Here is a 56362-nt window from a genome sequence, read left to right on the forward strand (position 1 = left end):
CCCGCAGGCATGTCGCCTGCGGGCCGTCCGTCGTCGTGCGCCTACGGGTCAGTCGTTCCCATTGAGGATGGAGAGCAGACGCAGCATCTCCAGGTAGATCCACACCAGGGTCAGCGTCAGGCCGAAGGCCGCCAGCCAGGACTCCTCGCGCGGCGCGCCGAAGGCGATGCCGTCCTCGACCTGCTTGAAGTCGAGGGCCAGGAAGCACGCGCCGAGGATGATGCCGACGACGCCGAAGAGGATGCCGAGGCCGCCGCTGCGGAAGCCCAGGCCGTCACCGCCGCCGAACACACTGAACAGCAGGTTGACCACCAGCAGGAGCACGAAGCCCATGGCCGCGGCCATCACGAAGCCGTAGAAACGGCGGGTGACACGGATCCAGCGCATCTTGTAGGCGATCAGGACGCCGGCGAAGACACACATGGTGCCGATCACCGCCTGGATCACCGTGCCGGGGCTGATGTAGGTGCTGACCGTGCTGGAGATCACTCCGAGGAAGACACCCTCGAAGGCCGCGTAGGCCAGGATCAGCGCCGGGGACGCCTTGCGCTTGAAGGACTGGATCATCGCGAAGACGAACGCCACGAGGGCGGCGCCGATCGCGATGCCGTACGACTTGCCGAGATTGGCCTCGTCGACGGGCAGCAGGGCCCAGGAGAGCGCGGCGGTGAGCACGACGGTGCCCAGCGTCATCGCGGTACGCGTGACGACGTCGTCGATCGTCATCACGCCGGTGCTCGGCGGCGCCTGAGGCGTGCCGTACTGGGTGTCCTGCTGGGCGTAGGGGTTCGTGGCGTACGGGTTGGCTGCCGTGCCCTGCGCGTACGGGTTGGCACCCGCTGCGGGGACCCCGGCCTGCGGCGCCGCGTTGAAGCCCGCGTAACCGTTGTCGCGGCTGAAGCCCCGTCGCGAGAAGACCGGGTTGCTGCTCCTCATCTCACTCCTCCATGGCCACCCTGCGTGGCCTTGCCACAAGAGTAATGGGTAGGCAAAACAAAGGCCCTAGTGCCAGAGGAGGATCTTTGAGGGGAGTTTGGGAGTGGAGTATCGGGCGGCCGCCAGGGTCCCGCCGGCGATGCCGTGGTGCCCGGAGCCGGACTCGAACCGGCACGCCCCCGAGGAGGCAGCGAGGTTTAAGCTCGCCGTGTCTGCATTCCACCACCCGGGCGTGGGCGCGCGGCTCCGCGTTGGCACAAGACCCTATCCGGGGGTGTCCCTCGAACAGCGGAACATCCGCTCGATGTTGTCTTATTTTACTGATCGTTTGAGGGTCCGTCAGACACCACGCACCGCATCAGCACCCGCCCGGACCGGGCAAGGGGCACGAAGCCCGGCAAACGGGAATGACGGAAACTCGCCGCACCCGCACGGCCCACGCGCCACGGGTCCGCGCCACCGTTCGCCAGACCCCGCCACCTCACCCCCGAACAGTGCCCTCCATGCACCGCGGAACCGGCGGCCGCCCCTGCACCTCGGGGTCCCCCGGCTCCGCCCCCCCGACGAGGGACACCGAGCTCCCGCCCGGCATCAGGGTGACGCGGACGCCGTCCGTCCCGGCCCCGGGCCCAACCGGTCGGGGAAGATCAAAGGGTCGCGGAACAGGGGCCGCGCGGTCACGGTGGCGCGGCGCCCCACCCCCGGACCGTCACCCTGGGTGACCGGCGCATCGGCGGCCGGGCCCGTTCCGAGGACCCGCGGGTGCGTCCGGCGCGCGCGGTCCACCGGCCCTCCCCGCCATGAGGGCGACCCCGGTCAGGGTCCGTCTCCTACCTCAGGAGTACGCCACCGGACGGCGGGTGCGACTCAAGAGGGCCCCGGGAACGGGCATGGGGACTGACGACCTGGCCCGATCCGACAGCGAGGATGAGGAGGTCCCCACGAACAGTCGTCCGAACATGGAGTACCCCTGTGACCACCACCAGCGTTCACCGCACCACCGCGGTCGCCGCCCGCGCCACGGAGCTGTCGAAGGTCTACGGGGTGGGTGAGACCCAGGTGGTCGCCCTGGACCGGGTGACCGTGGACTTCCCACAGGGCGAGTTCACGGCGATCATGGGCCCCTCGGGTTCGGGCAAGTCCACGCTGATGCACTGCGTGGCCGGCCTCGACAGCTTCAGCAGCGGCTCGGTGCGCATCGGAGAGACCGAGCTCGGCACCCTGAAGGACAAGCAGCTCACCCAGCTGCGCCGGGACAAGATCGGCTTCATCTTCCAGGCGTTCAACCTGCTTCCCACGCTGACCGCGCTGGAGAACATCACCCTGCCGATGGACATCGCGGGCCGTAAGCCCGACGCGGCCTGGCTGCAGAAGGTCATCGACATGGTGGGCCTCTCCGACCGGCTGAAGCACCGCCCCGCCGAGCTCTCCGGCGGTCAGCAGCAGCGCGTCGCGGTCGCCCGCGCCCTGGCCTCCCAGCCGGAGATCATCTTCGGCGACGAGCCGACCGGCAACCTCGACTCCCGCTCCGGCGCCGAGGTGCTCGGTTTCCTGCGCAACTCGGTGCGCGAACTCGGCCAGACCGTCGTGATGGTGACCCACGACCCGGTCGCCGCCTCCTACGCGGACCGGGTGGTGTTCCTCGCGGACGGCGCCGTCGTCGACCAGATGCTGAACCCCACCGCCGACGGTGTCCTCGACCGGATGAAGGCGTTCGACGCGAAGGGCCGGACCAGCTGAGGCCGGCGGCCTCCGCGTCCCGGCTGCCGCTCCCCCGCACCGACCCCCTTCCAGCACCCATCCCAGGACACCCAGACATGTTCCGTACCGCCCTGCGCAATGTGCTCGCGCACAAGGCCAGGCTGCTGATGACCGTGCTCGCCGTCATGCTCGGCGTAGCGTTCGTCTCCGGCACCCTCGTCTTCACCGACACCCTCGGCAACGCCTTCCGCAACCAGTCGGCCAAGAGCTACGACGACGTCGCCGTAGCGGTCTCCACCTACGCCGACGGACGCGATGACGACGCCCCCGGCATCGACGACGCCACCCTGGAGAAGATCCGGGCGCTGGACGGCGTCGCCTCGGCCACCGGGCGGGTCTCCGGCTTCGCCGGTGTCGCCGACCCGGACGGCAAGCTCATCGGCAACGGCTGGTCCAACACCGGCGCCAACTTCTCCCCCGCAGAGAACGGCAAGGACGGCACGTACACGTTCACCGACGGCGCGGGCCCGGTTGAGAACGGCCAGATCGCACTCGACGAGGAGACCGCGCGCAAGGGCGAGTACCGCGTCGGCGACCCCGTGCGGGTCGCCACGAACGGACCGGTGAAGAAGTTCACCCTCTCCGGTGTCTTCACCACCGAGGACGGTGCCGTCAACGCGGGCGGCAGCCTCGTGCTGTTCGACACGGCGACGGCCCAGACGCTCTACCTCAAGCCCGGCGTCTTCAAGGACGCCACCGTGACCGCCGCCGCCGGCAGCTCGGACAAGGCGGTCCTGGACGCGATCGAGCCGCTGCTCCCCAAGGACGCGACCGCGCAGACCGGCAAGGCCCTCGCCGACGAGCAGGCGGCGCAGATCGAGGAGGGGCTCGCCGGCCTCAACGCCATGCTGCTGGCCTTCGCGGGCATCGCACTGTTCGTCGGCGTCTTCCTCATCGCCAACACCTTCACCATGCTGGTCGCCCAGCGGACCCGTGAACTCGCCCTGATGCGTGCCATCGGCGCCTCCCGCCGTCAGATCAAGCGCTCGGTGCTGATCGAGGCGGCCGTCGTCGGCACCCTCGCCTCCGTCATCGGATTCGTCCTCGGCATCGGGCTCGCCACCGGACTGCGCTCCGCGACGAGCCTCATCGGCGGCAAGATCCCGGCCGGTCCGCTCATCATCTCGCCCGTCGCGGTCGGTGCCGCCTTCGGCGTCGGCATCCTGATCACCGTGCTGGCGGCCTGGCTGCCCGCCCGCCGGGCCGCGAAGATCGCCCCCGTCGCGGCGATGAGCAGTGTGCACGCCGTCGCCACCACGAAGTCGCTGATCGTACGGAATTCGATCGGTGCGTTCATCGCCCTGATCGGTGCGGCCGGGATCGTCGGCGGCGCCGCAACCGGCGGCGAGGACGGCCGCTATCTCGTCGCGGCCGGTGCCTTCCTGGCCCTCATCGGCATCATCGTGCTGATCCCGCTCCTCTCGCGCCCGGCCGTCGCCGCCGTACGGCCGCTGCTGGAGAAGCTGTTCGGCGTGTCCGGGAAGCTCGCCTCGCAGAACGCGGTCCGCAACCCGCGCCGTACCGGGGCCACCGCCTCCGCGCTGGCCATCGGCCTGACCCTGGTCACCGGCATCTCGGTGCTCGGCGTCACGCTCGGCCAGGCGATCGACAAGATGACGACGGACAACATCAGGGCCGACTACATGGTCTCGATGGCCAGTGGTGGCTCGCTCGACGAGTCGGCGCTGACCGCCCTGTCGAAGGCGGACGGCGTCACCGCCCTCTCGCCGCAGCAGTCGGTGCACTTCCGGGTCGGCGGGGAGTTCCACTCGGCCTCGGGCGTCACCCCGGGAGACGTGGAGAAGGTCTTCTCGCTGAAGACGGTGTCCGGTTCGCTGAGCTCGCTGAAGGACGGTGAGGTCGCGGTCGGGTCCAAGACCGCGAAGTCGAACGGGTGGAAGACCGGCGACACCCTGCCGGTGACCTTCGACGACGAGAAGAAGGCCAAGGTCAGGATCGGCGCCCTCTACGAGGAGAACGAGTTCCTCTCGCCCTTCGTGGTCCCGAAGGCGTTCGCCGACGAGCACGGCTCCGCCTCCCGCCCCGACATCCGCGAGATCTGGATCAAGACGGACGGCGGCGCGAGCAAGGCCAACGAGCAGGCCGTCGTCAACGCGCTCGGCGACAACCCGGCGATGAGCGTCATGGACCGGCAGGACATCCGTGACACCTTCGGCGGCTTCGTGAACACCGCGCTGAACATCATGTACGGGCTGCTCGCCATGGCACTCCTGATCGCGGTCCTGGGGGTCGTCAACACCCTCGCGATGTCGGTCTTCGAGCGGCAGCAGGAGATCGGGATGCTCCGCGCCATCGGCCTCGACCGGGGACGCGTGAAGCGGATGATCCGCCTGGAGGCCGTCGTCATCTCGGTCTTCGGCGCGGTGATCGGCGTCGGGCTCGGCGTCTTCCTCGGCTGGGCGATCGGCCGGACCCTGGCCGAGGACATCCCGGGCTACGCCCTGGTCGTCCCGTGGGACCGCATCGCGCTCTTCCTGGTGCTCGCCGGTCTCGTGGGTGTGCTGGCCTCCCTCTGGCCGGCCCGCAGCGGCGCGAAGCTCAACATGCTGACGGCGATCAAGACGGAGTAGGTGGGACGTGAGGAGGGCCGGTACCCGCAACTGCGGATACCGGCCCTCCTCACGTTCCGGGGTCAGGCGTTGGCGGACGCCGTCCAGTCGCGGGCCCGCAGCGGCATGGCGGCCCCGCCGCCCTCCCGCGGACGCACCGCGAGGATCTGGTTGACGCCGATCTTGTTGCGCTCGAAGGACAGTGCGGATGCGGCCATGTAGAGCCGCCACACCCTCGCCCGTCCGGGTGAGGTGGCCCGGACGGCCTCCTTCCAGTGCTTCTCCAGATTGGCCACCCACTCACGCAGGGTCAGTGCGTAGTGCTCACGGATCGCCTCGACGTCGCGGGCCTCGAAGCCGGCCTGCTCCAGGGTGTCGACCGTGCGGCCCACCGGGGCGAGTTCGCCGTCGGGGAAGACGTAGGCGTCGATGAACTCGTCGATTTGGTAAGCCGATTCGTCCTTCTCCGGGCGGCGGGCGATCTGGTGGTTCAGCAGTCGGCCGCCGGGCTTGAGAAGTGCGTAGAGGTCGTCGGCGTACTCCCGGAACCGGACCGAACCCACGTGCTCGGCCATGCCGATCGAGGAGATGGCGTCGTACGGACCGTCCCTGACGTCCCGGTAGTCCTGGACCCGGATCTCGATCAGGTCGGCGAGACCCTCCTCCGCGATGCGCTTGCGGGCGAAGGCGGCCTGTTCGGTGGAGAGCGTCACGCCGGTGACCCGGGCGCCGTACTCGCGTGCGGCGTGGATGGCCATCGATCCCCAGCCGCAGCCGACGTCGAGGAGCCGGTCGCCCTCCTTCAGGGCCAGCTTGCGGCAGACGAGGTCGAGCTTGTCGCGCTGGGCCTCCTCCAGCGAGGCGCCGTCCCGCCAGTAGGCGCAGGAGTACACCATGGAGGGGCCGAGGACCATCGCGTAGAAGTCGTTGCCCACGTCGTAGTGGTGGCTGATGGCCTCCTTGTCGCGACGCCTGGTGTGCAGCGCGCCGGCGCGGCGGCGGACCTCCTCTGCCGGCGGGGGCGGCGGCGGCCAGGGGCCGGCCAGTTGGACGAGGCCGCGCGCGAAGGCCCGCACCCTGGCGTCCCGGACGGGGTGGACACTGTCCTTCGCGTCCGCGCCGCGCTCCCAGAGCAGAGAGGCCACGGCGCCCAGGACGGCGTACAGGTCACCGTCGACGTCGATCTCACCGGCCACCCAGGCGCGGGCCAGGCCCAGTTCGCCGGGCTTCCAGAGCAGCCTGCGCAGGGCGCGGCGGTGGCGCAGGACGAGCACGGGCGCACCCGGGGGCCCGGATTCGCTGCCGTCCCAGGCCCTGATCCGGACCGGCAGGGGTTCTCCCAGCAACTCTTCGGCGAGAGCGGTCAGCCGCGGCGCGGCATCGGCCATGGCGCACACCTCCGTGGTGGTGTTTCCGAATGTGCCTAAATTCGCATATACGCACCCGAACCGGGCCGCGACACCTCGGGGCCGCGGCGAGGTACACCGGCGTCAACGCCGAGCGGCCCTCACGCCATCCCTGCCCGGGGCAACGAAACGGCAAAATACCTGCACTTACCATCTACTTCGCGGTGCCCCGGCACGCCGAAGGGGCCGTCCGCACCACGGATGGCGGACGGCCCCTTCGGTTTCGTACAGGCGTCAGGAGGCCTTGGCCTTCTCACCCTCCGACTTGCTCTTGTCGCCGTCGGCCTTGGCGGCGACGGGCGCGGGGCTCGGCTTGGCGGCCTCGTAGAACTCCTCGCGGGGAGTCTCCATGGCTCCGAGCGAGACGACCTCGCGCTTCAGGAACATCGCCAGCGTCCAGTCGGCGAAGATCCGGATCTTACGGTTCCAGGTCGGCATGGCCATGCCGTGGTAGCCGCGGTGCATGTACCAGGCGAGACGGCCCTTGACCTTGATCTTCACCTTGCCCATGACGATCATCGCGACGCCCTTGTGCAGGCCGAGCCCGGCGACCGCACCCTTGTTGGCGTGGCTGTACTCCTTCTGCGGGAAGCCCCGCATGCCGGAGATGACGTTGTCACCGAGGACCTTCGCCTGACGCAGCGCGTGCTGGGCGTTCGGCGGGCACCAGGCGTTCGGGTTGCCGGCGCGGCGGCCGACCATGTCCGGCACCTGGGCGTTGTCGCCCGCGGCCCAGATGTAGTCGGTGCCCTGCACCTGGAGCTTCTCGGAGGTGTCCACGTGACCACGCGGGCCGAGCGGCAGGCCGAAACGGGCCAGCGCCGGGTTCGGCTTCACGCCGGCCGTCCACACGATCGTGCTGGAGTCGACCTCCAGGCCGTTCTTCAGGACGACGTGGCCGTCGACGCAGGAGTCCATGGAGGTCGAGAGGTAGACCTCGACACCACGGCTCTCCAGGTGCTCCTTGCCGTATGCGCCCAGCTTCGGGCCGACCTCGGGAAGGATCTTGTCGGCGGCGTCGACCAGGATGAAGCGCATGTCCTCGCGCTTCACGCTGGAGTAGTACTTCGCAGCGTCCCGGGCCATGTCCTCGACCTCGCCGATGGTCTCCGCACCGGCGAAGCCACCGCCCACGAAGACGAAGGTCAGCGCCTTGCGGCGGACGTCCTCGTCGGTCGTCGAGTCGGCCTTGTCCAGCTGCTCGAGAACGTGGTTGCGCAGACCGATGGACTCCTCGATGCCCTTCATGCCGATGCCCTGCTCGGCGAGGCCGGGGATCGGGAAGGTACGGGAGACCGCGCCCATCGCGATGACCAGGTAGTCGAAGGGCAGCTCGTAGGCCTCGCCGACGAGCGGCGCGACCGTGGCGACCTTGCGGTCCTGATCGATGGTCGCGACTCGGCCGGTGAGGACCTCTGCCTTGGGCAGCACGCGTCGCAGCGGGACAACGACATGCCGAGGCGAGATGCTGCCGGCAGCAGCTTCGGGGAGGAAGGGCTGGTACGTCATGTACGAGCGAGGGTCGACGACCGTGACGGTCGCCTCTCCATACCGCATCTTCTTCAGAATGCGACGAGCTGCGTACAGGCCTACGTACCCACCGCCTACAACGAGGATCCTGGGACGCTCCGTGGTGCTCATGCCATCGAGTATCCACCCCCCTCGAAAGGCATGCTCGTGAGCCCCTTCACAAGGTATGCGCGCCCCTCTGCTACACTTCGCCGCCCACGTGACCCAGGTCATGGTCCACCAGGGGAACCAGCGGATACGGGCGAACGTTGTTCACCGCTTGTGAGCTGGCCCTTGAGCCACCGGGTGCGAGCGAACACCTGCCCCGGACACACCCCGGCCGCACCCCCGCGACACCCCCGCCCCGCACGCCGGTACCCCTCGGAGCGCCCCGTACGGCCCCCCGGACGAAGAACTTCGCCCAGTGGGGCCGAATTCCTTGTGAAGAAGTTCACGAACTTCGTCGTGGCGCTGCACGAAAGGCCTCTCCGGGCGGGTCCGAAGAGGCCTTCGACGACTCAAAGGTGCAGGCGGGAATGCGCATGAGCGACATCTCACCGCTCCCGCAGCGGCTCCGAGATCACGCCGCCGACCAGCCGATCCCGTCGAACATCGCCTCCGAAGCGCCACTCACCCCTGAAGCCGCACATGTGTACACAAACATGCGTACACTTTCTTCATGGCCGAGAGCACTGTGACCGTACGGGAAGCCCGCGCACACCTGGCGGACCACATCAATCGTGCCGAGGAGGGCACACCTACGGTGATCACCCGCAACGGCGAGCCTGTCGCGGCCGTGGTGCCGATCGCGGACTTCAACGCCCTGGAGGAAGCAGCCGACGTGTTGCTGGCCCGGGAGGCCGAAGCGGTCCTGGCTCAGGGCGGCCCGACGGTGTCCATGGCTGAGCTGCTGGCAGACCTGTTCACCGATCGCACTGACGACGCAGCGTGAAGTACGCGTTCCGGTTCACCACAGCGGCACAGCGGCAGCTTCGAGCCATCGACCGGCCGGCCGCCATGTGCATCCTGGCCGCGCTGACCGCACTCGGTGACGATCCATACCGCGAGGACGCCGACATCAAGAAACTCACCGGCCCGTCCGGCCTTTACCGGCTCCGGGTCGGCAGCTACCAGATCGCCTACCAGGTCGAAGACGGCGAGCTCATCATCCTCGTCGTCAAGATCGGCGACCGGCGCGACGTATACCGCAACATCTGAGAGCTGGCAGCCCGGAGCCCTGAGGCTCCGGGCTGCCTCACAGTTGGAGGGTCACGCGTCGTCGAGTGCGGCGTGCCACGCGATCCCGTCCAGGATGTCGTGTTCGCTGACGACGACCTCGGTGGCACCGCTGCGTTCCATCACCGCGAGCAGCGCGAGCGCGCCCGAGGCGATCACATCGACCCGGCCGGGGTGCATCGCGGGGATCGCCGCGCGCTCCTCGTGCGTCGAGGCCAGCAGCCGTGCCGTGATCTCCCGGACCTGTCCGGCGGAGATCCGGGAGTGGTGGATGGCCTCGGAGTCGTACTCCTCCAGACCGAGCGCGATCGCCGCGACCGTGGTCACCGTCCCGGCCAGGCCCACGAGCGTCGCGGCCGAGGCGATCGGCACCGTCTCCTCGACGAGGTCCAGGGCCGCGTCGAGGTCGGCGCGGATCGCGGCGACGCGGTCCGGCGTGGGAGGGTCCACTACGGCCCCGTCCACGACGAGATGACGCTCGGTCATACGCACGCAGCCGATGTCCACGGACCGGGCCGCGCGGACGGCGTCGTCACCGACGACGAACTCCGTGGAGCCGCCGCCGATGTCCACCACGAGGTACGGCTTCTCCAGGTGGTCGCTGCCCGTCAGTTCCTTCGTGGCGCCGTCGAAGGAGAGCTGCGCCTCCTGGTCACCGCTGATGACCTCGGGCTCGATGCCCAGGATGTCCAGGACGCCCCGGACGAACGTGTCGCTGTTCTCCGCGTCGCGGGACGCGGAAGTGGCGACGAACCGGATGCGCTCGGCACCCAGTTCCTTGATCACGGCCGCGTACTCACGGCACGCGTCGAAGGTGCGCTCCAGGGCTTCGGGGGCCAGCCGCCCGGTACGGTCGACACCCTGCCCGAGCCGGACGATCCGCATGCGGCGGTCGAGCTCGGTGAGCTGCCCGGCGGAAGGCTCCACATCGGCGACGAGCAGACGGATGGAGTTGGTACCGCAGTCGATGGCGGCAACGCGGATCATGGGGCTCCTGTGGTTGGACGGGTACCGCGCGGAATCAGGACGCGTCGGTGTCGCCGCACGGCGTGACGCAGGGGCCCTTCGCCCACCACTGCGGCAGCATCGCGATCGCCTCGTCGCCCAGCGGGTTGACCCCGGGGCCGGCCGCCAGCGAGTGGCCGACCAGGACGTGCAGGCACTTCACGCGGTCCGGCATGCCACCCGCGCTCGGGAAGCCCTCCAGGACCTCGATGGCGTCGCGCCGGGCGAGGTAGTCCTCGTGGGCCGCGCGGTAGGCGGCGGCCAGCTCGGGGTCCTCCGCCAGGCGCGCGGTCATCTCCTTCATGACCCCGTTGGCCTCCAGCGTGCCGATCGCGGAGGCCGCGCGCGGGCAGGACAGGTAGTACGTCGTCGGGAACGGCGTGCCGTCCTCCAGACGGGGCTGGGTCTCGACCACGTCCGGGTTGCCGCAGGGGCAGCGGTGCGCGATGGCGCGCAGACCGCGCGGCGGGCGGCCGAGCTGGAGCTCGAACGCGGCGACGTCCGCGGCGGTGGGCGTGGTGGATTCGGTCTGCGGAGGGGGCGTGTCCATGCCTGCCTTGAATGTCATCGGTCGGTCTGTATGTATCGGCGCGGGAGCGGGGCACGATGCGTGCGCCCGGACCAGGGCCGGTGCTGGGGCGGTGTCATTCGCGGTCGGCGCTGTCGACGCCGTCCCAGAGGTTGGAGTGCCAGGGCCGCCCGGTCGCCCCCGGATCGCCGCGGCGCTCCTCGGTCGCGTCGGGGTCGACCACCGTGAAGGCGGTCTCGCCCGGCACCACGTAATGGAGGTGCTCGCGGGCCAGACGGCGGATGTACGCGTCGTCCTTGAGCCGCGCCTTCTCGTCGCGCAGCTCCTCGGTCCGCTGGTGCGCCTCCCTCGACAGCCTCTCCTGATCGGCGATCTGGTCGCGCTGGGAGATGTACTGCCGCATGGGGTACGCCAGAGCAACCACCAGGGAGCAGACGATCAGCGCCAGGAACGCCGCCCGCCCGGTGAGCCTGGAGCGGCGGGCCTGGCGCCGGTTCTGGGACCGGTAGACGCGGGCTGCCGTCTGCTCACCGAGCAGTCGCAGCCTGGTCGCGGTGGAGAACCGGTCGCGGTCCTTCCCGCCCATGTCTCACGCCTCCCCGTTACGCACGTCCGTCCCCGCACACGGTACGGGACCGGATGCGGGGACGGACGGAGGCTGGTGCTCCGGACTCGGCCGTCAGCTCTCGAAGCGGAACCGCGGGAACGCCGAACGGCCCGCGTACACCGCGGCGTCGTCGAGGATCTCCTCGATGCGCAGCAGCTGGTTGTACTTGGCGACGCGGTCCGAGCGGGCCGGGGCGCCGGTCTTGATCTGACCGCAGTTCACCGCGACCGCGAGGTCGGCGATGGTGACGTCCTCGGTCTCACCGGAGCGGTGGGACATCATGCACTTGAAGCCGTTGCGCTGGGCGAGCTCCACGGCGTCCAGGGTCTCGGTCAGCGAACCGATCTGGTTGACCTTGACGAGCAGGGCGTTGGCCGAGCCCTCCTCGATGCCGCGGGCGAGGCGCTCCGGGTTGGTCACGAACAGGTCGTCGCCGACGATCTGCACCTTGGAGCCCAGCTTGTCGGTGATGACCTTCCAGCCGGCCCAGTCGTCCTCGTACAGCGGGTCCTCGATGGAGACCAGCGGGTACGCGGAGACGAGCTCCTCGTAGTACTCGGTCATCTCGGCGGCCGAACGGGACTTGCCCTCGAACTCGTAGACGCCGTCCTTGTAGAACTCGGACGCGGCGACGTCGAGGGCGAGCGCGATGTCGCGGCCCGGGACGTAACCGGCCTCCTTGACGGCCTCGAGGATGAGGTCGAGGGCGGCGCGGTTGGACTCGAGGTTGGGGGCGAAGCCGCCCTCGTCGCCGAGACCGGTGGAGAGACCCTTGGTCTTCAGGACCTTCTTCAGCGTGTGGTAGATCTCCGCGCCCCAGCGAAGGGCCTCGGAGAAGGACTCGGCGCCGATCGGCGCGATCATGAACTCCTGGATGTCCACGTTGGAGTCGGCGTGCGAGCCGCCGTTCAGGATGTTCATCATCGGAACGGGCAGCAGGTGCGCGTTCGGGCCGCCGAGGTAGCGGAACAGCGGGAGGTCGGAGGCCTCGGACGCGGCGTGCGCCACGGCCAGCGAGACACCGAGGATGGCGTTGGCGCCGAGGGAGGCCTTGTTCTCGGTGGCGTCCAGGTCGAACATCGCCTGGTCGATGAGGCGCTGCTCGGTGGCGTCGTAACCGACGAGCTCCGGGCCGATCTGCTCGATCACGGCGAGGACGGCCTTCTCGACGCCCTTGCCCTGGTAGCGGTTGGGGTCACCGTCACGAAGCTCAATGGCCTCGAACGCACCGGTGGAGGCGCCGGACGGAACAGCAGCACGTCCCGTGCTGCCGTCGTCGAGGCCGACCTCGACCTCGACCGTGGGGTTGCCCCGGGAGTCGAGGATTTCCCTGGCTACGACGACGTCGATGGACGGCACGAGGCATCTCCTTCTGGGATATGACGCTGGTTGTGCAGGGTCACTGTGGCCTTGCGCCACGAGCCTAACCGGCTCGGCCCGCTCCGTCGGCCGTCCGCCCGCCCCCTGGGACGAAAAAGGACCCAAGGGCCTGCATTACGGGCAAAACTCCAGATATTTACTGGCCAGTAACTACAACAGTTGAACGCAGACCCCCACAGCGGCCCGTCGTGGGGTCCCCCGAGGCAACCCCCCGAGGGGCGCACCGGGCACGACCCGGCCCGGCACGCAGGAGGTGGGCGTGCTGGGCCGGGCCGCCGGGGAGGGGGACACCGGACCGCCCGTGACTACTTCAGGTGAAGCTGCTGACCCGGGAAGATCAGGTCGGCGTCGTGGACGATGTCGTCGTTCAGCTTGAACAGCTTCTGCCAGCCGCCCTTGACCTTCTTCGCGTCGGCGATCTTGCTGAGGGTGTCGCCGGCCTTGACCTTGTACTCGCCGTCGCCCTTCTCGACCTTCTGACCGGTCGGGGTGGTGACGGTCTCCTTGGGAGCCGTGCGCTTCTCGCTGCGCGAGGCGGGCTGCTCGGCCTTGCGCTCCGGCTGCGCCTTCGTGTCGGCCTTCGGCGCGGAGCCGGTGTCCACACCCGGGTCCACACCGTCGTCGGTCAGGCCGCCGGCACCGGCGCAGGCCCAGGCGCCGGGGCCCTGCAGGTCGAGGAGCTTCTCGGCGACGGCTATCTGCTGGTCCTTGGTGGCCAGGTCGGCGCGGGCCGCGTACTGCGTACCGCCGGCGGCCGCCCAACTGGAGGCCGAGAACTGCAGGCCGCCGTAGTAGCCGTTGCCGGTGTTGATGGACCAGTTGCCACCGGACTCGCACTGGGCGACGGCGTCCCAGGTGGCGACGGAGGCAGCGGAAGCACCGGTCGCGCCCATCAGCGGGACGGCGATGGCCGCACCGGTGACGCCCGCCAGGGTGGCGATACGGACGGCCTTGGACGGGCGGCGGTGCTTGCCCTTGCTGGAAAGCAGCATGGTTCTCCTCACCGACGCCTACGAGGTGAGCTGTCGGGTTCGGGCCTGTGAGTTGCCCGGCCGACCGCACTCGCGGACGACTTCACCCCCAGCCGGTCCCTCAGCCGTCCTCCGACGGCCGGGTCACGGCACTTACCTGGGTCCCCCGCTCCTGCCTACGGCGCTTTACGCGTCGTTCCCCTCGACCGACGGCAGGATTCGGCGTGACGGTCGAAGGTGCCCGCGGTGCGAGCGGCTCCGACCGTAAACACACGCAACCCCTACATTCAAAAATGGGCATAACGGTCAATCAGCCCTTTAGCGATCGACCTACCGGTCCGTTTGCGCAGGTCGGAGCGGATATGGGCAGACCGGGCGTACATGACACGCCAGTTGAAGCAAAGAGACCCATGTCTCACTTGCGCATAAGTGGACATAGGCCTCTGAACTACCCCTGATTTCGGAGTGTTTTCGTGCTTTTGATCAGTTGGTGGCAGGAGCCTCCGCCTGGGTCCCGCTCGCGTCCGAAGCCAGGCCGAGACCGAGGTCCAGACTCTGGCCGGGAAGGATCAGGTCGGGGTCGGAGCCGAGCTCGTCCTTGTTGGCCTCATAGAGGGCGGGCCAGCCACCGGGGAGCTCCTCCGTATCGGCGATCGCCCAGAGGTTGTCACCCTCCTGGACGGTGTACGTCCCCTCGGCGCCCTGACGCGCCTCGGAGTCACCGCGCGAGGCATGCCTGCCCGACTCGCGGCCTTCGGTGGCCGCTGACGACGCGTCGGTCGCTTCGGGGGCGGGCGTGCCGCGGTGCTTCCCGGCCTTCGCCCCGTCACTCTTCGGGGCTCCAGAGGTCTCGGACGCCTCGGGGGACGGTGCGACGGAAGGCGCGGTGCCGGACTTGTCCACCTTGTTTCCCTTGTCCGCCTTGCTGCCGGACGCGCCCTTGCCGGCCTTGCCCTTCGCGCCCGCGTCGTCCTGCTCCTCGGACGAGGGGGTGCCGGAGGGTGTCGCGGCCTCCGTCGGCTCGGCGGACGGCCCGTCACCCGGATCGATACCCGGCAGTACCCCGTCGAGCGCCAGCCCGGAGATCACCGCGCAGCTGGGCCACGCCTGGGGGCCCTTGTCGTCCAGCACCTTCTCGGCGATGGCGATCTGCTGCGAGCGGCTCGCGAGGTCGGCGCGGGACGCGTACGCCGTGCCGCCGTAGGCCGACCATGTGGCCTCGGAGAACTGCAGGCCTCCGTAGTAGCCGTTGCCGAGGTCGGCGCTCCATATGCCACCGCTCTCGCACTCGGCGACGCGGTCCCACGTCGAGGCGTCTGCGGCCTGCGCGCCACCGGCGCCGAGCAGCGGGATGGCAATCGCCGACCCTGTGACGCCTGCGGCGACGACGATGGCGGGTGCCTGACGAGGGCGACGGTGTCTGCCGTTCGCGGAGCCCATGGGGTTGCCTTCCGTGTGACTGACATGTGACGGGTGAGTCGAACGGTGAACCTAGCCGTACTCGAACGTGTGTCACAAGTCGATGCAGCGGAGATCACGTGAAAGTCACAGAGTTGACAGAACGTCACCTTGCGCCGGTGTATGGCCGGGACCGAACTCCACGGGAAGCGTGCGCAGTCCACGCATGATGAGCCCTCCGCGCCACCGCAAATCGGCATGTTCGGCGGCAATCCGCAGGTCAGGGAGCCGTTTCAAAAGCGTCGCCAGGGCTACCTGACCCTCCAGGCGGGCCAGCGGCGCCCCCAGGCAGTAGTGGATTCCGTGACCGTAGCCCAGGTGCTGATTGTCACTCCGAGCGAGATCCAGGGTGTCCGCATCCTGGAATCGCTCGGGGTCCCGGTCAGCGGCGGCGAGCACCACGAGGACGGGATCGCCCGCCGCGACGACCTGCCCTCCCAGAGTCACGGGTTCGGTGGCGTAGCGCCATGTGGCGAGCTCCACCGGCCCGTCGTAGCGCAGCAGCTCCTCGACACCCGTGGCGAGCAGTTCGGTCTCCCCCGCCGCCAGCGAGCGCTCCAGACGCTCGTGCTGCGACGGGTTGCGCAGCAACGCGTAGACCCCGTTGCCGATCAGGTTGACGGTCGTCTCGAAGCCGGCGAACAGAAGGATGAAGGCCATCGCCGCGGCCTCGTTCTCGGTGAGGTGCTCACCGTGGTCACTGGCCTTGATCAGGCCGGAGATGAGATCGTCGCCGGGATTCTCCCTTTTGCGGTGGATGAGTTCGGCGAGATAGCCGCGCATCTTCTTCACCGACCTGGCCACTCCGCCCCGCGGGCCGCCGCCGTGCCGGATCATCATCCCCGCCCAGTCACGGAAGTCGTCCTGGTCCTCCCGGGGGACTCCCAGCAGGTCGCAGATCGCGTAGATGGGCAGCGGGAAGGCGAAGTCGTGGATGAGGTCCGCCTTCCCCTCCTCGATGAAGGAGTCGATGAGGCTGTCCGTCAGTTCCTGCACACGAGGCGCGAACTCGGCCACCCGGCGCGGGGTGAAAGCCTTGGACACGAGCCGGCGCAGCCGGGTGTGGTCCGGCGGATCGATGTTCAGCAGATGCGTCATCAGCTCCGCCTTGCGCTCACCCGGGATGCCCGTCTTCCCCTTGGCGTTCGCCGATCCGGCGTGGTGGGCCGGGTTCTTGGAGAGCCTGGTGTCGGCGAGAGCCTGCCTGGCATCCGCGTACCTGGTCACCAGCCAGGCCTCGACCCCGCTGGGCAGCGCTGTGCGGTGCACGGGGCTGTGCTCGCGCAGCCAGGCGTAGGCGGGGTACGGGTCGGTGGCGAACTCCCATGTGAAGAGCTCGGGTCCGGCCTCGGGGGCGACTTCGGAGGCGAAGGGCGTTCCGGGGGCGGGCGGCGTTCCGGGGCCGTCGTTCATTCCTGGACGCCGTCCGTCGCGCCGTCGAGCCCCTCGGCGGCCCTGATGGCGTCACGGTAGGCACGCGCGGCGGCGCGCAGGGCGGCCTCCGGGTCGACGCCGTCCTGTTCGGCCCGCACGGCGAGGGCGAGCAACTGGTAACCGATCCCGCCGCCCTCGGGGATCGCCACTCCGAGGCCCGCCGCACGGACCCTGCTGCCGAGTTTGGCGGCGAGCGCCAGGCCGGGCTGGCCGAGCGGCACTCCGTCGGTGACCGAGGCACGCTGCTTCTCGATCGCCTTCGTACGCAGCCAGTGCGCGTGGACGTCCTCCGGGGTCTCGGCGGTCTCGTCGCCGAACACGTGCGGATGGCGGTGGATCAGCTTCTCGACGATCGTCGCCGCGACGTCGTCGATGCCGAAGGGCTCCTCCGGGTCCTCCTCGGCGATGCGCGCGTGGAAGACGACCTGGAGCAGCACGTCGCCGAGCTCCTCGCGCAGTTCCTCGCGGTCGCCGTCCTCGATGGCCTCGACCAGCTCGTACGCCTCCTCGATGGCGTACTTCGCCAGGCCCGCGTGCGTCTTCTGCGAGGTCCACGGGCACTCGAGCCTGATCCGGTCCATGACCTGGACCAGATCCAGGAGCCGGGCGCCGGGCAGGTCGTACGAACCGGGCAGGAGCTCCAGGTCGGGCATCCGCACCCGGCCGGAACCGCCCAGCCGGGCGAGTCCGTCGGTCAGCGCCTGATCGCTCTCTCCGCCGACCATCACCACCACGGTCCGGCCGCCCGCGCAGTCGTCCACCAGCTCCTCGGCCGACGGCGAGGCGTGCTCGGCCGCGACCCCCGCCTCCCGCAGGTACGGCAGCTGCGGGTGGTCCCGCTCGGGGCACAGCACCTTGTCGGCCGCGCGCAGCGTCTGCCAGGCGGGCCAGGACAGCAGACCGGGGGCGACCCGGTGGCTGGCGGTGAGCAGGACGATACGGCCGGGGTCTTCAGCGTTCACCACCCGAACCTACCTCCCGGCGGGGGAGGACCTCCCGTCCGGATCAGGCGCGAGACCTGCCTGACCAGGACGAGCCATCCCAGGGGTCAGGCGCCTGTCTCCGGTTCCTGGCCCTGGAGGGTGGTGACCTGCTTGATCCACGCTGTCTTGTACGTGCTGAGCTGCACCTTCTTGTCGTCCCAGCTGCCGTAGCGCGGGTTGACGTCGATGTGCAGCGCCTTGGACGCCTCGGTGAGCGCCTTGCTCACGGCCTGCTGGCCGGCCGGAGTCCGCAGATCGGCGCCGAGCGCACGGGCCAGCTTCGGGAGCTGGACCTCCTTGCGCAGATCATCCTCGATCTGGCCGGGGGCGACCCAACGCTGCTCCAGCGACACCGTACGCAGGCCCTTGTCCCCGCCGTACTGCGCTGCGGCCTCCGCGTGGATCTGCTGGATCTCCTTGCGACTGACGGTCACGCCGGCGTCCTTCGCGGCCCGGTCCAGGACCCGCCCGAAGATGAGGCCGTGCAGCTTGGCCCGGTTCAGCTGCCCGGTCTTCTTGACCAGTTCCTCGGACTGCCCGGCACTCTGCTGCGCCGTACGTACGTCGGCCGCCTGTGCCTGGACGGTCGCCACGTCGATCCGGTCGCCGCCCACGACGGCCGCGGCACCCGGATGGGCCTCGCTGCCGCAGGCGGTCAGAAGCGGTCCCGCGAGGAGTGTTGCGGCGGAAAGGACGAGCGCGGTACGACGGCGGCGGTGCAAAGGAGCCTCCCGGGGAGAGTTTGTGCATCAGTGCACAAAGCCTTGCGGTGATCGATGTTAGGCAGTGGACGTGATTCGGGCCACTGCTTCGACCAACGATTTCCGGACCGGTCAGTGTGGGGTCGAGGGCGAAAACCCGTCCGGAGTGCCGCTTCGGACGGCCGTACGTCTCAGAACGACTCACGTACGTCCTGATGGTGGGTGAGTTGCCGGCGGAGCTCCGTGGGCAGCGGGTGGTGCGGGCCGTAGGCGCGCTCCGCGTCGTACAGGAGAGCCTGCAGCTGGGCGCAGCCCGCCGAGTGGTCCCCCACGCCGAGCAGCAGGTGCCCGATGCGCTGGCGGATGTCGAACGCACGCCCCGGACCGGTGGAGTTGGCGTAGCCGTTCTCGTAGTAGGGAAGGAGCGCCCTGTACTCGGCGAGCGCGGCGGCTGCCTCGCCCAGCTGTTCCAGGCACTGCGCCGCGTCGTAACGGAACTGCAGCGTCCCTGCGTCACCCGGCCCGGCCTCGGCCGTGCGGTCGTCGGCGAGGCGGCGCAGCTCGGGCAGGGCACGGCGGTACTGCCCGTCGTCCATCAGCGTGGCGGCGTACTGCTTGCGCAGGATCCTCACGACCGCGGAGTCCTCGCCGTGTTCCGCCGCGGCGGCGGGCAGGATACCGCCGAGGATGTCGACGGCCTGGGTGATCCTGCCCTCGCCGAGGAGCCGCTTCACGTCGTCGACCGCCTGCGCGACGTTCGGCCGTGACGGCGGTTCGAAGGACGCGGCGGGCGCCTGCTGCGCCGGTACGGGCGCGGGGGCAGGGGCGGCCGCCCGGTCGGGCCAGGGCGCGTGCGGGCGGAGGAACGGGCGGGTCGGGTCGAGCGGCCCGGAGGGCGAACCGCCGGCCGGAAGCAGCGGGCTCAGGGACTGGTACACCTCCTGCGCGGACGCGGGGCGATGCTGCGGGTCCTTGGAGAGCAGGCGCAGGACGAGGACTTCCAGCGCCTCGGGGACCTCGGGCCTGATGCGGCGGACCGGGAGCGGCGGCTCGTAGAGATGGCGGTGCAGCACCCCCAGGGCGGTGGAACCGGCGAACGGGACCTCCCCGCTGAGGAGTTCGTGCAGCAGGACCCCTAGGGCGTACAGGTCGGTGTACGGACCGACGGCGCCACCCATCGCCTGCTCGGGGGCCATGTAGGCCGGGGATCCGATCGGTGAACCCGTGTGCGTGAGGCGGGTGGTGTCGGTGTCCATGACGGAGGCGATGCCGAGGTCGAGCACCGTGAGGGTGCCGTCGGGCTTGATCATCGCGTTTCGCGGCTTCAGGTCGCGGTGCACGATCGGAACCGCGTGCACGGCCGAGAGCACCGCGCAGAGCTGCGCGGCCACCGCGACCGCCCATGGCCACGGATAGGGGTCGTGCTCGGCGAGATGGTCGGCGAGGTCGGCGCCCTCGACGTACTGCATGACGAGGTAGAGGTCATCGCCGTCACTCCCCGCGTCGTGGACGGTGACGAGGCCCGGGTGGTCGACCTGCGCGGTGACCCGGCACTCGCGGACGAACCTGCGGCGCAGGTCGTCGGCGGCCTCGCTGCCGGAGGGGCCTGCGACCCGGTCGGGGCGCAGCAGTTTCACCGCGACCCTTCGGTCGAGACGCCGGTCGTACGCCGTCCAGACCTGGCCCATGCCGCCCTGGCCGAGAATGTTCGCCAGCTCGTAACGGCCCGCGATGACACGGCCGTTCATCTGCCGTCACCCTCCTTGCGGAGGTAGTCGCTCAGCTCGTCGAGCTCGGCCCGCACCTGGTCCAGGCGCTGGAAGGAGGCGGGCGGCGGTGCGGGCCCGGACCGCCGTGCCGGAGTGGGCCGGGGTGTCGGGGCCGGCGTACGGACGGAGTCGGCCGGGGGCGGCGGGTAGCCGTACCCGGGGGCGGGCCTCGCGGGTGGGACGGCGGGGGCCTGCGGCGCACCATGAGCCGCGTACGGCGACGGGCCGGGGCTTGCGTGCTGGGGGCCGTAGTGCCGGATCTCCGCGTACAGGTAGTAGGTGATCGTGCCGATCACCGTGCAGAGCAGCCAGCCGAGGAACACGAGCGCCTGCACGTCCGTCAGCTCCTCCTCGTTGTCGGGCGTGGAGACGATGTACGCGAACATGCCCGCGTTGAGCGCGATGACCACCGCCATCAGCGTCCAGTCCAGCCCCTTGCGGGTGACGGTGGCCAGCCGCAGCAGCGATGCCCAGGACAGGAACCCGCAGCTCATGAGCGTGAGTGCCACGAAGAGCACGCGCAGCGCGGTCAGCGTCGCCGAGGACGGCCGCCGCTTCGGTAGCTGCGGCGGCGGATAGCCGTAGCCGTGCATGTGCTGCTCCCGGGAGGGTGTATGTCGGACGTTGCTGCGAGCGTATACACCGGCAGGGACAACGGCTCCCGGGTTGCGCACAACCGTTGTGCATCAGGTCACTTCGGGGCCACCGTGCCGTCCGTGAGCCCGTCGTACATCCCCTGCACCAGCTGCCCGCCGAGCCGGCCCGCCGTGCGCAGCGCGTCCTCCAAGGCGGCCAGGGCGCTGAACTGTTCGCCGTACCTGCGCTGTTCGTCCAGCGGAAGGCGCGGTACCTGGAGGCGGCGTGCGTCGAGACGCGTCGCCGTGGACGCGTAGCTGCTGGCCTGCCGGTTGTTGGCGGTCCCGCGCAGGAAGCCGGCGAGGAACCAGGGGTCCAGGGAGGCCGGATCGGGGCGCAGCAACTGGAGGTTACGGCCGAGCGCGGACCCCTCCGTGGCGTCGTCGACGACCCTGGCCACCGCGCCGCCACCGAGCACGGGCACCACCACGTCGCCCGCCTCCAGCAGCAGCGGCTCGTCCTGCGGAGAGCCGGCGGGGGCCGTGGGCGTCCCGCTGGGGGCCGTGCCGGCGAGGACGTCGTGCTCGGTGAGGACCGCCACCGGGCCGGTCGCCGCACCGGTGCCCGTACGCAGCTGCAGGGCGCCGGCGCGGGCCAGTTCACCGACCGTGGTGTGGGGCCGCCTGGCCGCCTCGCCAGGCGTTGCGGGGACCGGAGCGAGCCGGGAGACCAGCTTCAGGGTGTCCTGCAGCCGCTCCCGCACAGCCGCCAGCTCCGCCGCGCCACCGCCGGACGCCGCGGACGGGAGGTGACGGGCGGGGGTCAGGTCCACGTCGTCGTCGAGCAGTTCGATGACGGGGACGGCACGACTCACACCCGGGTGCTCCTCGAAGGGTTCCCGGCGGCCGACCGTGTCGAAGGATGTCCAGGCGTCGAGGATTGCGGCACGCAGTGCGGGCCAGTCGAGCCGGTCGCGGCCCGACGCTGCGCCCGCCGCCTCGGGGCCGGCGGTGTCCACGACCAGCAGTTCGGGCGTGGGCCGCGACTCGGCACCCGGCTTGCGGAGCACCCAGAGATGGAGGGGGATGCCGTACGGGGGCGCGGCGCCGGCCGGGAGGGCGATGACGGCGCGCAGGGCCCCGCGGCGCAGCAGATCGGCACGGATGCGGCGGCCCGAGCGGCGGGACGCCGAGGCCGGGGGCATCAGCAGCACTGCGGTGCCGCCCTCGCGAAGACGGGCGAGTGCGTGCTGGACCCAGGCGAGTTCCGACTCGGTGCGGGCCGGGAAGCCGTACTCCCACCGCGGGTCGTAGGCGAGCTCGTCATGGCCCCAGTTGCGCTCGTTGAACGGCGGGTGGCAGAGCACCGCGTCCACCGTCAGCTGAGCGAACGCGTCCGTGCGCAGGGTGTCGCCGGTCCGCACCTCGATGGCGGGCTCGTCGGCCCCGCTCGTCGACGCCTGCAGTGCGAGCCGGAGCGCGGTGAGCGCCGCGAGGTCGGCGTCCGCCTCCTGCGCGTACAGAGCGGTGGGCCTGCCGACCGCGCGCAGCAGGGCGCCGGTTCCGGCGGCGGGGTCGAGGACCGTGCGCGGAAGCCGCTTCCCTCCGTGCCCCCCGTGGGGCTTCGCCGCTTCGGCGAGGGAGGCCATCAGATCGGCGAGACCCGGAGGGGTGAGTGTGTACTGACGCGGGTTGGCGTCGAGCTGGCGGCCGAACAGGAAGTCGAAGGCCTGCCGGACGCCGGTCTCCGCGGCGAGCTCGGCGACGCCGCGCAGGAGCGGGACGGACGGCAGGAGCGCGGAAGCCGTGGGGGTGGGGACGACGCGTCCCGGCCCGAAGCGGTCGGCCAGCACCCGGTCCAGGGCGTCGGGGAGCACTCCCGCCATACGGGCGTCCGAGACCGCGGTGATCTCCAGCCATGCGGTGGGCCTGTCGCGGACCAGGATCAGGGCGCTGCCGGCGTGGACGAGAGCGGTGACGGCGCCGCCGGGATGCCCGGCCATCTGCTGCCAGACCCTTTCCCGCAGCGGGACCTGGGCGAGTTTGCCCTGGTCGCGTAGCCACTGCTCGACCTGATGAAGGGCGAACGAAGGGCTCGCCTCGGTGCCGCCGACGGGCTTGGGGAAGTCGTCGTGGCGGCGGCGCCAGTTGCTGACGGCGGCGCGGCCCACACCTGCGAGCCGGGCGATTCCGGCCGCGGTCACCTCTGTCGAGCTCTCCGGCACTGGCCTGTCTCCCGTTCCACGCACGTCGGTGTCGCCCGCTGTGTGGGTGAGCATACCGATCACGCCAACACCCCGGTTCACGCACGCGACTAAACAAAACAACGAAATGCATGTTGACCCGGTTCACAGGCTCTGCTCTTATTGACCCATCGCACAAGGGGGCGGCGCGTCTCGCTGCTCACATCCCCGTCGTTCGCCGAAGGGCACACCCATGTCGCAGTACACGCAGTCGCCTCAGCCTCAGCCTCAGCAGCCGTACGCCCCCACCCAGGTTCCCGGCACGCACCCCGCCCGCAACGGGCTCGGTGTCGCCGCCCTCGTCCTCGGCATCATCGGGACGGTCTCCGGTCTGGTGCCGCTGCTCTTCTGGCTGGCGGGCATCCTCGGAGTCATCGCCCTGATCCTGGGCCTGGCGGCACGGGGACGCGCCAAACGCGGGGAGGCGACCAACAAGGGCGTGGCGACGTTCGGCGCGGTGCTCGGCCTGGTCTCACTCATCCTGTCGGTGGTCGGAGCCGTCCTGACGTTCAAGGCCGTGGACGACGTGGTGAAGGACATCAACAAGGAGGTGTCGGGGAGTGCGGCCTCCGCGAAGCCGGGGGCGCCCGCGGGTGGCACGGAGAAGGACACCGCCGACGACAAGGCCGTGGGCCTGGACGAAGCGGACACGGCCGTGTACGACGACGGTCTGGAGGTCACGGTCGGACCCGCGAACGCCTACACACCGGACGAGTTCGCGGCCGGGCACACCAAGGGCAACAGCGCGTACAAGGTGACCGTCGTCATGGAGAACAAGAGCAAGGAGAAGCTCGACGCGAGCCTGGCCACCGTTGACGCCCGCGCCGGCAAAGACGGCGTGAACGCCGAGCAGATCTTCGACGGCAAGGTCGGTGAGGGCTTCAGCGGAACGGTCCTCCCGGGCAAGAAGATCACCGCACAGTTCGCCTTCGACGCGCCGGCGGACGCGAAGAACCTCACCGTCGAGGTCAGCCCGGGCCTCGAATGGGACGCGGACCAGTGGGACCTGAAGCTCTGACACCCCGCGCACCACGGACGCACGAAGCAGGCGGGCGCCCGGGACGCGGGCGCCTCCCCGGCGAGGACACGACGTCCCTTCCTCGCGGGCCCACGCGCTGTTCACGTCCGGTGGCGCACCCAGACGTTCGGTTCGACGTACACGGCGTAGCCGTGCCGGACCGAGCACAGCACCGGCACCAGGGCTCCCGGTACGTCCACGGGGCCCTCGGTGTCGAACGGCAGCCCCGTCCAGGCGCGCCACCGGTCGAGCGGGGCGCTCACGGTCATCGACGTCGGCGCCACCGAGTCGACGACCCCGCCCGCCCGCACATGGACCCGCAGCCAGGGATCCACCGGCAGGCCGTCCCCGTCGCGGGCCAGCCGGGCGTACTCCTCCATCGGCGTCGCCGGATCCGTGTGCTTCGCGCTCGGCCGCACGGGGGCCACGACCTCGCGGAAGCCGAGCCGCCGGGCGTTCTCCCGCATCGCGGCCAGCATCTGCCCGGACACGCCCCGGCCCTGCAGCCCCGAGGACACCGCCACCTCGATCGCGCTGACCGTGTCGGGCGTGCGTCCGTGCCGCAGGTCGGAGAACGCCCACAGCAGCACCTGGTCCCAGCCGCTCGCGGGCAGGGAGCCCCGCCCCGGGACGCCGAGAGCGAAGGGCACGCTGTAGGCCCGGGCGGCCACCGCCCCGTCCGGGCCGGTGGCGACCAGTACATACTCGGGGAACTCGGCGGCCAGGCGCGGGAAGTTCGCCCAGCCCACCAGGTCCTCCAGCACGAAGAGCGGCCAGGTGACGGGCATCTCGTCGATCGCGCCCGCCAGCTCGGGCCGCTCGGCGAGTGTGGTGATCGTCAGGTCCATACGCGTCACGGTAGGTGCGGGGCACCGGCCGGCCAAGCCAATTACCCGGCCCAGGACGCCGTCCGCCGGGCGGGAGCCGGCCCCCGCCGCCGAGGTCCCGGACCGGCTCATACGTAGGTGTTGACGATGAGCACCGCAGTCGGCGCGAGCGTCAGCAGCGCCCCGGCCGGCCAGTACACGCGCGGGTCGAGCGCCGCCCTCCGGCACACCGGACCGTTGGCGAGCCACCAGATGATCCCGAAGACCGCGACCACAGGTACGACGATCACCAGCCAGAGCAACATGCCGTCGTTCTCCGTGGGCTCGCGCCGGGTCCAACCAACCTCGGCGAGCGGCCCGTTCGACAGGAAGTACCACACCAGCCACACCGGGACGACTCCCGGCACCCCGAGCGCCAGATTGACCCCCGCGGCCGTCAGCCGCCATCTCCACATCCGCCCAGTATCCACACGGCGGCGTCCGGGCCCACCGTGCGCACCAGGCTCAACGCGCCGGTGCGTCCGTCGGGTTGCCGCCCGCGAGCAGCTTTTCCTGCGGGCAGGTCCTCAGCACGTCCGTCATGGCGTCCTGTTCTGCCTGCGTGACCCACAGCCCGTACTTCTTCTTCACCGAGACCTGCCCCGCGACGTACGCGCAGCGGTAGTCCTTGTTCGGAGGCAGCCAGGTCGCGGTGTCCCCGTCGCCCTTGCGGCGGTTGGTGGACGAGTCGGCCGCCACCAAATTGATCGGGTCGTTGGCGAACGCCCGCCGTTTGCCGTCGCTCCACTTCTGGGCGCCCTTCTGCCAGGCGTCGGACAGCGCGACGAGATGGTCTATGTCCACCTTGCTGCGGCCGCGCTGGAACGTGATGCGGGTCCCGGTGTACGGGTCCGGGTCCAGCACGCCGCTGAGTACCTTGCAGCCGTCGGAGTCCCTGGACACGTCGTCGAGCTGGTCGGCGAGGATGTCGTCGCGTGTCCCGCAGCCGTTGCGGTCGGTGTCGGCCCAGGCGGACCCGAACTCGTCGCGGTCGTAACCGGTCTTCGGTGCCCGGCCCTTGACCGTGAGGCCTTCGGCCGCCTGCAGCGCGCTGCCGCCGGGGGCCGGCGCCGCTTCGGACCGTGCGGGGTCGGGCAGGTCTTCGAGGGAGTCGCACCCGGTCAGGATCAGAGAACCCGTCAGGGCCACGGTTACGAGGGCGAGGAGGCGGTTGCGGGGGCTCACTGCGTCATATGGCTTCACAGCGAACCAGGTTAGGCGCCGGGCGGGCATCGCGGCACGGGGCGGGTGGGGGTAGGGGAGTGCCCTGCTTCGGAGGCCCCGGCCGTGGGACGGCCGGCGGACTCACACCTTTCCGATCCCGAGCGTCGTCTCGGACGGCAGCAGTCCCGAGCCGAGCACCCCGACCCATAGCGGCCCCAGCAGCTCCACGAGCCGCTCCCGCTCCTCGGCTTCGAGCGCTTCCCAGGGCTGCGCCGCACTCTCGTCCGTACGGCGCTCGACCTCGGCACGCAGCGCGCGACCTTCGACCGTCGCCGCGCCGTCCGCGTCCAGCAGTCCCCGCGCGGACAGACGCCCGCGGGCCGACTCCCACTCCTCGGCGCTCCACCCCCGGCTCGCGAACACCTCGGGACGGGCGGCGCCGACGGCCGCGAAGGAGACCAGCGACTCCACCGGATCGAGCCCCGCCAGGACGAGCGCCGCCACATGCCCGTCGCCCCGGTGCTCCCGCAGGATCGTCGCCGCCTGCCACAGCACCAGGTGGGGCTTCTCCGGCCACGGCAGGGCGGCGGCCGCCGCCGCGAGGGGGCGTCCGGTCACGTCCGCTGCCAGCGCCACCCGGCGGGCGAGCGCGGCGGCTCCGGCGAACCCGGGGCCGTCCACCCCGTCGCCGAACAGCGTCCGGTACGCCCGGTCGACGGCCCGCTCCCTGGCCGCGAGCACCGCGTCCGGGGTGGTGACGGACCAGCCGGCCGGCACGTACGCACCGATCATCCGGGGGCTGAAGCTGTAAAAGGCCTCGGTCACCCGCTCAGCGCCCACCGCCCCGAGCGGTGCGGCGCGCCACGCGAAGTAGGACGGCCACCGCTCGTCCGTCCCGTATCCCAGCGCGGCGGCCTCCTCGAAGGCCTCCGGTGCGTAGTAGACGACGGCGTGCAGGGGCTCCAGCAGGTGCCACATCTGACGTACACGACCCGATTCGTCGGACATCTCCCGACCTCCCGCTCCCCGGACAATCTTGTCAGTGACTAGATATTCAGCGTGCCCCTCCGCCTTGAACTTGTCAATGACTAGATCGCGCGTACCGTACGTCGCATGACCAGCGAACGCGCCTACCACCACGGCGACCTGCGACGGACCCTGCTCACCGCCGCCCTCGACGCCATCGCCGAGAACGGCCCCGACGCCCTGTCCCTGCGCGACCTGGCCCGCCGGGCGGGCGTCTCGCACGCCGCACCGGCCCACCACTTCAAGGACCGCACGGGTCTGCTCACGGCCGTCGCCGCCGAGGGCTACACCTTGTTCGCCGACGCCCTGGCCGGCGCCCCGGACCTGCGGGAGCGTGGCGTCGCGTACGTGCGCTTCGCCGCGGAGCACCCCGCGCACTTCCAGGTGATGTTCTGCCCCGAACTCCACCGCGCCGACGACCCCGCCCTCCTCGCCGCGAAGGCCTGCGCCACCGAGGAGTTGCGCGCGGGGGTCGGCGACCTGCCCGACGCGGCCCGGGGCGAGGACGCCCGGCTCGCGGGCATCGCCGCATGGTCCCTCGCCCACGGCTTCGCCACCCTGCTGCTGAGCGGCAGCCTCTCCGACGCCCTGGAAGGCCGTACCCCGGAGTCCGCCTTCCGCACACTGGCAGGGCTGATCTTCGCGCACCGCGACGGCGACGACGGGTGACCCGGCACATACCGACGGACCACCGCACGCCGCGCAGGCATCAGGAAGAACCCGACGTGAACTCGTACTGCACCTCGTAGAGATGACCGGCCTTCACCATGACCGTGGCCTCGATCGGCCGATCATGATCACTGAAGACGACACGCAAGGTGCGCAGCACGGGAAGGTCGCCGGGGAGCCCGAGCAGCCGGTACTGCTCCTGCGTGGCCACACGTGCGGACACCCGGTCCACACTGAGCCTGGGCGGGTAGCCCAGCGAGGCAAGCAGGGTGGGTGTCCCGCCCGGAATCCTTCGGTGCCCGGTGATCGCCGTTTCGCGCGCGATGTCCAGCGGGTAGTACGACGCGACCAGTTCCGCCGGCTCGCCGTCGATCGACAGCACCTGGCGCCGAAGGGCAGCCACCTGTCCACGCCGCAGGCCCAGCGCGTCGGCCACGTCCGCTGGAGGCACCGCTTCGGCCACCTCCACCAGCGTGCTGTGCGCACGGGCACCGGAGCGCGCCGCCTCGGTCAGCCAGCGGTACGGCTCACCGGAAACCGCAGGCGCCATGTACGACGCGGGGCGCATCGTCCACTGCCGATGATCACGCACGGTGACCGACGCTCCAGCCCTGCCGATCACCAGCCGCTCCTCCTTCAAGAGATGCAGCGCCTTCTGGACCGTGGCGTTCGATGCGTTGAACCGCTCCTTCAACTGCGTCGTGGACGGAAGACTGACTCCGGGCTCCAGGTCCCCCGACATGATCTCGTCCCGCAGATCGGCCGCGATGCGCTCGTGGAGCGAGCGGCGGTCCGCGGCCTCCCCCTCGTGTCCGGACACGCTCATCCGATCCTGATCTCGTACTTGAGCCGCTGACCGCCCGGCGGCATGACCATCACATCGGCCTGGACCGGTCGATCGCGCGCGTCCAGCGTGATCCGCATCAGCTCAAGGACCGGCTTATCGGCATCCATGGCCAGAGCGGCCCGCTCGTCCGTCGTGGGCATGCGTGCGGCCACCTCCTCCACCACCCTGACACCGGCGTGCCCGAGTTCCGCCAAGAGCCTTACGGCTCCTCCCCGGATCTTGGCAGTCCCGGCCAGCTTCGTGCCCCGCGCGATCCGAGACGGGTAGTAGCTGTCGGTCAATTCACAGGGCACCCCGTCGAGGTACATGACCCTGCGCCGCCCGATGACCCGCTGCCCCTTCTCCAGACCGAGAAGCGCGGCCACCCGGCCCGGAGCGACCGCCTCCCCGGCCCGCACGATCTCCTGCGTTCCCCGGCGTCCGTCGACCGCCGCCTCGGCCGCCCACGCGTCACCGACACTATCCCCGGAGGGCGCCAGGTAACGGGCCGACGTGGTGACCGGATCTCCCTCGGCCATGATTCCTCCTCGTCGCCTCGCCCGGGCCTGTCGAGCACACGGTAGGCGAAGCCGTCCGACTCCCAAAGCCTACCTTGCCGCTTTTCGCGAATAGCGATACGGTCGCGCCGTTACGGCCAACGAGCAAGGCGGTGAACCACCGTGCGCCTGTCGCAGCAACGACGCTTCCCACGACGGATGACATCTGTCCGCGCTTCACGCGATTTCGTCGACCATGTTCTGACGGAGTGGCAGATGGCATCTTTGATCGCGGACATAAAGCTCTGCGTCTCCGAGCTCGCGACCAACGCGCTTCTCCACGCAGTGCCACGTGGGCGGGAGTTCTCGGTACACCTGCGTGCCACCGACGAAGTCGTGCGTCTGGCGGTCCGCGACAGCGGCGGCGGTCATCCAGCCGTACGGAGAGTGAGCGAGGAGAGTGGCTCGGGCCGGGGGCTCTTCCTCGCTCAGCAGATGGCCGCGGAGCTCGGCATCGACCACCACATCGTCGGTAGGACGGTCTTGGTCGCCTTCGACCGCCCCGCCGCGCAGTAGCACCGGGAACGACGCAGGCCCCGCCGGACAGTCCGGCGGGGCCTGAGCGCAGGGGGCGCCTCAGCCCTACGACCCCAGGATCGTCGTGAGGAACTCCCCGGTCCACGACAGGAGTTCGCGCCCCACCACCGGCTTCCCGCCGATCCGGCCCGCCGTCGGGCGCGGCACCAGGATCTGGTGCGTGGCCGGCTTGAAGATCGTCTTCGGGTGCAGCCGCTTCAGCCGCAGTTCCTGGGACTCGCGCAGCTCCACCGGAGCGAAGCGGATGTTCGGCCCCTGGAGCACGACCTCGCCCACTCCACAGGCCCGCGCGAGCATCCGCAGGCCCGCCACCAGCAGGAGGTTCTCCACCGGCTCCGGCAGCTTGCCGTAGCGGTCGGTGAGCTCCTCGCGCACCGCCCTGATGTCCTCCTCCGAGTTCGCGGAGGCGATGGACCGGTACGCCTGCAGGCGCAGCCGCTCCCCCGGGGCGTAGTCGTGCGGGATGTGCGCGTCCACCGGCAGCTCGATCTTGACCTCCAGCGGCGGCTCCTCCTCGACCCCGCCGTCCACGGCGGCCCGGTAGTCGGCGACCGCCTCGCCGACCATCCGGATGTACAGGTCGAAGCCGACCCCCGCGATGTGCCCGGACTGCTCACCGCCCAGGAGGTTTCCGGCGCCCCGGATCTCCAGGTCCTTCATCGCCACGTACATCCCCGCGCCCATCTCGGTGTGCTGGGCGATCGTCGCCAGCCGCTCGTGAGCGGTCTCCGTCAGCGGCTTCTCCGGCGGATACAGGAAGTACGAGTAGCCGCGGTCCCGTCCACGGCCGACACGGCCGCGCAGCTGGTGCAGCTGGGACAGGCCGAAGTTGTCGCCGCGCTCCACGATCAGGGTGTTGGCGTTGGAGATGTCGATGCCGGACTCGACGATCGTCGTGGAGACCAGCACGTCGAACCGCTTCTCCCAGAAGTCGACGACGACCTGCTCCAGCTGGCTCTCGCCCATCTGTCCGTGCGCCGTCGCGATCCGCGCCTCGGGCACGATCTCGCGCAGCCGGGCCGCGGCCCGGTCGATGGACTCGACGCGGTTGTGGATGTAGAACACCTGTCCCTCACGCAGGAGTTCACGCCGCACGGCCGCGCCGATCTGCTTCTCCTCGTACGGCCCGACGAACGTGAGGACGGGGTGCCGCTCCTCCGGGGGTGTCGTGATCGTCGACATCTCGCGGATGCCCGTGACGGCCATCTCGAGCGTGCGGGGGATGGGTGTCGCCGACATGGTGAGCACGTCCACGTTGGCCCGCAGCTTCTTCAGCTGCTCCTTGTGCTCGACGCCGAAGCGCTGCTCCTCGTCGACGATGACCAGGCCCAGGTCCTTGAACTTCGTCTCGGACGAGAACAGCCGGTGCGTGCCGATGACCAGGTCGACGGATCCGTCCTTCAGCCCCTCCAGCGTCGCCTTCGACTCGGTGTCCGACTGGAAGCGGCTCAGCGCCCGTACGTTGACGGGGAACTGGGCGTACCGCTCGGTGAACGTGCCGAAGTGCTGCTGGACCAGGAGCGTCGTCGGCACGAGCACGGCGACCTGCTTGCCGTCCTGGACCGCCTTGAAGGCCGCGCGCACCGCGATCTCCGTCTTGCCGTAACCGACGTCGCCGCAGATCAGCCGGTCCATCGGGACGGACTTCTCCATGTCCTCCTTGACCTCGGCGATCGTGGACAGCTGGTCGGGCGTCTCGGCGTACGGGAAGGCGTCCTCCAGCTCGCGCTGCCACGGGGTGTCCGGGCCGAACGCGTGACCGGGGGCCGCCATGCGCGCCGAGTACAGCTTGATCAGGTCGGCGGCGATCTCCTTGACGGCCTTCTTGGCGCGCTGCTTCGTCTTGGTCCAGTCGGCTCCGCCGAGCCTGTGCAGGGTGGGCGCCTCGCCGCCGACGTACTTGGTGACCTGCTCCAGCTGGTCGGTCGGGATGTACAGCCGGTCGCCGGGCTGGCCGCGCTTGGCGGGGGCGTACTCGACGAGGAGGTACTCGCGGGTGGCGCCCTGCACGGCGCGCTGCACCATCTCGATGTAGCGGCCGACACCGTGCTGCTCGTGCACGATGTAGTCGCCCGTCTGCAGGGTCAGCGGGTCGACGGACTTGCGGCGCCGGGCCGGCATCCGCCCCAGGTCCTTGGTGGCGGTGCGCTGTCCGGTCAGGTCCGTCTCCGTCAGCACGGCCAGCTTCAGCCCCGGGTCGACGAAGCCGTGGTCGATGGCACCGCACGAGACGTGGACGAGCGAGGGCGCGATCTCGGTCAGATTCGCCTCGAGCCGGGCCGCGATGCCCTCCCCGCCGAGCACCTCGACCGTGCGGGAGGCGGGGCCCTGGCCCTCGGTGACGTACACCGTGCGCCAGCCATCGGCCAGCCAGCCCTTGGTGTCGGCGAGCGCCCGGGCGGTGTCGCCGCGGTACGCCTCCGGGGCGTGCATCCCGAGCTTCAGGGTGTCCCCGTCCAGTTCCTCGTCGGCGGCGAAGGGTGACGTGGACCACCACATCATGCCCAGCTGACGAGCCCGGTCCCGGACGTCCGCGATACCCCGCAGCGAGGCCGCGCCGACGTCGATCGGGGCCTCGCCGCCGCCCGCCGTGGCCGCCCAGGACGCCTGGAGGAACTCCTGGCTGGTCGCGACGAGGTCCGCGGCCCGGGTCCGCACCCGCTCGGGGTCGCAGACCAGTGCCATCGACCCCTTCGGCAGGACGTCGATCAGCAGTTCCATCTCGTCGACGAGCACCGGGGCCAGGGACTCCATGCCCTCGACGGCGATCCCCTCGGCGATCTTCCCCAGCAGCTCGCCCAGCTCGGGGTGCGCCTCGGCAAGGGCCGCGGCCCGCTCGCGTACGTCGTCGGTGAGAAGCAGCTCACGGCAGGGCGGGGCCCACAGGCCGTGCTCGGCGACCTCCAGGGACCGCTGGTCGGCGATCTTGAAGTAGCGGATCTCCTCGACGTCGTCGCCCCAGAACTCCACCCGCAGGGGGTGCTCCTCGGTCGGCGGGAAGACGTCCAGGATGCCGCCGCGCACGGCGAACTCGCCGCGCTTCTCGACCAGCTCGACCCGGGCGTACGCCGCCGCCGCGAGGGCCTCCACGACCTCGCCCAGATCCGCGCTCTGCCCGCTGCGCAGCGCCACGGGCTCCAGGTCGCCGAGCCCCTTGACCTGTGGCTGGAGCACGGAACGGACCGGTGCGACGACCACCTGGACCGGGCCGGTCTCCGGGTCGTCGGCCCGGGGGTGCGCCAGTCGGCGCAGCACGGCGAGGCGGCGTCCCACGGTGTCGGAGCGGGGCGACAGCCGCTCGTGGGGCAGGGTCTCCCAGGAGGGGAACTCGGCCACGGTGTCGGGGGGCAGCAGGGTCCGCAGGGCGGCCGCCAGGTCCTCGGCCTCCCGGCCGGTCGCGGTGACGGCGAGCACGGTCCGCCCTGCCTCGCGGGCCAGGGCGGCCACGGCGAAGGGGCGGGCGGCGGGCGGGCCGACCAGGTCGACATGGGCCCGGCGGCCGTCGGAGGCGGCCTTCACCGCTTCGGAGAGCGCCGGGTCGGTGACGACGACATCCAGCAGACCGTGCAGGCTCATGAAGGTTCCGTCCGGTGTGGCGAGTGAGCAACGCGAAGGACCCGACACGTGGCACGGGCCGGGGCCTCCAGCGTACGACGCCGGTGTGTCACCCGCGCGAGGGAACGCCGTTGTCGTACGGCGGCAGCGGGACTAGCCTTAGTCCAGCATCTAGTCCCCTTCTGGCCCGAGCGAGGCGTCATGGAAGCAGCACGGCAGTACAACGTGCACGAGGCGAAGACGCACTTCTCCCGGATACTGCAACAGGTCGAGACCGGCGAGGAGATCATCATCAGCCGCGCCGGAGAGCCCATCGCGAAGGTCGTTCCCCTGCGGTCCAAGGTCAACCGGACCGACTACGGCGCCCTCCGCGGACAGATCCACATTCCGGACGACTTCGATGAACTGCCGGACGATGTCGCCGAGGCATTCGGGATGCGCGGATGAAGCTCCTCCTCGACACCCATGTCGCCCTCTGGTGGCTGAACGCCTCACCGGAGCTGTCCGACGACCTCAAGGACATCCTGCGCACCGAGGCAGATGTGTACCTCAGCGCCGCGACTCCCTGGGAGATCGCGATCAAGCAGGAGCTCGGGAAGTTGGAAGGCGGAGCGGATCTCGCGGAGCGCGCCCGGGACCTGCAGTTCAGGGGGCTGCCCATCACCGCGGAACACGGCGTACGGGCAGGCCGTCTCCCCCCGCTCCACCGCGACCCCTTCGACCGCATCCTCGTCGCACAGGCCCAGACCGAGGGACTGACGGTCGTCACCCGCGACAAGTGGATCCCCCAGTACGACGTGCCGGTCGTGCACGCCTGACCGGCGGCCGGACGCGGTCCGGCCCGGGGCGTTCACGACCGGCACCGTCACCCGTCCGTGGCGATGGCGTTCAGGACGTTCATCCGGCCGGCCCGGAAGGCCGGGACCAGGGCGGCGAACAGTCCGACGAAGGCCGAGGCGACGAACACGGTGAGGATCGTCGGCCACGGGATCTCCAGTACCCCGAGCCCTTCGAGGGCCAGCAGCTTCTGGGCCGAGGTGCCCCAGCCCATGCCAAGGCCGAGTCCGAGCAGGGCGCCGAAGAGGGCGATGACCACGGACTCCAGCCGGATCATCCGGCGCAGCTGGCGGCGGGAGAGGCCGATCGCCCGCATCAGGCCGATCTCCCGGGTCCGCTCGACGACCGACAGGGCCAGGGTGTTCACGACACCCAGCACCGCCACGATGATCGCCAGGGCGAGCAGGCCGTACACGATGTTGAGCAGCTGGCCGATCTGGTCCTTCAGGTCCTCCTTGAAGTCGGCCTGGTTCTGCACCTTGTACTGCGGGTAGGGGGCGAGCGCGCTCTTGAGCGCGGCGTACGCTTCCTTCTCCTTGCCGTCCTCCGCCGACGCGAACATGATCATGTTCGTGGGCATCCTGTCGGCGGAGACGTATCGCTCGGCAGTCGTGACGTTGATGTACTTCGCGCCCTTGTCGACGTTCGTCTCGTCCGAGGTGATCGCGGCGACCTTCAGCTTCGCGGTCTCACCGGCCTTGAACGCGACGGTGATCTCGTCTCCGGCCTTGATCTTGTGCAGAGCGGCGTAGTCCGATCCGACCGACATCGAGTCCGCGCCGTACGCCTTCGCCAGGTCGCCGGCCACGGTCTTGCGCCGGAGGTCCTGCGGGTACGTCGGGTCGGCGGCGGTGACCTGCTCGTCGACGGTCGAACCGTCGGGGTTGGTGAGCTTCGCGGCGAGGACCTTGTAGTCGGTGACGTGGGCGATGCCCGGCACCTTCTCCATCGCCTCGGCGGCCTGCGGCACGATCAGCTGGCCGGTGTTCGACTGGACGATGAAGTCCGTGCCGACCGACTTGTCCAGCTCGTCGGTGGCCGAGGCGACCATGGAGGAGCCGACGACCGAGAGGCAGGCCACCAGTGCGAGGCCGATCATCAGGGCGGCCCCCGTCGCTCCCGTACGGCGCGGGTTGCGCAGCGCGTTGCGCTCCGCCAGCCGGCCGACCGGACCGAACAGCCGCAGGACGACGATGCCGAGCACCCGCACGATCCCGCCGGCGAGCAGCGGACCGATCACGATGAACCCGATCAGGGTGAGGACCACGCCCAGGCCGAGGTAGACGGAGCCCTCGGTCGCGTCGTCCACCCGGGTCGTCGCCCAGAGACCGACGGCGCCGGCCCCGGTGAGGACGAGCCCCAGACCGGCCCGGACCCAGCCGGACTTGGCGTCCGCCGGGGTCCCCGCGTCACGCAGCGCGGCCATCGGGGACACCTTGCCGGCGCGGCGGGCCGGGATGTAGGCGGCGAGGACGGTGACGACGATGCCCAGCACCAGCCCGATCACCGGGGTCGTCCAGGCGATGGTGAGGTCCCTGGTCGACAGTTCCATGCCGATGGCGCCCATGAGCTTCATCAGCCCGACGGCGAGGCCGATGCCCGCACCGACGCCCAGGACCGATCCGACGATGCCCAGGAGGACCGCCTCGATGAGCACGGACCGGTTGACCTGCTTGCGGCTGGAGCCGATGGCCCGCATCAGGCCGATCTCGCGGGTGCGCTGGGCGACCAGCATCGAGAAGGTGTTGACGATCAGGAAGATGCCGACGAGGAACGCGATCCCGGCGAACCCGAGCATCGCGTACTTCATGACGTCCAGGAAGGAACCCATGGAGTCCTTGTTGGCCGCCGCGCTCTCCTTCTGGGTCTGCAGCTTGTACGTCCCCGCGTCGCCCAGGACCGTGGCGACGTTCCGCTTCAACTGCGTGTCACTCACACCGGGTTCTGCGGTGACCGAGACGTGTGTGAAGACGCCGGCGGCGCCCAGCAGCTTCTCCTGGGCGGTGGCCGTGTCGAGGTAGACGACGGCCGCACCGGGGTTGGTGACGGTGAACGAGGCGATTCCGGTGATCTTCGCCCGGATGTCACCGGTGACGGCGATGGTGCGCACCTCGTCGCCGAGCTTCAGGTGGTGCTTCTCGGCCGTGTCCGCGTCGATCATCGCCTCGGTGGGGCCGCGCGGGGCGTGACCGGAGGTGATCTCCATGGACCGCAGGTCGTTGTCGGTCCAGTTGCCCGCGATGGTCGGGGCGCCGGTGTCCGAACCGAGATTCTTGTCATGGCTGTCGACGAGCGTGACGGCCATGCTCGTGACCGCGCCCTCGGCCTTCTTCACCCCGTCGGCGCCGGCGACCTCGGCCACGACGGACTCCGGCAGCGCCGCGGGCTTGCCGTTCTCCGGGATGTCGTCGGCGCCGCCGGCCGCCTTGGGGCTGACCGTCACGTCGGCGGAGGTCGCGGCGAAGAGCTTGTCGAAGGTGGTGTTCATGGTGTCGGTGAAGACGAGCGTGCCGCACACGAACGCCACCGACAGCAGGACCGCGACGGCGGACAGCGCCATCCGACCCTTGTGCGCCAGGAAGTTGCGCATCGAGGTCTTCCACACGGTCATGACGTCCGCCCGCGCGCGTCGAAGTCCTTCATACGGTCGAGGACCTGCTCGGCCGTGGGGTTCTGCATCTCGTCGACGATCGAACCGTCGGCGAGGTACAGCACCCGGTCCGCGTAGGAGGCGGCCACCGGGTCGTGGGTGACCATGACGATGGTCTGGCCGAGCTCGTCCACGGACTTGCGCAGGAACGACAGCACCTCGGCGCCGGCCCGCGAGTCCAGGTTCCCGGTCGGCTCGTCCCCGAAGATGATCTCGGGACGGGCGGCGAGCGCCCTGGCGACCGCGACGCGCTGCTGCTGACCGCCGGAGAGCTGAGTGGGCCGGTGCTTCAGGCGGTCGGCGAGACCGACGGTCTCCACGACCTGCCGCAGCCAGGCGGCGTCCGGCTTGCGGCCCGCGATGTCCATCGGCAGCGTGATGTTCTCGATCGCGTTGAGCGTCGGGAGCAGGTTGAACGCCTGGAAGATGAACCCGATCCGGTCCCGGCGCAGCTGGGTGAGCTTCTTGTCCTTGAGGCCGGTGATCTCGGTGTCGGCCAGGTGGATCTGACCCGAGGTCACCGTGTCCAGGCCCGCGAGGCAGTGCATCAGCGTCGACTTGCCCGACCCGGACGGGCCCATGATCGCGGTGAACTGCCCACGGGCGATGTCCACGTCGACGTGGTCGAGGGCCACCACCCTGGTCTCCCCCGCCCCGTACGCCTTGACGACCTGCCGCGCCCGCGCGGCGACGGCCGTACGCCCTCCGGTGTCCCCGTGCCTGGGAATGGTCACAGCCGTTGTCACGGTTTCTCTCCTATGTCGGTCAATGCCTGGACGTCTCGGTGTACGCGTCGAGTCTGGTGTGCGGGGGCCTCGCGCGCCCTGGTGCCCGGCGCAGTCTTCGCGTGGGGTTTTCCCCACCCCTCCCCCTGCGGCGGGCCACATCAGCGATGTAAGAACACGTTAAGGAACGGGGTCCGTCCCTCTCGTCCTCCGGCGGGAGGAACGACCCCTGGGTCGGATCACGGAGCTCCCCCTAGGGGTCCGGGCCTCGAAGACGGGACCCGGGTAGGGGCCTCACGCCTCGGCCCGCGTCGAAGGGCCGTCGACACCGCGGTCGACCACGTGTTCACCGGCGCCCGCACAGCGCCGCCGCTACGAGGCGATCGAGCCCTGGATCCTCGCCGGAGCCCCGCCGGCCGGGCGCAGGTGAAGGCCCCGGCCCGGCACGCCCCCGCGCCGGGCCGGGCATCAGTCCTGTGCCGGTCCCGGCGTCAGTCCTCTGCCGGGCCCGCCGTCACGCGCCCCGTCAGCGCCGCCAGCGAATTACGCACGTGCGTCATGTGCGCCTGCAGTTCCTCGCGGCTCTCCAGGTGTTCCCGCAGGATCCGGTCCGTCTCCCGCTCCACCCGCTCCTGGGCTCTCCGTGCCTCCGCCAGCAGCTCCGCAGCGCGCGCCTCCGCGTCCTCCTGACCGTGCCGGGCCGCCTCCTCCGACTCCGCCGACCGCCGCCGCCCCTGAGCCAGCAGCGCCTCCCCACGAGCCGTCAGCTCGGCCTCACGCTGCGCCGCCGCGGCCTCCGCGGCGGCGATCTCCGCGTCCATCGCCTTGCCCCGCTCGACGTGCTCCTGCTCCTGGTGCGACAGCACACCGGCTGTACGGCGACACGTCTCCGCCATCTCCGCCTCCGCCGTTCCACGCACCTCACCGGCCTCCCGGCGCGCGTCCTCCACCAACGACTCGGCGTCACCCCGGGCCCTGGCGAGTTCCTCCTCCGCGAGCGCGTCCGCCGCCGCCCGCACCTCACCCGACCGCTCGCGCGCCGCCTCACGGGCCACCCGGCCCGCCTCGTCCGCCGCGTCCCGCAGCGCCTGCGCCTCCTCCAGCGCCGCACCCCGGGCCGCCTCCGCCTCGGCCTCCGCCAGGGCCAGGATCCGCTGCGCCCGCTCCCCCAGCGACACGTACGTCTGCGGCGCCAGCGCGGCCACCGCCTCACCGAGCCGGGCCGACTCGGCGGCCAGTTCCTCCGCGAGTCCGGTCAGCCGCGAGATCCGGTCCAGGGCCGCGTCCCGCTCCGCCGACAGCGAGGCCACCGCCCGGTCCACCTGCTCAGGGCTGTAGCCACGCCCCCGTACGCCGACAAAACCGTGCGCGGACACCGGTCCACCACTCATCCCTGAAGCCCTCTTCCCGCTCTCCGAACTCCCCGACCATGTAGCAATACGCCAAGGATGCGGCAATTAGCCCGGAAGTCGGAATCGATCAGTTGCATTCAGGACGGAAGCGGCCGACATCACAAAGCGCACACGAAAGGCGCCCGTCCCCGACAGGGGCCGGACGCCTCGCGTGCACAACAGACCAGAACCGATCAGATCACAGCAGGCCGTCCCACATCTGCTCCAGCAGGACCGACCACCAGCTCTCCGGCGACGCCAGCGCCGCCGGATCCAGCGCCACCAACTGCGCCTGGAAATCGACCGTCCAGCGGCCCGCCTGCTCCGGATTCAGGCCAAACCGCAGCCGCCACATCCGCCCCAGCAGCGCCATCGACCGCACGAACTCCGGCAGCCCCGTGTTCACGAACTGCGGCGGCACCGGCCGGCCACCCGGATCCGCCTCCACCGGAACGGCCACGATGTTCGCCGTGCCGTACTGCACGCAGATCGCCCGGCCGAAGTCCGAACCCATCACCAGGTACGAAGCCGCGTCCGGCGCAGCCGGCACCTGCCGCTGCGCCGCGAGCTCCGCCAGCGTCGGCACCACGGGATGACCCGGCTGCGCCCAGAAGAACGGCCCGAAGTCCGCCGGCAGCCCCGCCCAGACCAGCGTCCGCGCCACCACGTCCGGCACACCCTGACGGGACACCGCACGCTGGTCGAACCGGAGCACACCGGGTCCGAACGCCCCGTGCAGCTCCTCGGCCAGCGCCTCCGGCGGCAACACCATGGCCGGCGGCACCTGCGGCAACGGCGCCCGCACCGGGGCAGGCCGCGAGGGCCCGTCCGCCACCTGGTGCAACTCGCCCTGATGCGTCAGCAGATGCTGCATCCCCTGCTGCCGGCTCGCATGATCGGTGCCGTACGGAGCCACGCTCGTGATCCGCACCTGCGGCCACGTCTCACGGATCATCCGCGCGCAGTAACCACCCGGCAGCTCACACGACTCCAGCTCCGTGTGCAGCTCGATGACCTGCTGCGGCGGCACGTTCATCCCCCGCAGCTCGTGCAGCATCTGCCATTCCGGATGCGGAGTACCCGGCGCCGAACGCCGGATCAGCTGCTGCTCGCTGCCGTCGGCCGCACGGAACCTCAGCACGGCCTGGTAGCCCGGACCGACCATCGGCTGACCCGGCGGCTGCTGCGGATAGCCGTACGCCCCGGGCGGCGGCGGGGTGTGCGGACCCGGCGCACCGGGAGGAGCCACCGCCCCCGGCGGACCGGGAGGACCTGGAGGCTGCGGCGCACCGGGGCCCGCCAGCATCGTCGCGGCATGGTGCACCCCGCCACCCGGAGGCGGCGTCGCACCGGGAGGGCCGAGCTGCGAGACCAGTTGCGTCGGTGCGTAACCGCCCGCCGGCCCGCCGGGGGCACCCGGCGGCGGAGTCGCACCCGGCCGTACCCCGGGCGTCCCAGGCGCCCCGGGCGGCGGCGGAGTCGTCGGCCCCGCACCCCGCGCACCCCTCGGCGGGACCACGGCCTTGCTCGTCGCGGCGTCCGCGATGTCCCCCGCGCCCGGAGCCGCAGGAGCAGCGGGCCCGGCCGGACCCGGCGGCGGAGCCTGCGGATCCAGCCCCGGGACCACAGCGGTCGCCGGCAGCCTGCTGCCCCCGGACATCAGCGCCGTGGGCGCCTCCGCGGAGACGACCGGAGGCGGGGCCCCGTCGTCGTCCGAACCCGACAACGGCGGCGCGAACACCGTCGCGGGCAACGGCACGCCTCCCCCGCCGGCATGCGCGTTCGTGTCCGTACCCGCCCACGGAGTACCCGCGACCGGCACACCGTCCGAAGCCGTCGGCTCGTGGTCGTCCTCGCCACCGGCGGCCGCCGGAGCAGCCGGCGACGGCCCCTCCGACTCCGCCCGCCGGTCCGGAATCCCCAGCTTGTCCGCCGCCTCCTGCAACCACTCCGGCGGGCTCAGCAGGAACGACGTCTGATTGAGATCGATACGCTGCGGCGGCTCCGGGACATCCCGCACCCCGGCCGGGACCCCGTACTCCTCCTCGTAACGCCGTATCACCTCGCCCACGGGCAGCCCCGGCCACAACGTGGCCTCACCACTGTCCCGGGCGATCACCAGCCGCTGACGGCCACCGTCCGACACAGGCCCCTCGGCCCGGTCCTCGGCCCACACCACGAAACCCAGCTCGAACTCACGGACCCGGACCTCACGGTGCTGATACGCGGGCACATCACCGTTGACCCACTCATCCGCACGCTCCTGCGCCTGCGCGAACGTCACCACCGCGCTCACCCCTCCACCGGGACGGCCCGCGCGAAGCCGCCGTCCACCATCAGGTTCGCCACCGTCTCCAACTCCGGCGGATTTCCCGCGAGACGCTGGAGGAAGGCGTCGAAGTCCTCACCGCACGGCAGCAGGAGCCGGTCCACCCGCTCCTGCACACCCCAGCCGTCCTGATCCCGCGCATCGTCGTACGGGCAGAACCACACGGACCCCACACCGGTGCCACGCACCTTCACCGCCAGGATTCCGCCCTGGACGAAACCCACGCCCAGGAAATCCTTCGTGAAGTGGTCCCGCAGACACTTGTTGACGTACACCAGGTCGTTCACGGCCGCCTCCTCGCGCACCGTGAAGAACGGCTGGTCCACGAGAAGACCCAGCTCCGCGTCCAGCGCCGCACCCACCGGGGCCGAACCCCCGGCAGCCTTCAGGAACGATCGGTACGCACCCGGCAGCCGGTAGCCCAGATCCTCCTCGACACCCAGGATCTGCTGCTCACCCACCGAAACCGAGCCCTTGGGAAGCCGGAAATGAGCGGGACGCGTCTCCTGCAGCGGCCGCGTACCCCGGCGGCCCTGGTCCACCGAAGTCGTCGCCAGGCCGCCGTGATGACGCAACAGCGCCTTCACCTCGATCGGCACCAGCTCCAACCGCCGGCCACCCGCCACGTGATGCCACGTCCAGCCGTGCGGAGTCGCCACGGCCGGAATGGTGTCCCACAACTCGTGACCGCTCGCCGCCGACGCCGCGTTCGCCGACACGTAATCCGTCAGCCGCAGCTCGTCGACACCGAACCCCGGGGGCGGATCCGCGATCTCCGCGGCCGCACGCGCATACGGCGAAAGCACCGGATAGCCGTCCCCGTCCACGCGGACACCCCTGGGATGGCGCGACGCCCGGACAGGATCCGGGAAGTGAACGACCTGCCCCGCATAAGCCGCATTCGGTGGCGCGGCTTGCTGCCCGAGCCGACCTGTCGTCATGGCGGTTGCCCCCTGCTGCGTCCGGTGTTCCGCACAGCCTATGCCGTGACGCAACAAGGCCCCCCGCCCCCGCACCCCCACTCACCGAACGTCACCGCCGCGTGACGGACACGCGACAACACGGCCACCGAGCCGCGACACGCAGACACGTTTCCCCGCCCCAGCTTCCCCACCACCCTGCACGTTTGGCAGGCTGTCCCCCGCAACTCGGGGGATTGCACGGGAGGGACACGATCGTCATGCACACAGCACAAACAGTCACATCCGGAGATCCGCGACTCAGTTGGAGCACCACCGAACCCAGCCGCGCACCCCGACTCCAGCACCGCCGCGACGGCATCCTGCCCGCGGTGGCCGCAGCCCTGTCCGTACGCGGAGAAACCCTCACCTGCACCGCGGGCAAGGGCGACCAGCCACCGGCCCTCCACCCACTCGTACAGGACTTCCTCGACGCCCTCACCAGCAACCAGCGCGAACGCTTCACCGGACGCTGCCCCGAAGCCATACTCCTGTCACGGCAGCTCAACGCCGCCGACGAGAACCGCTCCAAAAGAGCCCAGCGCAAGCCCCTCACCAACGGCGAAGCCCGCCGCGCACTCAAACACGCCCGGCTCACGGCCCGCCGCATCCGCGAGGACGGCGACCCCCTCCACGGCAGCTACGCACCCCCCTGCCGCTCCTGCACGGCGATGCTCGCCCACTTCGGTGTGCGCCCCGTCGACCTCGCCGGCACGGGCACGGCGACCACGGCCGAGAAGGGCTGAACACACCACCATGCACGACCGAACCGGGCTACCCGCCCAACCGCACCACACCTCCACCACCCGCTTCTCGCTCAACGTCGACGCGGCACTCCGCAACGCCGGATGGGAACCCGGACGCTGGGACATCCGGCAGGCCGAGGAATGGGCGGACGCCCTCCGCTCCCACTCCTCCCCCGCCGGACACCAGCACGCCGTCTTCCCCGCCGCCGTCGAAGCCTGGGCCGAATTCGGCGGCCTCCGCATCAAAGCGATCGCCCCCGGCCGCCAGATCGCCACCACCACCGTGGTCATCGACCCGCTCAACGGACTCCACCTGGCACGCACCCTCGGCGACCTCGGCCGCGCACTGGAGACCGAAGTCGCACCCCTCGGCGAAGAAGGCGACGGCCAAGCGGTCCTCGCCATCGACAGCGAAGGACGCGTCTACTCCGTCGACCACACCGGCGACTGGTACCTCGGCTCCGACATCGACCGGGCCCTGGAAGCCCTCATGACCGGCGCACAGCCCACCCGCCTCACCTCCGGCTGAGCAGAGCCCTCCGGCCCCGGCCGAAGTCCCGCCTCACGCCGCCCCGGCGTCCGGCAGCACCGCCGAAACCCGGAAACCACCCGAGTCCGTCGGCCCCGACACGAACACACCCCCCAGCCCGAGCACCCGCTCCCGCATCCCCACCAGACCGTTGCCCCCGCTCGGCAGCCCCGCATCCGCCGCCGCCCCGTCCGACGGGCCGTTCTCCACCTGCATCGCCACCTCCCCGCCCCGATGCGCGAGCCGCACCCACGTCCTCGCACCCGCCGCATGCTTGTGCACGTTCGTCAGCGCCTCCTGCACCACCCGGTACGCCGTCTGCTCCACCTCCGGCGCATACGGACGCAGCTCCCCCTCCACCGACAGCTCCACCGTCATCCCCGCCTCACGCGACTGCGCCACCAGCGCCTCCACCTCGCACAACCGCGGCCCCTCCTCCACCACGACCGCCGCAGCGGCCGCCGCCGCCCGCCCCACCGAAGCCAGCGGCACGATCCCCACCGGCGGTGCGACCAGCGCGTCGCCGCTCCGCAGCACGCCGAGCATCTCCCGCAACTCCGTCAGCGCCTGCCGGCCCATGTCACCCACCAGCGCCGCGTTACGCACCGCCTTCGCCGGATCCTTCGGCGCCACCGCCTGCAACGCCGCCGCGTGCACCACCATCAGGCTCACCCGGTGCGCGACCACGTCATGCATCTCCCGGGCGATCCGGGTCCGCTCCTCCGTACGCGCCCACTCCGCCCGCTCCTCGGCCCGGTCCGCCAGCAGCGACAGCTCCCGCTCCAGCGAGTCGGCGCGCTCCCGCAGGCTCTCCATCAGCCGGCGCCTCGCTCCGATGTACAGACCGAACAGCACCGAGGGCGCCGTCAGCCCCAGCGACATGAACAAGGACACCACCGGGACGTGCCAGACCCCCGGCCCGAAGTCCGCGTCGGCGTCCACCGTCTGCCGCAGCCGCACGTACGACACGATGAAGGTGCCGACCAGCGTCATCCCCGTCAGCACGACCGTGATCCTGCGCGGCACGTCCGAGGCCGCCAGCGTGTAGAGCCCGACGATCGCCATCAGGAAGCCCATCTCGGCGGGCGTCGTCGCGATCGACACCAGCACCACCGCGATCGGCCACCGCCTGCGCAGCACCAGCACCGACCCGGCCAGCAGACCGAACAGCACCCCCAGCGGCACCGGCAGTCCGGTGTCCCCGGCGAACGACACCCCCTCCAGCGCGCACTCCAGCGCCGAAACCAGCGCGAGTCCCACATCCAGGGCGACACTGCGCCGCCGCTCCCACCACCAGTAACCGCGGGTGGTCGGACCCGCCGCTCCCAGGTCTGCCCCCGTTACGGTCATGGCATCCAGCGTACGGGCGGCCGCATCTCATTTTCCGGAGACTCCGCGAGCACGGAAAGTCACTGGTCGTACCGCCAAAACAGACACATCCCACGATCCGGTGAACTGGGGCCCCTTCCGTGCCGGACGTCCGTATTCCGGACGACTCTGTTCGTATGACACATGCCAGAGGCAAATACGCGGACTTCGAGGGACTGCGGGAGCAAGCCGTCGCGCTGCGGCGGGAGGGGCTCAGCCGCCGCCAGATCCGCGACCGGCTGCTCGTCGACAACAACGACATCCTCAACCGCCTGCTGGAGGGCGAACCGGCGCCGGAGTGGACGAAGCGCCCGCGCGCGAAGGACGACCTGCGCGCGAGGGCCCGGGAGCTGCGACTCCAGGGCCTGACCTACGACCGGATTCAGGTAGAGCTGGGGTGCTCGAAGAGTTCGATCTCACTGTGGGTACGGGACCTGCCGAGGCCGGAGCGCAGCCGAAGCGCCGTCGAACAGGCAAAGCTCGCCGGGCGCATGCGCTGGGATCACGAACTGGCCGTGCGCGACCACGAACGACAGCGGACGAAAACCACGGCAAAGGCTGAGATCGGAGACCTCACCGACCGAGAGCTCCTTCTGATCGGCGTGGGCCTCTATTGGGCCGAGGGAACGAAGGACAAGCCGTACGACCGCCGAGAGAACCTCACGTTCGTCAACAGCGATCCGGGCATGATCGGGACCTACCTGGCCTGGTTGGCCGCGGTGGGGGTCACACGCGACCGCATCAGTTTCCGGGTCATGATCCACCAGACGGCAGACGTCGTGGCTGCGGAACGCTACTGGGCGGAGCTTGTGGGCATCGAAGCCTCCGCCCTCCAGAAGACAACGTTGAAGAAGCACAACCCCAGAACCGCACGGAAGAACACCGGCGAGTCCTACCATGGGTGTCTGGTGATCCGTGTTTCCCAAGGTGTGGAGTTGTACCGTCGAGTTGAAGGCTGGTGGCACGGAATCGTGGAACAGGCCCAACTCCACCTCAGGTAGGGTCTGACGCAGTGATCCGCCGTGGGGTAGCGGCATCCCGCAGGCCTTTGGAGCCTTGAGACGCTGGTTCGAATCCAGCCGGCGGAGCCCACGCATCGGGCCCCGACCTCACCGGTCGGGGCCCGCGCTCGTTTCGGTCATATGCGCCCCCGGTATCCTGCGGATGTCCGTCATCCGAAGCCGAAGGGCACATCCGTGAGCGCCAACAGCCTGGCCGTCGTCGTCCTCGCAGCGGGTGAGGGCACCCGCATGAAGTCGAAGACTCCCAAGGTCCTGCACGAGATCTCCGGACGCTCTCTCGTCGGACATGTCGTCGCCGCCGCCCGTCAGCTGAACCCCAAGCACCTCGTCGTGGTCGTGGGCCACGCCGGTGAGCAGGTCACCGCGCACCTCTCCGCAGGCGGGACCCCGGTACGCACCGCCCACCAGGCCGAGCAGAACGGCACCGGCCACGCGGTCCGCATGGGGCTCGAGGAGCTCGGCGGCACCGTCGACGGCACCGTGATCGTCCTCTGCGGCGACACCCCGCTGCTGTCGGGCGAGACCCTCTCCGTGCTGGCCGCCACGCACGCCGCCGACGCCAACGCGGTGACCGTGCTGACCGCCGAGGTCCCGGACTCGACCGGCTACGGCCGGATCGTCCGCGACGCGGCCACCGGAGCGGTCACGCAGATCGTCGAGCACAAGGACGCGACCGACGCGCAGCGCGCGATCCGGGAGATCAACTCCGGGGTCTTCGCGTTCGACGGCCGCCTGCTGAGCGAGGCGCTGGGCAAGGTGCGCACGGACAACAGCCAGGGCGAGGAGTACCTCACCGATGTGCTGTCGATCCTGCGGGAGGCGGGTCACCGCGTGGGGGCCTCGGTGACGGGTGACCACCGGGAGATCCTCGGCATCAACAACCGGCTCCAGCTGGCCGAGGCGAGGCAACTGCTCAACGAGCGCCTGCTGGAGCGCGCGATGCTGGCGGGCGTGACGGTCGTGGAGCCGGCGTCGACGCTGATCGACGCGACGGTGACCTACGAGCGGGACGCGATCGTGCACCCGGGTACGCAGTTGCTGGGCACGACGCATCTGGCGGAGGACGCCGAGGTGGGTCCGAATTCGCGGCTGAAGGACACGGTCGTGCACGCGGGCGCGCGGGTGGACAACACGGTGGCGGACGGGGCCGTGGTGGGTCCGGGTGCGACGGTCGGTCCGTTCGCGTATCTGCGGCCGGGTACACGGATGGGCGCGAAGTCCAAGGCGGGTGCGTACGTCGAGATGAAGAACGCGACGATCGGCGAGGGCACGAAGGTGCCGCACCTGAGTTACGTCGGTGACGCGACGATCGGTGACCACACCAACATCGGTGCGGCCAGCGTGTTCGTGAACTACGACGGGGTGGCCAAGCACCACACGACGATCGGGTCCCATTGCCGGACGGGGTCGGACAATATGTTTGTGGCGCCCGTCACGGTCGGGGACGGCGTTTACACGGCGGCCGGTTCGGTCATCACCAAGGACGTGCCGTCCGGTTCGCTGGCCGTCGCCCGGGGCCAGCAGCGGAATATCGAGGGCTGGGTCGCCCGGAAGCGTCCTGGGAGCGCGGCGGCCAAGGCGGCCCAGGCCGCCGCGGCGGAGTCCGACGCCGAAAGCTGACCGGAAACAGGTGCGCCCATGGCTGGCGTACCGTGATAGATGCTCACCCATTTCGGCTGGCTCGTCGCACATCGGGACACATGCGCGCTGTGCCAGATACACGTCTGAGGAGACTGTGCTGTGACCGGGATCAAGACGACCGGCGAGAAGAAGCTGATGCTCTTCTCCGGCCGCGCCCACCCCGAGCTGGCCGAGGAGGTCGCACACCAACTGGGTGTCGGTCTCGTGCCGACGAAGGCCTTCGATTTCGCCAACGGTGAGATCTACGTGCGTTTCCAGGAGTCGGCCCGTGGGGCCGACTGCTTCCTGATCCAGAGCCACACGGCTCCGATCAACAAGTGGATCATGGAGCAGCTGATCATGCTGGACGCGCTGAAGCGCGCGTCGGCACGGTCCATCACGGTGATCGTGCCGTTCTACGGGTACGCCCGGCAGGACAAGAAGCACCGTGGCCGTGAGCCGATCTCGGCGCGTCTGGTCGCGGACCTGATGAAGACGGCGGGTGCGGACCGTATCCTCACCGTCGATCTGCACACCGACCAGATCCAGGGCTTCTTCGACGGCCCGGTGGACCATCTGTTCGCGCTGCCGATCCTGGCGGACTACGTGGGCGCGAAGGTGGACCGGTCGAAGCTGACGATCGTGTCGCCGGACGCCGGCCGTGTGCGGGTCGCGGACCGCTGGTGCGACCGGCTGGACGCGCCGCTGGCGATCGTGCACAAGCGCCGCGACAAGGACGTGCCGAACCAGGTCAGCGTCCATGAGGTCGTGGGCAATGTAGAGGGCCGGGTGTGTGTGCTGGTCGACGACATGATCGACACGGGTGGCACGATCTGTGCGGCGGCGGACGCGCTGTTCGCGCACGGTGCGGAGGACGTCATAGTGACGGCGACGCACGGTGTGCTGTCGGGGCCCGCGGCAGACCGTCTGAAGAACTCGAAGGTCAGCGAGTTCGTGTTCACGGACACGCTGCCGACCCCGGGTGAGCTGGAGATCGACAAGATCACGGTGCTGTCGATCGCGCCGACGATCGCGCGTGCGGTGCGTGAGGTGTTCGAGGACGGTTCGGTGACGAGCCTCTTCGAGGAGAACGAGTGACCGCCTTCGGGTGACCACTTGATCCACTTTGGGTGCGGCCTCCCGGCCGGGTAGACTCATGGAGTTGCTCGGCGAGGGAGGCCGTTCTCATGTTCTCGGACATGGGCCGGTGGTCCGTTATCGACGCGCTCTTCGTAGCAGGCCTGTCGTGGGCCGGGTGACCATCGTTTTTTCGTCACCTACGAGGAGTGCAGCATGGCTGAGATCAAGCTCGACGCAACGGTCCGTACGGAGTTCGGCAAGGGCGCTGCCCGTCGCACCCGTCGCGCCAACCTGGTTCCCGGGGTCGTCTACGGCCACGGTGCTGAGCCGGTCCACATCAACCTGCCGGGCCACGAGCTGCTTCTGGCGCTGCGTACCGCCAACGTCCTGATCGGTCTGGAGATCGACGGCAAGGACGCCCTGGTGATCCCGAAGGCCGTGCAGCGCAACGCCATCAAGGGAAACATCGAGCACGTCGACCTGCTGACCGTGAAGCGCGGCGAGAAGGTCAACGTCGAGATCGCGGTGCACGCCGACGGCGAGCTCGCCCCGGGCGCCAACCTGCTCGAGTTCGTGCAGAACACGCTGCTCGTCGAGGCCGAGGCCACCCACATCCCCGAGTCGGTCACGGTCTCCGTGGCGGGCCTGGACGCCGGTGACTCGATCCTCGCGAAGGACATCCCGCTCCCCAAGGGTTCGGTGCTGGCCGGCGACGAGGACGCGGTCGTCCTTCAGGTCGTCGCCGCGCAGGCCGAGGAGCCGGCCGCCGAGGGCACCGAGGATGCGGCTGCCGAGGCCTGAGCCTCGCCCCACCTGCTTGACTGACGGGGTGGCGGTTCCCTTCCGGGGGTGCCGCCACCCCGTTTCCCTGTACCGAAGCCGTGTCGACCGGCGTATGCGCACCGCGAGGAGAGCGAGCTGTGATGTCCGATCCCACCGACCCGTGGCTGATCGTGGGCCTCGGCAATCCCGGCCCCGACTATGCGGCGAATCGCCATAACGTCGGTTTCATGGTGGCTGATCTGCTGGCGGAGCGGATCGGCGGGAAGTTCAAGCGGGCGCAGAAGGCGCAGGCGCAGGTGCTGGAGGGGCGGATCGGGCCGCCTGGTCCGGCGAGCCGGCGGGTGGTGCTGGCGAAGCCGATGTCGTACATGAATCTGTCGGGTGGGCCGGTGACGGCGTTGCGTGATTTCTACAAGGTGCCCTTGGATCACGTCGTGGCGGTGCATGACGAGCTGGACGTCGATTTCGGGCTGTTGCGGCTGAAGCTCGGTGGTGGGGACAACGGGCACAACGGGCTGAAGTCGATGACGAAGTCGATGGGACCGGACTACCACCGGGTGCGGTTCGGGATCGGCCGGCCGCCGGGCCGGATGCAGGTGGCGGACTTCGTGCTGAAGGACTTCTCGTCGACGGAGCGCAAGGAGCTGGCGTTCCTGGTGGACCGGTCGGCGGATGCGGTGGAGTCGTTGCTGGCGGAGGGGCTGGAGCGGGCTCAGTCCGCGTACAACTCCTGACATTCGTGGTGCTACCCGGTCCTTTTTCGGCCGCAGGTTGACCTTGGGCGGGGCTCTGCCCAAGGATCTGCCTCCATGAAGCGGAGTTCCTCCACCCGGCTGCTGGCCCACGGCCGTTCGTTCGCCGCGGGCTGTGTCGTCCTGTTGCTCCTGGTCGCGGGCGTGTGGTCGTCGTGGAACATCGCGCACCACATAGTCCTGGCCAAGGGTCGTGAGCACGGGACGGTGGTGGTGACGGGGTGCGGTGAGGACGTGTGCGCGGGGTCGTTCTCACCGGACGCGGATTCGCAGAAGCGTGGCCCGGTGACGATCGAGAAGTCGGTCGGGGTGCGCAAGGGCGACCGTTTCCCCGTGGTGGTGAAGCCGGGTACGGATGCCGTCGTGCGGACGGGGGTGCCCGGCTTTCTGCATGCCTGGATGCCGTTCGGCGGCGCGTTGTTGCTGTCGGCCCTGTTGATCGGTGGCGGTCTGCGGATGACGCGGACGGCCTGGGTCACGGGGATCGCGGGTGCGGCCCTGCTGACGGCGACGTTCGTCGCCCTCTGAGGGCCGCACCCGCTCGGTTCTCCGGGAGTGGGGTCAGCCGGTGTTGCGCAGGCCCGCGGCGACGCCGTTGACGGTGAGCAGCAGGGCGCGGGCGAGCAGCGGGTCGGCTTCCTCGCCGCGTTCGGCGGCCTGGCGCTGGCGGGCGAGGAGCGATACCTGGAGGTAGGAGATCGGGTCCAGGTAGGCGTCGCGGATGGCGAAGGTCTGCTGGAGCACCGGGCTGGTGTCGAGGAGTTCCTTGCCGCCGGTGACCTTGAGGACTTCGCTCACGGTGAGTTCGTGCTCGGCCTGGATGACGTCGAAGACGTGCTTGAGCTCGTCGGGCACGAGGGTGTCGACGTAGTGCCGGGCGATGCGCAGGTCGGTCTTGGCGAGGGTCATCTCGACGTTGGAGAGGAAGTTCTGGAAGAAGTGCCACTGTTCGTGCATTTCGTCCAGGACGGTGTCGAGGCCGCTCTCGCGCAGTGCCTTGAGGCCGGAGCCGACGCCGAACCAGCCGGGGACGATCTGCCGTGACTGGGTCCAGCCGAAGACCCACGGGATGGCGCGCAGACCGTCGAGCGAGACGCCCGAGCCGGGGCGGCGGGAGGGCCGCGATCCCAGGTGCAGGTCGGCGAGCTGGTCCACCGGGGTGGAGGCGAGGAAGTACGCGGGCAGGTCCGGGTCCTCGACGAGCTTGCGGTAGGCGTGGTGGGCGGCGTCGGAGACGGTGTCCATGGCCGCGTCCCAGCGGGCGAGGGCCTCGTCGGACTGGCGGGGCGCGGTGTGGAGCGCCGAGGCCTGGAGGGTGGCCGCGACGGTCAGTTCAAGGTTCGCGCGGGCGAGCGCGGGGATGAGGTACTTGTCGGAGATGACCTCGCCCTGCTCGGTCACCTTGATCTCGCCCTCCAGCGTGCCCCAGGGCTGCGCGAGGATCGCGTCGTGCGAGGGGCCGCCGCCGCGGCCGACGGTGCCGCCGCGGCCGTGGAAGAGGCGCAGGCGTACGCCGTAGCGGTGGGCGACGTCGCGCAGGCGGCGCTGGGCGCGGTGGATCTCCCACTGGGAGGTGGTGATGCCGCCGAACTTGGAGGAGTCGGAGTAGCCGAGCATGACCTCCTGGACGTCGCCGCGGAGTGAGACGAGCCGGCGGTAGGAGGGGTCGGCGAGCATCTCGTCGAGGATGACGTCGGCGGCCTTGAGCTCGTCGGTGGTCTCGAGGAGCGGCACGATGCCGATCTTGGCCCAGCCGCTGTGGAGGTCGATGAGGCCGGCCTCACGGGCGAGGACGGCTGCGGCGAAGACGTCGTCGGCGCCCTGGCACATCGAGATGATGTAGGACTCGATGACCTCGGGGCCGAAGCGTTCGAAGGCGTGGCTGATGGTGTGGAAGACGCCGAGGGTCTTCTCTCCGGCCGCGTCGAGCGGGGCCGGGGTGGGTGCGAGGGGGCGGCGGGAGCGGAGTTCCTTGGCGAGGAGCTTCTGCCGGTACTCGCGGGGCATGTCGGCGTAGCGCCAGGATTCCTCGCCGAGCCGGTCGAAGAGCTGGCCGAGGGCGTGGTGGTGGGCGTCGGCGTGTTCGCGTACGTCCATGGTGGCGAGCTGGAGCCCGAAGGCGGACAACGTGCGGATGGTGCGGTCCATGCGGCCGTCGGCGAAGAGTCCGCCGCGGTGTTCGCGCAGGGAGGTCTGGATGAGCACGAGGTCGGCGATGAGCTCGGCGGTGCCGAGGTAGTCGCAGCCGGGGCGGTGCGGGGTGCCGTGGGCGAGGCGCTCGCGGGTGTTGACGAGCTTCTGGCGGATGCAGGTGGCCTTGAGCCGGTAGGGCTCCTCGGCGTTCAGCCTCTTGTAGCGGGGGCTGATCTCGGGAAGCAGCTCCAGGTCGGTCTGGAGCGAGGTGAGGAGCTCGTCGGTGGCTCCGGTGTAGCGGATGGAGTTGGAGAGGAGTCCGCGCAGGTAGTCGACCAGCTCGAGGGCGTCGGTGATGCCGTGCTCGTGCTGGAGGATGAGGATGTCCCAGGTGACGGCGGGCGTCACGTTGGGGTTGCCGTCGCGGTCGCCGCCGATCCAGGTGCCGAAGGTGAGAGGGCGGGTGCCGGCGGGGAGTTCGACGCCGACGCGTTCCAGTTCGGCGGCGAGGTCCTCCAGGACGTCGCCGACGGCGTTGGCGTGGAGTTCGTCGAGGTAGTAGATGGCGTTGCGCGCCTCGTCGGCGGGCTCGGGCCGCACGACGCGGAGCTCGTCGGTCTGCCAGATGAGGTCGATGTGCTCGGCGAGGCGGAGGTCGTGGCGCCTGCGGTCGGCCTCGATGACCGGGGTCTCCAGGAGCTCGGCGATGCGGCGGAGCTTGTTCAGCACGGAGCGGCGGGCGGCTTCGGTGGGGTGCGCGGTGAAGACGGGCCGTACGTTGAGGTTCTTGACCGTCTGGCGCAGGTGTTCGGGGTCGGCGTCCTTGAGGCGGTCTGCGGTGCGGGCGAGGAGTCCGCCCTCGGCGGCCCGGCGGTCGCGCATCTCGTGGGCGCGGTGGACCTGCTCGGTGACGTTGGCGAGGTGGAAGTAGGTGGAGAAGGCGCGCACGAGCTGTGCGGCGGTCTCCAGGTCCGTGTCGCCGAGAAGCTCGGCCGCGGCCTCGCCGTCGGTGCGGGTCAGGGCGCGGACGCGCTCGACGAGGTCGAGGAGCTCCTGGCCTTCCTGGCGTACGAGGGTTTCGCCCAGGAGGTCTCCGAGGCGGCGGATGTCCGCGCGGAGTTCGGTGTTGGCGGCAGGGGTCTGGTCGGCACTGCTCACAGTGTGCGGCTCCTTGCAGTGGTTGAGCACGTCTGTCAGGGGGTCCGGGACGCTCGCGGCGCTGACGGCTCGCCCCGGGTATGCAGAGTGCGGACCGCGCTGTCCGACGCACCCAGGATAGGTGTCCGGGCGTTCGGCGTGCTCGCTGCCCTGCGGGGTGGTCCCGATCGGGGGTACACGACAGTGGGGGCCCTGTCGCACAAGGGTTGCCACGGCGGCGCTCTCGTGTCGCGGGCCTCTTCGCTGCCATACTTACGTTGCCGTAGGTTACGGAAGCGTAGCCCGCTCATTCCGTCATATTTCCTCACCTCACGGGGGACTCCCCAATGCCCACCAGCCCCGATGTGATCGACGACGGCCTGCCGACGGCGGCAGGCGACACCGCAACCCCCTCCGCCACGCTCGGCGGCGACAAGAAGCGTTCGGTCGAGCAGATCGCGCTGCTCCTGTTCATCGTGGTGCCCTTCGCGGCCCTGGTCGCGGCGGTGCCGCTGGCCTGGGGGCGCGGTGTCAGCTGGCTCGACCTCGGCCTGCTGGTCGCCATGTACTACTGGGGCTGCCACGGTGTGACGATCGGTTTCCACCGCTACTTCACCCACGGATCGTTCAAGGCGAAGCGTCCGCTCGTCATCGCCATGGCCGTCGCCGGTTCGATGGCTGTGGAGGGCCCGCTCGTGCGCTGGGTGGCCGACCACCGCAAGCACCACCGGTTCTCCGACGCCGAGGGCGACCCGCACTCGCCGTGGAGGTTCGGCGAGAACCTGCCCGCGCTGATGAAGGGCCTGTGGTGGGCCCACATCGGCTGGATGTTCAACGAGGAGCAGACACCGCAGCAGAAGTACGCCCCCGACCTCGTCCGGGACCCGGCGCTCCGCGCGATCTCGCGTCACTTCCTGAGTTTCACGATCCTGTCGCTGGCGATCCCGCCGCTGGTGGGCGGCCTCGTCACCATGTCGTGGTGGGGTGCGTTCACGGCGTTCTTCTGGGGTTCGCTGGTCCGGGTCGCGCTCCTGCACCACGTGACGTGGTCGATCAACTCGATCTGCCACGCGGTCGGCAAGCGGCCGTTCAAGTCCCGCGACAGGTCCGGGAACGTGTGGTGGCTGGCCGTCCTCTCGTGCGGTGAGTCCTGGCACAACCTGCACCACGCGGACCCGACGAGCGCGCGTCACGGGGTGCTGCGCGGCCAGATCGACTCCAGTGCGCGGCTGATCCGCTGGTTCGAGCAGCTGGGCTGGGCGCGCGACGTGCGCTGGCCGGATGCCTCACGTATCGCCTCCCGACGCAAGCCCGCGGCCGCCGACCCGGCATGATTGACGACGTGGCGACCGATTCAAGCACCAGCGGCGAGAAGAGCATGCCTGCCCCCACCCGGCGGACCCGCAGGGTCCGGATGACGGGGAAGGAGCGCCGCGAGCAACTTCTGGACATCGGCCGCACCCTGTTCGCCGACAAGGGGTTCGAGGGCACTTCGGTGGAGGAGATCGCGGCGCGCGCCGGGGTCTCCAAGCCGGTGGTGTACGAGCACTTCGGCGGTAAGGAGGGCCTGTACGCCGTCGTGGTCGACCGTGAGATGCGCCAGTTGCTGGACCTGGTGACGGGGGCTCTCACTGCCGGTCATCCGCGTGAACTTCTGGAGCAGGCGGCGTTCGCGCTGCTCGACTACATCGAGAGGTACACGGACGGTTTCCGGATCCTGGTCCGCGACTCCCCGGTCGCGCAGTCCACGGGCACGTTCGCCTCGCTGATCAGTGACATCGCCACGCAGGTCGAGGACATCCTGGGCCTGGAGTTCAAGGCCCGGGGCTTCGACCCGAAGCTGGCGCCGCTGTACGCGCAGGCCCTGGTCGGGATGGTGGCGCTGACCGGCCAGTGGTGGCTGGACGTGCGGAAGCCGAACAAGGCCGAGGTCGCGGCCCACCTGGTGAACCTGGCGTGGCACGGGCTGGAGAACCTGGAGCCGAAGCCGCGGCTGATCGGGCACCGGAAGAACTGAGCCCTCACGCCTCTCCCGGCACGTCACCCGTTGTGATGACGCCTGTGGATTACCGGCCGTAGTGTGGTCGGCAGGGCACAGAATCCCGTCCATCCCTGATCTTGCGTGGGTATCCCCGGCTTCAGCCGGGGAGGGAACCGCATCCCGAGACCGGAGGCGCGCAGCGCCGGAGCTCTTTGCGCCTCCGTTTTGACGTTCGGAGGGGGCGTTTCTGCTCTTCGATGTACTGGGTGGGTCACGGTCAGGGGTGGGTTACCGCTGGAAGGTGGTCTCACCGGACTCCGAGGCCCGCGACCGCGAGACCAAGCCGCACAAGTACGCGACCGCCGGAATCGAGCACTTCTGGCTGGTCGAGATGGCCGGAAGCGACCAGCACCCGGTGGTGCGGGTGTACGAGCTGGATCCGGTGACGAAGGCGTACGCGCTGACCGGAATCCATCACGACCGGCTCAAGACGGGTGTTCCGTTCTCGGTCGACGTCGACATCTCGGCGGAGGCCTTGGACGCACTTTGACGCCCTGCCTGCTCACTCACCCGGCGGTGCGGACGACGGCGAAGATCCGGCGGAACGGGAAGACCGTGCCGTGCGGGCCCCTCGGGTAGGCGGTGCGCAGCAGGTCGCGGTACTCGGTGAGGAAGGCGTCCCGGGCCCCGGGGTCGTCGGCGAGGGCGTCGAGGACGGGGCGCAGGCCGGTGCCCTTGACCCAGTCGAGTACGGGGTCATCGCCCTGGAGGAGGTGCAGGTAGGTGGTCTCCCAGATGTCAACGGTGCGGCCGGGTGCGGCGAGGTGGTCGAGGTAGTCCGCGGGGGCGAGTACGGCGTCGGCGTGGCGCAGGAGGCCGCCGAGGCGGTCGTTCCAGCGGGGGGAACCGGCGAGCTCGCGCATGACGGTGTGGCTGGGGGCGTCGAAGTTGCCGGGGACCTGGAAGGCGAGGGTGCCGCCGGGGGTGAGGGCGCCCAGCCAGTGGGGGAATCGATCCGTGTGGCCGGGG

The 56362-nt window shown here is 70.3% G+C and carries 49 protein-coding genes, 2 tRNA genes, 1 pseudogene and 1 riboswitch (1 of these 53 cut by a window edge); of the genes and pseudogenes, 21 read left to right on the top strand and 31 right to left on the bottom strand.

Annotated elements, in window-relative coordinates:
* Positions 1-48 precede the first annotated feature (48 nt).
* Together ACFU5K_RS12740 and ACFU5K_RS12745 are read right to left on the bottom strand one after the other, a co-directional pair.
* Positions 49-936, bottom strand: a complete 888-nt coding sequence (locus ACFU5K_RS12740) for a Bax inhibitor-1/YccA family protein (protein WP_384059864.1) — start codon at positions 934-936, stop codon at positions 49-51.
* Between the two features lie 145 nt (positions 937-1081).
* Positions 1082-1168 (bottom strand) — tRNA-Leu (locus tag ACFU5K_RS12745).
* Between the two features lie 740 nt (positions 1169-1908).
* Between ACFU5K_RS12745 and ACFU5K_RS12750 the strand changes: the two genes are divergently transcribed.
* Both ACFU5K_RS12750 and ACFU5K_RS12755 read left to right on the top strand, forming a co-directional pair.
* Positions 1909-2676: an ABC transporter ATP-binding protein gene (locus tag ACFU5K_RS12750; protein WP_384059867.1), complete on the top strand. Its 768-nt coding sequence runs from the start codon at positions 1909-1911 to the stop codon at positions 2674-2676.
* A gap of 77 nt (positions 2677-2753) precedes the next feature.
* Positions 2754-5288 (top strand): ABC transporter permease, encoded by a 2535-nt coding sequence (locus tag ACFU5K_RS12755; RefSeq protein ID WP_384059870.1) that lies wholly within the window; start codon positions 2754-2756, stop codon positions 5286-5288.
* A 62-nt stretch (positions 5289-5350) separates the two neighbouring features.
* Here ACFU5K_RS12755 and ACFU5K_RS12760 read toward each other — a convergent pair whose 3' ends face one another.
* Positions 5351-6655, bottom strand: a complete 1305-nt coding sequence (locus tag ACFU5K_RS12760) for a class I SAM-dependent methyltransferase (protein WP_384059873.1) — start codon at positions 6653-6655, stop codon at positions 5351-5353.
* A gap of 252 nt (positions 6656-6907) precedes the next feature.
* Positions 6908-8314 carry an NAD(P)/FAD-dependent oxidoreductase gene (locus ACFU5K_RS12765; protein WP_384059876.1) on the bottom strand — a complete coding sequence of 469 codons (1407 nt, stop codon included), beginning with the start codon at positions 8312-8314 and terminating at the stop codon, positions 6908-6910.
* A 547-nt stretch (positions 8315-8861) separates the two neighbouring features.
* On the opposite strand from ACFU5K_RS12765, the gene ACFU5K_RS12770 reads away from it, so the two are divergent.
* Both ACFU5K_RS12770 and ACFU5K_RS12775 read left to right on the top strand, forming a co-directional pair.
* Positions 8862-9134: a type II toxin-antitoxin system Phd/YefM family antitoxin gene (locus ACFU5K_RS12770; protein ID WP_384059878.1), complete on the top strand. Its 273-nt coding sequence runs from the start codon at positions 8862-8864 to the stop codon at positions 9132-9134.
* A complete protein-coding gene (locus tag ACFU5K_RS12775; RefSeq protein ID WP_384059881.1) occupies positions 9131-9400 on the top strand; it encodes a type II toxin-antitoxin system RelE/ParE family toxin in 270 nt (89 codons plus the stop codon). Before ACFU5K_RS12770 ends, ACFU5K_RS12775 begins: the two co-directional genes overlap by 4 nt.
* A gap of 51 nt (positions 9401-9451) precedes the next feature.
* Here the strand turns inward: ACFU5K_RS12775 and ACFU5K_RS12780 are convergent, their stop codons facing one another.
* The 12 genes from ACFU5K_RS12780 to ACFU5K_RS12835 form a co-directional block, all read right to left on the bottom strand.
* Positions 9452-10405 (bottom strand): exopolyphosphatase, encoded by a 954-nt coding sequence (locus ACFU5K_RS12780; protein WP_384059883.1) that lies wholly within the window; start codon positions 10403-10405, stop codon positions 9452-9454.
* A 34-nt stretch (positions 10406-10439) separates the two neighbouring features.
* Positions 10440-10973, bottom strand: a complete 534-nt coding sequence (locus tag ACFU5K_RS12785) for a DUF501 domain-containing protein (protein ID WP_384060026.1) — start codon at positions 10971-10973, stop codon at positions 10440-10442.
* 94 nt (positions 10974-11067) lie between these two features.
* The gene (locus tag ACFU5K_RS12790) at positions 11068-11538 is read right to left on the bottom strand and encodes a septum formation initiator family protein (protein ID WP_384059885.1); all 471 of its coding nucleotides are present in this window, start codon (positions 11536-11538) and stop codon (positions 11068-11070) included.
* A 93-nt stretch (positions 11539-11631) separates the two neighbouring features.
* Positions 11632-12918 (bottom strand): phosphopyruvate hydratase, encoded by a 1287-nt coding sequence (gene eno, locus ACFU5K_RS12795; RefSeq protein WP_384059887.1) that lies wholly within the window; start codon positions 12916-12918, stop codon positions 11632-11634.
* 326 nt (positions 12919-13244) lie between these two features.
* Positions 13245-13931 carry a transglycosylase family protein gene (locus ACFU5K_RS12800; RefSeq protein ID WP_384059889.1) on the bottom strand — a complete coding sequence of 229 codons (687 nt, stop codon included), beginning with the start codon at positions 13929-13931 and terminating at the stop codon, positions 13245-13247.
* Positions 13932-14104, bottom strand: a riboswitch (cyclic di-AMP (ydaO/yuaA leader).
* A gap of 289 nt (positions 14105-14393) precedes the next feature.
* Entirely contained in the window at positions 14394-15350 is a 957-nt protein-coding gene (locus ACFU5K_RS12805) for a transglycosylase family protein (RefSeq protein ID WP_384059892.1), read from the bottom strand.
* Between the two features lie 105 nt (positions 15351-15455).
* Complete coding sequence (locus ACFU5K_RS12810) at positions 15456-16781, bottom strand: cytochrome P450 (RefSeq protein WP_384059894.1); 1326 nt, start codon at positions 16779-16781, stop codon at positions 15456-15458.
* On the bottom strand, positions 16778-17764 hold the full coding sequence (locus tag ACFU5K_RS12815) for a nucleoside triphosphate pyrophosphohydrolase (protein ID WP_384059897.1): 987 nt from the start codon (positions 17762-17764) through the stop codon (positions 16778-16780). Before ACFU5K_RS12815 ends, ACFU5K_RS12810 begins: the two co-directional genes overlap by 4 nt.
* Before the next feature lie 86 nt (positions 17765-17850).
* Positions 17851-18507: a SurA N-terminal domain-containing protein gene (locus ACFU5K_RS12820; protein WP_384059898.1), complete on the bottom strand. Its 657-nt coding sequence runs from the start codon at positions 18505-18507 to the stop codon at positions 17851-17853.
* A 170-nt stretch (positions 18508-18677) separates the two neighbouring features.
* Positions 18678-20234 carry a serine/threonine-protein kinase gene (locus ACFU5K_RS12825; protein WP_384059900.1) on the bottom strand — a complete coding sequence of 519 codons (1557 nt, stop codon included), beginning with the start codon at positions 20232-20234 and terminating at the stop codon, positions 18678-18680.
* The gene (locus ACFU5K_RS12830; RefSeq protein ID WP_384059903.1) at positions 20231-20848 is read right to left on the bottom strand and encodes a hypothetical protein; all 618 of its coding nucleotides are present in this window, start codon (positions 20846-20848) and stop codon (positions 20231-20233) included. Before ACFU5K_RS12830 ends, ACFU5K_RS12825 begins: the two co-directional genes overlap by 4 nt.
* 98 nt (positions 20849-20946) lie before the next feature.
* Positions 20947-23055, bottom strand: a complete 2109-nt coding sequence (locus tag ACFU5K_RS12835) for an N-6 DNA methylase (RefSeq protein WP_384059904.1) — start codon at positions 23053-23055, stop codon at positions 20947-20949.
* 211 nt (positions 23056-23266) lie between these two features.
* On the opposite strand from ACFU5K_RS12835, the gene ACFU5K_RS12840 reads away from it, so the two are divergent.
* Complete coding sequence (locus ACFU5K_RS12840; RefSeq protein WP_384059906.1) at positions 23267-24091, top strand: DUF4190 domain-containing protein; 825 nt, start codon at positions 23267-23269, stop codon at positions 24089-24091.
* Between the two features lie 101 nt (positions 24092-24192).
* Here the strand turns inward: ACFU5K_RS12840 and ACFU5K_RS12845 are convergent, their stop codons facing one another.
* From ACFU5K_RS12845 to ACFU5K_RS12860, 4 genes are all read right to left on the bottom strand, one after another.
* Complete coding sequence (locus ACFU5K_RS12845) at positions 24193-24939, bottom strand: N-acetyltransferase (RefSeq protein WP_384059909.1); 747 nt, start codon at positions 24937-24939, stop codon at positions 24193-24195.
* 107 nt (positions 24940-25046) lie between these two features.
* Positions 25047-25373: a hypothetical protein gene (locus ACFU5K_RS12850; RefSeq protein WP_384059912.1), complete on the bottom strand. Its 327-nt coding sequence runs from the start codon at positions 25371-25373 to the stop codon at positions 25047-25049.
* A 49-nt stretch (positions 25374-25422) separates the two neighbouring features.
* Positions 25423-26160: an HNH endonuclease family protein gene (locus ACFU5K_RS12855; protein WP_384059915.1), complete on the bottom strand. Its 738-nt coding sequence runs from the start codon at positions 26158-26160 to the stop codon at positions 25423-25425.
* A gap of 102 nt (positions 26161-26262) precedes the next feature.
* Entirely contained in the window at positions 26263-27129 is an 867-nt protein-coding gene (locus ACFU5K_RS12860; protein ID WP_384059917.1) for a hypothetical protein, read from the bottom strand.
* A 105-nt stretch (positions 27130-27234) separates the two neighbouring features.
* Between ACFU5K_RS12860 and ACFU5K_RS12865 the strand changes: the two genes are divergently transcribed.
* Positions 27235-27816 (top strand): TetR/AcrR family transcriptional regulator, encoded by a 582-nt coding sequence (locus ACFU5K_RS12865; RefSeq protein WP_384059919.1) that lies wholly within the window; start codon positions 27235-27237, stop codon positions 27814-27816.
* A 40-nt stretch (positions 27817-27856) separates the two neighbouring features.
* On the opposite strand, the gene ACFU5K_RS12870 is transcribed toward ACFU5K_RS12865, so the two are convergent.
* Both ACFU5K_RS12870 and ACFU5K_RS12875 read right to left on the bottom strand, forming a co-directional pair.
* Positions 27857-28642, bottom strand: a complete 786-nt coding sequence (locus tag ACFU5K_RS12870) for a GntR family transcriptional regulator (RefSeq protein ID WP_384059922.1) — start codon at positions 28640-28642, stop codon at positions 27857-27859.
* The gene (locus ACFU5K_RS12875; protein ID WP_384059925.1) at positions 28639-29181 is read right to left on the bottom strand and encodes a UTRA domain-containing protein; all 543 of its coding nucleotides are present in this window, start codon (positions 29179-29181) and stop codon (positions 28639-28641) included. Before ACFU5K_RS12875 ends, ACFU5K_RS12870 begins: the two co-directional genes overlap by 4 nt.
* 177 nt (positions 29182-29358) lie before the next feature.
* Between ACFU5K_RS12875 and ACFU5K_RS12880 the strand changes: the two genes are divergently transcribed.
* Complete coding sequence (locus tag ACFU5K_RS12880) at positions 29359-29715, top strand: ATP-binding protein (protein WP_384059927.1); 357 nt, start codon at positions 29359-29361, stop codon at positions 29713-29715.
* A gap of 66 nt (positions 29716-29781) precedes the next feature.
* On the opposite strand, the gene mfd is transcribed toward ACFU5K_RS12880, so the two are convergent.
* Positions 29782-33312, bottom strand: coding sequence for a transcription-repair coupling factor (gene mfd / locus ACFU5K_RS12885; RefSeq protein ID WP_384059930.1), 3531 nt, complete (start codon positions 33310-33312; stop codon positions 29782-29784).
* Between the two features lie 180 nt (positions 33313-33492).
* Here mfd and ACFU5K_RS12890 point away from each other — a divergent pair, with 180 nt between their 5' ends.
* On the top strand, positions 33493-33738 hold the full coding sequence (locus ACFU5K_RS12890) for a type II toxin-antitoxin system Phd/YefM family antitoxin (RefSeq protein WP_384059932.1): 246 nt from the start codon (positions 33493-33495) through the stop codon (positions 33736-33738).
* The gene (locus tag ACFU5K_RS12895; protein ID WP_384059935.1) at positions 33735-34109 is read left to right on the top strand and encodes a type II toxin-antitoxin system VapC family toxin; all 375 of its coding nucleotides are present in this window, start codon (positions 33735-33737) and stop codon (positions 34107-34109) included. Before ACFU5K_RS12890 ends, ACFU5K_RS12895 begins: the two co-directional genes overlap by 4 nt.
* A gap of 47 nt (positions 34110-34156) precedes the next feature.
* Here the strand turns inward: ACFU5K_RS12895 and ACFU5K_RS12900 are convergent, their stop codons facing one another.
* The 5 genes from ACFU5K_RS12900 to ACFU5K_RS12920 all read right to left on the bottom strand — a co-directional run bounded on the left by ACFU5K_RS12900 (position 34157) and on the right by ACFU5K_RS12920 (position 42164).
* Entirely contained in the window at positions 34157-36739 is a 2583-nt protein-coding gene (locus ACFU5K_RS12900; RefSeq protein WP_384059938.1) for an ABC transporter permease, read from the bottom strand.
* Positions 36736-37524, bottom strand: a complete 789-nt coding sequence (locus ACFU5K_RS12905) for an ABC transporter ATP-binding protein (RefSeq protein WP_327117769.1) — start codon at positions 37522-37524, stop codon at positions 36736-36738. The genes ACFU5K_RS12900 and ACFU5K_RS12905 overlap by 4 nt, the downstream gene beginning before the upstream one ends.
* Positions 37525-37994: 470 nt before the next feature.
* The gene (locus ACFU5K_RS12910; RefSeq protein ID WP_384059941.1) at positions 37995-38894 is read right to left on the bottom strand and encodes a cellulose-binding protein; all 900 of its coding nucleotides are present in this window, start codon (positions 38892-38894) and stop codon (positions 37995-37997) included.
* A 199-nt stretch (positions 38895-39093) separates the two neighbouring features.
* Positions 39094-41190, bottom strand: coding sequence for an SUKH-4 family immunity protein (locus tag ACFU5K_RS12915; RefSeq protein WP_384059943.1), 2097 nt, complete (start codon positions 41188-41190; stop codon positions 39094-39096).
* Positions 41187-42164, bottom strand: coding sequence for an SMI1/KNR4 family protein (locus ACFU5K_RS12920; protein ID WP_384059946.1), 978 nt, complete (start codon positions 42162-42164; stop codon positions 41187-41189). The genes ACFU5K_RS12915 and ACFU5K_RS12920 overlap by 4 nt, the downstream gene beginning before the upstream one ends.
* A gap of 239 nt (positions 42165-42403) precedes the next feature.
* Between ACFU5K_RS12920 and ACFU5K_RS12925 the strand changes: the two genes are divergently transcribed.
* Together ACFU5K_RS12925 and ACFU5K_RS12930 are read left to right on the top strand one after the other, a co-directional pair.
* Positions 42404-42928: a YwqJ-related putative deaminase gene (locus tag ACFU5K_RS12925; RefSeq protein ID WP_384059949.1), complete on the top strand. Its 525-nt coding sequence runs from the start codon at positions 42404-42406 to the stop codon at positions 42926-42928.
* 10 nt (positions 42929-42938) lie between these two features.
* Positions 42939-43457, top strand: coding sequence for an SUKH-3 domain-containing protein (locus ACFU5K_RS12930; protein ID WP_384059951.1), 519 nt, complete (start codon positions 42939-42941; stop codon positions 43455-43457).
* Between the two features lie 33 nt (positions 43458-43490).
* Here the strand turns inward: ACFU5K_RS12930 and ACFU5K_RS12935 are convergent, their stop codons facing one another.
* Positions 43491-44807 carry a sensor histidine kinase gene (locus ACFU5K_RS12935; RefSeq protein ID WP_384059954.1) on the bottom strand — a complete coding sequence of 439 codons (1317 nt, stop codon included), beginning with the start codon at positions 44805-44807 and terminating at the stop codon, positions 43491-43493.
* Positions 44808-44962: 155 nt separating this feature from the next.
* Here ACFU5K_RS12935 and ACFU5K_RS12940 point away from each other — a divergent pair, with 155 nt between their 5' ends.
* The 7 genes from ACFU5K_RS12940 (at position 44963) to ACFU5K_RS12970 (ending at position 50610) form a co-directional block, all read left to right on the top strand.
* Positions 44963-45826: a hypothetical protein gene (locus ACFU5K_RS12940; protein ID WP_384060029.1), complete on the top strand. Its 864-nt coding sequence runs from the start codon at positions 44963-44965 to the stop codon at positions 45824-45826.
* A gap of 15 nt (positions 45827-45841) precedes the next feature.
* A tRNA-Gln gene (locus ACFU5K_RS12945) sits at positions 45842-45913 on the top strand.
* 108 nt (positions 45914-46021) lie between these two features.
* Positions 46022-47467: a bifunctional UDP-N-acetylglucosamine diphosphorylase/glucosamine-1-phosphate N-acetyltransferase GlmU gene (gene glmU / locus ACFU5K_RS12950; protein WP_384059957.1), complete on the top strand. Its 1446-nt coding sequence runs from the start codon at positions 46022-46024 to the stop codon at positions 47465-47467.
* Between the two features lie 120 nt (positions 47468-47587).
* The gene (locus ACFU5K_RS12955; RefSeq protein ID WP_384059960.1) at positions 47588-48565 is read left to right on the top strand and encodes a ribose-phosphate diphosphokinase; all 978 of its coding nucleotides are present in this window, start codon (positions 47588-47590) and stop codon (positions 48563-48565) included.
* A 195-nt stretch (positions 48566-48760) separates the two neighbouring features.
* The gene (locus ACFU5K_RS12960) at positions 48761-49348 is read left to right on the top strand and encodes a 50S ribosomal protein L25/general stress protein Ctc (protein WP_384059962.1); all 588 of its coding nucleotides are present in this window, start codon (positions 48761-48763) and stop codon (positions 49346-49348) included.
* A 122-nt stretch (positions 49349-49470) separates the two neighbouring features.
* The gene (pth, locus tag ACFU5K_RS12965; RefSeq protein WP_384059965.1) at positions 49471-50064 is read left to right on the top strand and encodes an aminoacyl-tRNA hydrolase; all 594 of its coding nucleotides are present in this window, start codon (positions 49471-49473) and stop codon (positions 50062-50064) included.
* 75 nt (positions 50065-50139) lie between these two features.
* On the top strand, positions 50140-50610 hold the full coding sequence (locus ACFU5K_RS12970; RefSeq protein WP_384059968.1) for a hypothetical protein: 471 nt from the start codon (positions 50140-50142) through the stop codon (positions 50608-50610).
* Positions 50611-50643: 33 nt separating this feature from the next.
* On the opposite strand, the gene ppc is transcribed toward ACFU5K_RS12970, so the two are convergent.
* The gene (gene ppc / locus ACFU5K_RS12975) at positions 50644-53373 is read right to left on the bottom strand and encodes a phosphoenolpyruvate carboxylase (RefSeq protein WP_384059970.1); all 2730 of its coding nucleotides are present in this window, start codon (positions 53371-53373) and stop codon (positions 50644-50646) included.
* Positions 53374-53699: 326 nt separating this feature from the next.
* Between ppc and ACFU5K_RS12980 the strand changes: the two genes are divergently transcribed.
* From ACFU5K_RS12980 to ACFU5K_RS12990, 3 genes and pseudogenes are all read left to right on the top strand, one after another.
* Positions 53700-54686 (top strand): acyl-CoA desaturase, encoded by a 987-nt coding sequence (locus ACFU5K_RS12980; protein WP_384059972.1) that lies wholly within the window; start codon positions 53700-53702, stop codon positions 54684-54686.
* Positions 54683-55369: a TetR family transcriptional regulator gene (locus ACFU5K_RS12985; protein WP_384059975.1), complete on the top strand. Its 687-nt coding sequence runs from the start codon at positions 54683-54685 to the stop codon at positions 55367-55369. The genes ACFU5K_RS12980 and ACFU5K_RS12985 overlap by 4 nt, the downstream gene beginning before the upstream one ends.
* 262 nt (positions 55370-55631) lie before the next feature.
* Positions 55632-55883: pseudogene (locus tag ACFU5K_RS12990) on the top strand (Uma2 family endonuclease); the annotation flags it as partial.
* Positions 55884-55899: 16 nt separating this feature from the next.
* On the opposite strand, the gene ACFU5K_RS12995 reads toward ACFU5K_RS12990, so the two are convergent.
* Positions 55900-56362, bottom strand: partial view of a trans-aconitate 2-methyltransferase gene (locus ACFU5K_RS12995; protein WP_384059978.1) — the 3' portion only. It continues 335 nt past the right edge of the window; only the last 463 of its 798 coding nucleotides appear in the window; the start codon falls outside the window, past its right edge; the stop codon is at positions 55900-55902.

The sequence above is a fragment of the Streptomyces sp. NPDC057428 genome, assembly GCF_042803195.1.
In the GTDB taxonomy this organism is placed as follows: Bacteria; Actinomycetota; Actinomycetes; order Streptomycetales; family Streptomycetaceae; genus Streptomyces.

Bases quoted from the DNA above. Each gene is read 5' to 3' on its own strand.
- ACFU5K_RS12850 (WP_384059912.1), bottom strand. From the start codon at position 25,373: ATGTGGAGATGGCGGCTGACGGCCGCGGGGGTCAATCTGGCGCTCGGG.
- ACFU5K_RS12895 (WP_384059935.1), top strand. From the start codon at position 33,735: ATGAAGCTCCTCCTCGACACCCATGTCGCCCTCTGGTGGCTGAACGCC.
- ACFU5K_RS12740 (WP_384059864.1), bottom strand. From the start codon at position 936: ATGAGGAGCAGCAACCCGGTCTTCTCGCGACGGGGCTTCAGCCGCGAC.
- ACFU5K_RS12960 (WP_384059962.1), top strand. From the start codon at position 48,761: ATGGCTGAGATCAAGCTCGACGCAACGGTCCGTACGGAGTTCGGCAAG.
- ACFU5K_RS12900 (WP_384059938.1), bottom strand. From the start codon at position 36,739: ATGACCGTGTGGAAGACCTCGATGCGCAACTTCCTGGCGCACAAGGGT.
- ACFU5K_RS12755 (WP_384059870.1), top strand. From the start codon at position 2,754: ATGTTCCGTACCGCCCTGCGCAATGTGCTCGCGCACAAGGCCAGGCTG.
- ACFU5K_RS12910 (WP_384059941.1), bottom strand. From the start codon at position 38,894: ATGAGTGGTGGACCGGTGTCCGCGCACGGTTTTGTCGGCGTACGGGGG.
- pth (WP_384059965.1), top strand. From the start codon at position 49,471: ATGTCCGATCCCACCGACCCGTGGCTGATCGTGGGCCTCGGCAATCCC.
- ACFU5K_RS12785 (WP_384060026.1), bottom strand. From the start codon at position 10,973: ATGGACACGCCCCCTCCGCAGACCGAATCCACCACGCCCACCGCCGCG.
- ACFU5K_RS12875 (WP_384059925.1), bottom strand. From the start codon at position 29,181: ATGGCCGAGGGAGATCCGGTCACCACGTCGGCCCGTTACCTGGCGCCC.
- ACFU5K_RS12870 (WP_384059922.1), bottom strand. From the start codon at position 28,642: ATGAGCGTGTCCGGACACGAGGGGGAGGCCGCGGACCGCCGCTCGCTC.
- ACFU5K_RS12780 (WP_384059883.1), bottom strand. From the start codon at position 10,405: ATGATCCGCGTTGCCGCCATCGACTGCGGTACCAACTCCATCCGTCTG.
- ACFU5K_RS12865 (WP_384059919.1), top strand. From the start codon at position 27,235: ATGACCAGCGAACGCGCCTACCACCACGGCGACCTGCGACGGACCCTG.
- ACFU5K_RS12805 (WP_384059892.1), bottom strand. From the start codon at position 15,350: ATGGGCTCCGCGAACGGCAGACACCGTCGCCCTCGTCAGGCACCCGCC.
- ACFU5K_RS12810 (WP_384059894.1), bottom strand. From the start codon at position 16,781: ATGAACGACGGCCCCGGAACGCCGCCCGCCCCCGGAACGCCCTTCGCC.
- ACFU5K_RS12890 (WP_384059932.1), top strand. From the start codon at position 33,493: ATGGAAGCAGCACGGCAGTACAACGTGCACGAGGCGAAGACGCACTTC.
- mfd (WP_384059930.1), bottom strand. From the start codon at position 33,312: ATGAGCCTGCACGGTCTGCTGGATGTCGTCGTCACCGACCCGGCGCTC.
- ACFU5K_RS12825 (WP_384059900.1), bottom strand. From the start codon at position 20,234: ATGAACGGCCGTGTCATCGCGGGCCGTTACGAGCTGGCGAACATTCTC.
- ACFU5K_RS12830 (WP_384059903.1), bottom strand. From the start codon at position 20,848: ATGCACGGCTACGGCTATCCGCCGCCGCAGCTACCGAAGCGGCGGCCG.
- ACFU5K_RS12880 (WP_384059927.1), top strand. From the start codon at position 29,359: ATGACATCTGTCCGCGCTTCACGCGATTTCGTCGACCATGTTCTGACG.
- ACFU5K_RS12800 (WP_384059889.1), bottom strand. From the start codon at position 13,931: ATGCTGCTTTCCAGCAAGGGCAAGCACCGCCGCCCGTCCAAGGCCGTC.
- ACFU5K_RS12935 (WP_384059954.1), bottom strand. From the start codon at position 44,807: ATGACCGTAACGGGGGCAGACCTGGGAGCGGCGGGTCCGACCACCCGC.
- ACFU5K_RS12840 (WP_384059906.1), top strand. From the start codon at position 23,267: ATGTCGCAGTACACGCAGTCGCCTCAGCCTCAGCCTCAGCAGCCGTAC.
- ACFU5K_RS12860 (WP_384059917.1), bottom strand. From the start codon at position 27,129: ATGTCCGACGAATCGGGTCGTGTACGTCAGATGTGGCACCTGCTGGAG.
- ACFU5K_RS12920 (WP_384059946.1), bottom strand. From the start codon at position 42,164: ATGACGACAGGTCGGCTCGGGCAGCAAGCCGCGCCACCGAATGCGGCT.
- ACFU5K_RS12970 (WP_384059968.1), top strand. From the start codon at position 50,140: ATGAAGCGGAGTTCCTCCACCCGGCTGCTGGCCCACGGCCGTTCGTTC.
- ACFU5K_RS12770 (WP_384059878.1), top strand. From the start codon at position 8,862: ATGGCCGAGAGCACTGTGACCGTACGGGAAGCCCGCGCACACCTGGCG.
- ACFU5K_RS12790 (WP_384059885.1), bottom strand. From the start codon at position 11,538: ATGGGCGGGAAGGACCGCGACCGGTTCTCCACCGCGACCAGGCTGCGA.
- ACFU5K_RS12985 (WP_384059975.1), top strand. From the start codon at position 54,683: ATGATTGACGACGTGGCGACCGATTCAAGCACCAGCGGCGAGAAGAGC.
- ACFU5K_RS12765 (WP_384059876.1), bottom strand. From the start codon at position 8,314: ATGAGCACCACGGAGCGTCCCAGGATCCTCGTTGTAGGCGGTGGGTAC.
- ACFU5K_RS12925 (WP_384059949.1), top strand. From the start codon at position 42,404: ATGCACACAGCACAAACAGTCACATCCGGAGATCCGCGACTCAGTTGG.
- ACFU5K_RS12760 (WP_384059873.1), bottom strand. From the start codon at position 6,655: ATGGCCGATGCCGCGCCGCGGCTGACCGCTCTCGCCGAAGAGTTGCTG.
- ACFU5K_RS12940 (WP_384060029.1), top strand. From the start codon at position 44,963: ATGACACATGCCAGAGGCAAATACGCGGACTTCGAGGGACTGCGGGAG.
- ACFU5K_RS12930 (WP_384059951.1), top strand. From the start codon at position 42,939: ATGCACGACCGAACCGGGCTACCCGCCCAACCGCACCACACCTCCACC.
- ACFU5K_RS12845 (WP_384059909.1), bottom strand. From the start codon at position 24,939: ATGGACCTGACGATCACCACACTCGCCGAGCGGCCCGAGCTGGCGGGC.
- ACFU5K_RS12980 (WP_384059972.1), top strand. From the start codon at position 53,700: ATGCCCACCAGCCCCGATGTGATCGACGACGGCCTGCCGACGGCGGCA.